The 57,033-nt window shown below is 68.4% G+C and carries 52 protein-coding genes, 1 pseudogene and 1 riboswitch; of the genes and pseudogenes, 16 read left to right on the top strand and 37 right to left on the bottom strand.

The window, feature by feature from the left end; all coding sequences use genetic code 11:
- Positions 1 to 94: 94 nt before the first annotated feature.
- Positions 95 to 496 (top strand): annotated as a pseudogene (locus ACFUEJ_RS16380) (3-oxoacyl-[acyl-carrier-protein] synthase III C-terminal domain-containing protein); the annotation flags it as partial.
- The gene (locus tag ACFUEJ_RS16385; protein WP_388030602.1) at positions 493 to 1,554 is read left to right on the top strand and encodes a pyridoxal phosphate-dependent aminotransferase; all 1,062 of its coding nucleotides are present in this window, start codon (positions 493 to 495) and stop codon (positions 1,552 to 1,554) included. The pseudogene ACFUEJ_RS16380 and the gene ACFUEJ_RS16385, both read left to right, overlap by 4 nt.
- Here ACFUEJ_RS16385 and ACFUEJ_RS16390 read toward each other — a convergent pair.
- Positions 1,538 to 3,166, bottom strand: coding sequence for an ABC-F family ATP-binding cassette domain-containing protein (locus ACFUEJ_RS16390; protein ID WP_388030605.1), 1,629 nt, complete (start codon positions 3,164 to 3,166; stop codon positions 1,538 to 1,540). The genes ACFUEJ_RS16385 and ACFUEJ_RS16390 overlap by 17 nt on opposite strands.
- Positions 3,167 to 3,266: 100 nt before the next feature.
- On the opposite strand from ACFUEJ_RS16390, the gene ACFUEJ_RS16395 reads away from it, so the two are divergent.
- Together ACFUEJ_RS16395 and ACFUEJ_RS16400 are read left to right on the top strand one after the other, a co-directional pair.
- Positions 3,267 to 4,079, top strand: a complete 813-nt coding sequence (locus tag ACFUEJ_RS16395; protein ID WP_388030607.1) for an SDR family oxidoreductase — start codon at positions 3,267 to 3,269, stop codon at positions 4,077 to 4,079.
- 58 nt (positions 4,080 to 4,137) lie between these two features.
- Positions 4,138 to 5,265 carry a lycopene cyclase family protein gene (locus ACFUEJ_RS16400; protein WP_388030610.1) on the top strand — a complete coding sequence of 376 codons (1,128 nt, stop codon included), beginning with the start codon at positions 4,138 to 4,140 and terminating at the stop codon, positions 5,263 to 5,265.
- A 34-nt stretch (positions 5,266 to 5,299) separates the two neighbouring features.
- Here ACFUEJ_RS16400 and ACFUEJ_RS16405 read toward each other — a convergent pair whose 3' ends face one another.
- From ACFUEJ_RS16405 to ACFUEJ_RS16460, 12 genes are all read right to left on the bottom strand, one after another.
- Positions 5,300 to 6,292: an SGNH hydrolase domain-containing protein gene (locus ACFUEJ_RS16405; protein ID WP_388030613.1), complete on the bottom strand. Its 993-nt coding sequence runs from the start codon at positions 6,290 to 6,292 to the stop codon at positions 5,300 to 5,302.
- Positions 6,293 to 6,315: 23 nt separating this feature from the next.
- Positions 6,316 to 6,942, bottom strand: a complete 627-nt coding sequence (locus tag ACFUEJ_RS16410) for an acyltransferase family protein (protein WP_388030616.1) — start codon at positions 6,940 to 6,942, stop codon at positions 6,316 to 6,318.
- Positions 6,933 to 7,268: a hypothetical protein gene (locus ACFUEJ_RS16415; RefSeq protein WP_388030619.1), complete on the bottom strand. Its 336-nt coding sequence runs from the start codon at positions 7,266 to 7,268 to the stop codon at positions 6,933 to 6,935. The genes ACFUEJ_RS16410 and ACFUEJ_RS16415 overlap by 10 nt, the downstream gene beginning before the upstream one ends.
- Positions 7,265 to 7,432: a hypothetical protein gene (locus ACFUEJ_RS16420; RefSeq protein WP_388030621.1), complete on the bottom strand. Its 168-nt coding sequence runs from the start codon at positions 7,430 to 7,432 to the stop codon at positions 7,265 to 7,267. Before ACFUEJ_RS16420 ends, ACFUEJ_RS16415 begins: the two co-directional genes overlap by 4 nt.
- 226 nt (positions 7,433 to 7,658) lie before the next feature.
- Positions 7,659 to 8,057 (bottom strand): DUF1992 domain-containing protein, encoded by a 399-nt coding sequence (locus tag ACFUEJ_RS16425; RefSeq protein ID WP_388030624.1) that lies wholly within the window; start codon positions 8,055 to 8,057, stop codon positions 7,659 to 7,661.
- Between the two features lie 101 nt (positions 8,058 to 8,158).
- Complete coding sequence (locus tag ACFUEJ_RS16430; protein ID WP_388030626.1) at positions 8,159 to 8,563, bottom strand: metal-sulfur cluster assembly factor; 405 nt, start codon at positions 8,561 to 8,563, stop codon at positions 8,159 to 8,161.
- The gene (sufU, locus tag ACFUEJ_RS16435; protein WP_058250382.1) at positions 8,560 to 9,027 is read right to left on the bottom strand and encodes a Fe-S cluster assembly sulfur transfer protein SufU; all 468 of its coding nucleotides are present in this window, start codon (positions 9,025 to 9,027) and stop codon (positions 8,560 to 8,562) included. The genes ACFUEJ_RS16430 and sufU overlap by 4 nt, the downstream gene beginning before the upstream one ends.
- Before the next feature lie 3 nt (positions 9,028 to 9,030).
- Positions 9,031 to 10,308 carry a cysteine desulfurase gene (locus ACFUEJ_RS16440; protein WP_388030629.1) on the bottom strand — a complete coding sequence of 426 codons (1,278 nt, stop codon included), beginning with the start codon at positions 10,306 to 10,308 and terminating at the stop codon, positions 9,031 to 9,033.
- Positions 10,309 to 10,353: 45 nt separating this feature from the next.
- Complete coding sequence (gene sufC / locus ACFUEJ_RS16445; RefSeq protein WP_058250381.1) at positions 10,354 to 11,127, bottom strand: Fe-S cluster assembly ATPase SufC; 774 nt, start codon at positions 11,125 to 11,127, stop codon at positions 10,354 to 10,356.
- Positions 11,128 to 11,184: 57 nt separating this feature from the next.
- Positions 11,185 to 12,372: a Fe-S cluster assembly protein SufD gene (gene sufD, locus ACFUEJ_RS16450; RefSeq protein WP_388030632.1), complete on the bottom strand. Its 1,188-nt coding sequence runs from the start codon at positions 12,370 to 12,372 to the stop codon at positions 11,185 to 11,187.
- Positions 12,372 to 13,820: a Fe-S cluster assembly protein SufB gene (sufB, locus tag ACFUEJ_RS16455; protein WP_058250379.1), complete on the bottom strand. Its 1,449-nt coding sequence runs from the start codon at positions 13,818 to 13,820 to the stop codon at positions 12,372 to 12,374. Before sufB ends, sufD begins: the two co-directional genes overlap by 1 nt.
- Positions 13,817 to 14,659, bottom strand: a complete 843-nt coding sequence (locus ACFUEJ_RS16460) for a helix-turn-helix transcriptional regulator (RefSeq protein WP_388030682.1) — start codon at positions 14,657 to 14,659, stop codon at positions 13,817 to 13,819. Before ACFUEJ_RS16460 ends, sufB begins: the two co-directional genes overlap by 4 nt.
- A 133-nt stretch (positions 14,660 to 14,792) precedes the next feature.
- Between ACFUEJ_RS16460 and mptB the strand changes: the two genes are divergently transcribed.
- The 4 genes from mptB (at position 14,793) to ACFUEJ_RS16480 (ending at position 19,575) form a co-directional block, all read left to right on the top strand.
- Positions 14,793 to 16,613, top strand: a complete 1,821-nt coding sequence (gene mptB / locus ACFUEJ_RS16465) for a polyprenol phosphomannose-dependent alpha 1,6 mannosyltransferase MptB (RefSeq protein ID WP_388030684.1) — start codon at positions 14,793 to 14,795, stop codon at positions 16,611 to 16,613.
- A 108-nt stretch (positions 16,614 to 16,721) separates the two neighbouring features.
- Positions 16,722 to 17,702 (top strand): ABC transporter ATP-binding protein, encoded by a 981-nt coding sequence (locus ACFUEJ_RS16470; protein WP_388030687.1) that lies wholly within the window; start codon positions 16,722 to 16,724, stop codon positions 17,700 to 17,702.
- Positions 17,699 to 18,529, top strand: coding sequence for an ABC transporter permease (locus ACFUEJ_RS16475; protein ID WP_058250375.1), 831 nt, complete (start codon positions 17,699 to 17,701; stop codon positions 18,527 to 18,529). The genes ACFUEJ_RS16470 and ACFUEJ_RS16475 overlap by 4 nt, the downstream gene beginning before the upstream one ends.
- Positions 18,526 to 19,575, top strand: a complete 1,050-nt coding sequence (locus ACFUEJ_RS16480; protein ID WP_388030636.1) for a heme A synthase — start codon at positions 18,526 to 18,528, stop codon at positions 19,573 to 19,575. Before ACFUEJ_RS16475 ends, ACFUEJ_RS16480 begins: the two co-directional genes overlap by 4 nt.
- Before the next feature lie 13 nt (positions 19,576 to 19,588).
- Here ACFUEJ_RS16480 and ACFUEJ_RS16485 read toward each other — a convergent pair whose 3' ends face one another.
- The gene (locus ACFUEJ_RS16485) at positions 19,589 to 19,975 is read right to left on the bottom strand and encodes a hypothetical protein (protein WP_226513241.1); all 387 of its coding nucleotides are present in this window, start codon (positions 19,973 to 19,975) and stop codon (positions 19,589 to 19,591) included.
- Positions 19,976 to 20,007: 32 nt separating this feature from the next.
- On the opposite strand from ACFUEJ_RS16485, the gene ACFUEJ_RS16490 reads away from it, so the two are divergent.
- Entirely contained in the window at positions 20,008 to 20,982 is a 975-nt protein-coding gene (locus ACFUEJ_RS16490) for a quinone oxidoreductase family protein (protein ID WP_388030638.1), read from the top strand.
- A gap of 7 nt (positions 20,983 to 20,989) precedes the next feature.
- On the opposite strand, the gene ACFUEJ_RS16495 is transcribed toward ACFUEJ_RS16490, so the two are convergent.
- Positions 20,990 to 21,985: a heme o synthase gene (locus tag ACFUEJ_RS16495; RefSeq protein ID WP_065632157.1), complete on the bottom strand. Its 996-nt coding sequence runs from the start codon at positions 21,983 to 21,985 to the stop codon at positions 20,990 to 20,992.
- Between the two features lie 371 nt (positions 21,986 to 22,356).
- Here ACFUEJ_RS16495 and tkt point away from each other — a divergent pair, with 371 nt between their 5' ends.
- The 5 genes from tkt to pgl are packed head-to-tail and all read left to right on the top strand — an operon-like array spanning position 22,357 to position 28,860.
- Positions 22,357 to 24,435: a transketolase gene (gene tkt / locus ACFUEJ_RS16500; protein WP_388030689.1), complete on the top strand. Its 2,079-nt coding sequence runs from the start codon at positions 22,357 to 22,359 to the stop codon at positions 24,433 to 24,435.
- A 27-nt stretch (positions 24,436 to 24,462) separates the two neighbouring features.
- On the top strand, positions 24,463 to 25,584 hold the full coding sequence (gene tal, locus ACFUEJ_RS16505) for a transaldolase (protein WP_388030641.1): 1,122 nt from the start codon (positions 24,463 to 24,465) through the stop codon (positions 25,582 to 25,584).
- 6 nt (positions 25,585 to 25,590) lie between these two features.
- A complete protein-coding gene (gene zwf / locus ACFUEJ_RS16510; RefSeq protein WP_388030643.1) occupies positions 25,591 to 27,144 on the top strand; it encodes a glucose-6-phosphate dehydrogenase in 1,554 nt (517 codons plus the stop codon).
- 49 nt (positions 27,145 to 27,193) lie between these two features.
- A complete protein-coding gene (locus ACFUEJ_RS16515; RefSeq protein ID WP_058250370.1) occupies positions 27,194 to 28,126 on the top strand; it encodes a glucose-6-phosphate dehydrogenase assembly protein OpcA in 933 nt (310 codons plus the stop codon).
- Entirely contained in the window at positions 28,123 to 28,860 is a 738-nt protein-coding gene (gene pgl / locus ACFUEJ_RS16520) for a 6-phosphogluconolactonase (protein WP_058250369.1), read from the top strand. Before ACFUEJ_RS16515 ends, pgl begins: the two co-directional genes overlap by 4 nt.
- A 7-nt stretch (positions 28,861 to 28,867) precedes the next feature.
- Here pgl and ppc read toward each other — a convergent pair whose 3' ends face one another.
- The 18 genes from ppc to ACFUEJ_RS16610 all read right to left on the bottom strand — a co-directional run bounded on the left by ppc (position 28,868) and on the right by ACFUEJ_RS16610 (position 50,379).
- Positions 28,868 to 31,699, bottom strand: a complete 2,832-nt coding sequence (ppc, locus tag ACFUEJ_RS16525) for a phosphoenolpyruvate carboxylase (RefSeq protein WP_265964930.1) — start codon at positions 31,697 to 31,699, stop codon at positions 28,868 to 28,870.
- Positions 31,700 to 31,754: 55 nt separating this feature from the next.
- Positions 31,755 to 31,991 (bottom strand): preprotein translocase subunit SecG, encoded by a 237-nt coding sequence (secG, locus tag ACFUEJ_RS16530; RefSeq protein ID WP_010841002.1) that lies wholly within the window; start codon positions 31,989 to 31,991, stop codon positions 31,755 to 31,757.
- Positions 31,992 to 32,097: 106 nt separating this feature from the next.
- A complete protein-coding gene (gene tpiA, locus ACFUEJ_RS16535; protein ID WP_058250367.1) occupies positions 32,098 to 32,886 on the bottom strand; it encodes a triose-phosphate isomerase in 789 nt (262 codons plus the stop codon).
- Between the two features lie 3 nt (positions 32,887 to 32,889).
- Entirely contained in the window at positions 32,890 to 34,101 is a 1,212-nt protein-coding gene (locus tag ACFUEJ_RS16540; protein WP_265964925.1) for a phosphoglycerate kinase, read from the bottom strand.
- A gap of 33 nt (positions 34,102 to 34,134) precedes the next feature.
- Positions 34,135 to 35,154 carry a type I glyceraldehyde-3-phosphate dehydrogenase gene (gap, locus tag ACFUEJ_RS16545; protein ID WP_068971581.1) on the bottom strand — a complete coding sequence of 340 codons (1,020 nt, stop codon included), beginning with the start codon at positions 35,152 to 35,154 and terminating at the stop codon, positions 34,135 to 34,137.
- A 159-nt stretch (positions 35,155 to 35,313) separates the two neighbouring features.
- Complete coding sequence (gene whiA, locus ACFUEJ_RS16550; RefSeq protein ID WP_174316851.1) at positions 35,314 to 36,291, bottom strand: DNA-binding protein WhiA; 978 nt, start codon at positions 36,289 to 36,291, stop codon at positions 35,314 to 35,316.
- 73 nt (positions 36,292 to 36,364) lie between these two features.
- Positions 36,365 to 37,393 carry a uridine diphosphate-N-acetylglucosamine-binding protein YvcK gene (gene yvcK / locus ACFUEJ_RS16555; protein WP_165630120.1) on the bottom strand — a complete coding sequence of 343 codons (1,029 nt, stop codon included), beginning with the start codon at positions 37,391 to 37,393 and terminating at the stop codon, positions 36,365 to 36,367.
- The gene (rapZ, locus tag ACFUEJ_RS16560; RefSeq protein ID WP_265964915.1) at positions 37,390 to 38,322 is read right to left on the bottom strand and encodes an RNase adapter RapZ; all 933 of its coding nucleotides are present in this window, start codon (positions 38,320 to 38,322) and stop codon (positions 37,390 to 37,392) included. Before rapZ ends, yvcK begins: the two co-directional genes overlap by 4 nt.
- Positions 38,315 to 40,372, bottom strand: coding sequence for an excinuclease ABC subunit UvrC (gene uvrC / locus ACFUEJ_RS16565; RefSeq protein WP_388030651.1), 2,058 nt, complete (start codon positions 40,370 to 40,372; stop codon positions 38,315 to 38,317). The genes rapZ and uvrC overlap by 8 nt, the downstream gene beginning before the upstream one ends.
- A gap of 10 nt (positions 40,373 to 40,382) precedes the next feature.
- Positions 40,383 to 40,871, bottom strand: coding sequence for a PH domain-containing protein (locus ACFUEJ_RS16570; protein WP_058250362.1), 489 nt, complete (start codon positions 40,869 to 40,871; stop codon positions 40,383 to 40,385).
- Entirely contained in the window at positions 40,868 to 41,380 is a 513-nt protein-coding gene (ribH, locus tag ACFUEJ_RS16575) for a 6,7-dimethyl-8-ribityllumazine synthase (RefSeq protein WP_058250361.1), read from the bottom strand. The genes ACFUEJ_RS16570 and ribH overlap by 4 nt, the downstream gene beginning before the upstream one ends.
- Positions 41,377 to 42,705: a bifunctional 3,4-dihydroxy-2-butanone-4-phosphate synthase/GTP cyclohydrolase II gene (locus tag ACFUEJ_RS16580; RefSeq protein WP_265964908.1), complete on the bottom strand. Its 1,329-nt coding sequence runs from the start codon at positions 42,703 to 42,705 to the stop codon at positions 41,377 to 41,379. Before ACFUEJ_RS16580 ends, ribH begins: the two co-directional genes overlap by 4 nt.
- Before the next feature lie 20 nt (positions 42,706 to 42,725).
- Positions 42,726 to 43,364, bottom strand: coding sequence for a riboflavin synthase (locus ACFUEJ_RS16585; RefSeq protein WP_058250564.1), 639 nt, complete (start codon positions 43,362 to 43,364; stop codon positions 42,726 to 42,728).
- 44 nt (positions 43,365 to 43,408) lie between these two features.
- Positions 43,409 to 43,565: riboswitch (FMN riboswitch) on the bottom strand.
- Positions 43,566 to 43,647: 82 nt separating this feature from the next.
- Entirely contained in the window at positions 43,648 to 44,673 is a 1,026-nt protein-coding gene (gene ribD / locus ACFUEJ_RS16590; RefSeq protein WP_388030657.1) for a bifunctional diaminohydroxyphosphoribosylaminopyrimidine deaminase/5-amino-6-(5-phosphoribosylamino)uracil reductase RibD, read from the bottom strand.
- Between the two features lie 4 nt (positions 44,674 to 44,677).
- Positions 44,678 to 45,382, bottom strand: coding sequence for a ribulose-phosphate 3-epimerase (gene rpe / locus ACFUEJ_RS16595; protein ID WP_388030659.1), 705 nt, complete (start codon positions 45,380 to 45,382; stop codon positions 44,678 to 44,680).
- Positions 45,383 to 46,190: 808 nt separating this feature from the next.
- The gene (locus tag ACFUEJ_RS16600; protein ID WP_259935452.1) at positions 46,191 to 48,716 is read right to left on the bottom strand and encodes a hypothetical protein; all 2,526 of its coding nucleotides are present in this window, start codon (positions 48,714 to 48,716) and stop codon (positions 46,191 to 46,193) included.
- Positions 48,716 to 49,024: a hypothetical protein gene (locus ACFUEJ_RS16605; RefSeq protein WP_159370739.1), complete on the bottom strand. Its 309-nt coding sequence runs from the start codon at positions 49,022 to 49,024 to the stop codon at positions 48,716 to 48,718. Before ACFUEJ_RS16605 ends, ACFUEJ_RS16600 begins: the two co-directional genes overlap by 1 nt.
- Before the next feature lie 95 nt (positions 49,025 to 49,119).
- Positions 49,120 to 50,379 carry a DUF222 domain-containing protein gene (locus ACFUEJ_RS16610; protein ID WP_238995088.1) on the bottom strand — a complete coding sequence of 420 codons (1,260 nt, stop codon included), beginning with the start codon at positions 50,377 to 50,379 and terminating at the stop codon, positions 49,120 to 49,122.
- Positions 50,380 to 50,569: 190 nt separating this feature from the next.
- On the opposite strand from ACFUEJ_RS16610, the gene ACFUEJ_RS16615 reads away from it, so the two are divergent.
- Positions 50,570 to 50,905, top strand: coding sequence for a helix-turn-helix transcriptional regulator (locus tag ACFUEJ_RS16615; RefSeq protein ID WP_159370738.1), 336 nt, complete (start codon positions 50,570 to 50,572; stop codon positions 50,903 to 50,905).
- Positions 50,902 to 51,378 carry an SRPBCC domain-containing protein gene (locus ACFUEJ_RS16620; RefSeq protein WP_259935453.1) on the top strand — a complete coding sequence of 159 codons (477 nt, stop codon included), beginning with the start codon at positions 50,902 to 50,904 and terminating at the stop codon, positions 51,376 to 51,378. Before ACFUEJ_RS16615 ends, ACFUEJ_RS16620 begins: the two co-directional genes overlap by 4 nt.
- A 7-nt stretch (positions 51,379 to 51,385) precedes the next feature.
- On the opposite strand, the gene ACFUEJ_RS16625 is transcribed toward ACFUEJ_RS16620, so the two are convergent.
- From ACFUEJ_RS16625 to metK, 4 genes are all read right to left on the bottom strand, one after another.
- Positions 51,386 to 52,759, bottom strand: a complete 1,374-nt coding sequence (locus ACFUEJ_RS16625) for an RsmB/NOP family class I SAM-dependent RNA methyltransferase (RefSeq protein WP_374612673.1) — start codon at positions 52,757 to 52,759, stop codon at positions 51,386 to 51,388.
- Positions 52,756 to 53,715, bottom strand: a complete 960-nt coding sequence (gene fmt, locus ACFUEJ_RS16630; protein ID WP_374612671.1) for a methionyl-tRNA formyltransferase — start codon at positions 53,713 to 53,715, stop codon at positions 52,756 to 52,758. Before fmt ends, ACFUEJ_RS16625 begins: the two co-directional genes overlap by 4 nt.
- Positions 53,716 to 55,680, bottom strand: a complete 1,965-nt coding sequence (locus tag ACFUEJ_RS16635) for a primosomal protein N' (RefSeq protein ID WP_374612669.1) — start codon at positions 55,678 to 55,680, stop codon at positions 53,716 to 53,718. It lies immediately after the preceding gene.
- Between the two features lie 64 nt (positions 55,681 to 55,744).
- On the bottom strand, positions 55,745 to 56,953 hold the full coding sequence (gene metK / locus ACFUEJ_RS16640) for a methionine adenosyltransferase (RefSeq protein ID WP_159370733.1): 1,209 nt from the start codon (positions 56,951 to 56,953) through the stop codon (positions 55,745 to 55,747).
- Positions 56,954 to 57,033 lie beyond the last annotated feature (80 nt).

Here is a 57,033-nt window from a genome sequence, read left to right on the forward strand (position 1 = left end):
CGGTCCTTGAGTTCCTCACTGTACTTGCGTGGTGCTGCCATGCTCTCCATCCTTCACAGGTTCGAGAGCCTCCGACAGACCCGGGGCGGTTCAACGCAAGTACTGGGAGGCGGGCCCGGGTCAGATCCATGTCGGCTTCACCGAGGCCAAGATCGCGAAAGTACTCGCCCGCGGGAACCGGATGGTCCCGGAAGTGGCTGCGGCGCTTGCGCACCGAATCGGGGTTCGCCCGTCCGATCTGGACCTGCTCGTCACCAACCAGCCCAACCGGATATTCCTGCGCAACTGGCGCGAGGCCCTCGAACTGCCCGAATCGCGACACCCGGACACGTTCGACGAATGTGGGAACCTGTTCGCGGTTGGGATTCCGATGACTCTGGACGCGGCGATCGACGACGGGCGCGTGCGTCCCGGTGACATCGTGATGATGTCGGCGTTCGCCCATGCCGGCGACTTCGCCGCTGCCGGAGCGATCCGGTGGAGTGGGCGTTCGTGACGGTTCTGCTGCCGGCTCCGACAACCGAGCGCGCCACGGACCTCGCCGGCGTGCGCACCGACGTCGTCGTGCGATGCGACCGGAACGAGTCCGCCTATCCCCCGTTGCCCGCGGTCGTGTCCGCGCTGCGCGACACGGCGGCATCGGCCCACCGCTACCCGTCGTTTCGTCCCGACGGTCTGCGCGCGACGATCGCCGAGCACACCGGTGTCGAGGCGGCGCACATCAGCGTCGGCGCCGGGGCGACGGCCGTACTCTCCGCGATCCTGCAGGACTCGGCTGCACGGGCCCGGGCCAGGGGTCGTACCGGACCTCGGATTGTCACCCCTGCACCGACATTCGAGGGTTTCGCGCTGCTCGCCGAGATGATCGGGCTCGGGATCGACACGACCCCGCTGTTCGACGACGGGCGTCCCGATGTCGGTGCGCTCGCCGCGGCCGCGGGTCCGGACACCGCGGCCGTCATCGTCTGCAGCCCGCACAACCCGACCGGATCGGTCCTCTCCGACGCGGAGATTCGTGAACTGCTCACGGCTGTCGACCCGGCGATCCCGGTGATCCTCGACCAGGCGTACGTCGAGTACTGCCGGAACGCACCCGATGTCCGGACGCTGGTCGACGAGTACCCCAACCTGATCGCGGTGCGAAGCCTCTCCAAGGCCCACGGTCTCGCGGGACTGCGGGTCGGATATGCGATCGGGTCGGCGACGTCCGTCGGCGGTGCCCGCCGTCACGAGGTCCCCTTCTCGATCACCGCGGGCGCCGAACACGCTGCGCCAGTGGCACTTGCCGCGTCCGACGAGCTGGCCGGACGGGTCACGGCGATGCGCCGCGAACGCGATCGAATCGCCGACGCGCTGCGCGACTCGGGCCACCCGGCGCTGCCGAGCGAGGCGAATTTCGTGTTCGTGCCGGGCCCCGACGGCATCGAGTTCGGGCGGCGACTGCGGGACGCGGGGGTCGTCGGCCGGGAGTTCGCCGGACACGGTCACCGGCTGACGGTGCCCGACCGCGCCGGGACCGATCGGCTCATCGAGGCGATCAGGCGAGCTCGATGAGCTCCTGATACTCCTCGCTCCAGTGGTCCTCGGTGCCGTCGGGCAACAGGATCACACGCTGCGGATCGAGCGCGGCGGCGGCGCCCGGATCGTGCGTCACCAGGACGACGGCCCCGGTGTAGCTGCGCAGGGCGTCGAGGACCTGTTCGCGCGAGATCGGGTCGAGGTTGTTGGTCGGCTCGTCGAGGAGCAAGACGTTCGCCGCCGAGGACACCAGCCCGGCCAGCGTGAGCCGGGTCTTCTCACCGCCGGACAGCGTGCCGGCCGGCTGATCGAGCTGGGCGCCGCTGAACATGAACGCGCCCAACAGGCCTCGGAGGTCCTGCTCGCCCGCGTCGGGTGCAGCGTGCCGGATGTTCTCCCACACCGACGCCCGGTCGTCGAGGGTGTCGTGTTCCTGCGCGAAGTAGCCGATCTTCAGACCGAATCCCGGCTCGATCGACCCTGTGTCCGGCTTCTCCACTCCGGCAAGCATTCTCAGCAGCGTCGTCTTGCCCGCGCCGTTGAGGCCGAGGACGACTACGCGACTGCCCTTGTCGATCGCGAGGTCCACCCCGGTGAAGATCTCCAGCGAGCCGTAGCTCTTCGAGAGTCCGGACGTCATCAACGGTGTCTTGCCGCATGCGGCCGGTTCGGGGAACCGGATCCGCGCGGTGCGGTCGGCCACCCGTTCCTCGTCGAGGGCGTCGATCATCCGCTCCGCGCGCTTGAGCATGGTCTGCGCGGCGGTCGCCTTGGTGGCCTTGGCACCGAGCTTCGCGGCCTGCGCGCGCAGGGCGGACGCCTTCTTCTCGGCATTGGCCCGTTCGCGACGACGGCGCTGCTCGTCGGTCGCCCGGGCATCGAGGTACCGCTTCCAGCTCATGTTGTAGATGTCGGCCTCACCGCGCACCGCGTCGAGGAACCACACCCGGTTCACCACGTCGGCCAGCAGGTCGACGTCGTGACTGATCACGACGAGACCCCCCTCGTGGTTCTGCAGGAAGCTACGGAGCCAGGCGATCGAGTCGGCGTCGAGGTGGTTGGTCGGTTCGTCGAGCAGGAGGGTGGTGTCGGATTTCCCCGAGCCGTCGGAGGCCGCGAACAGGATGCGTGCGAGCTCGATCCGTCGGCGTTGACCGCCGGAGAGTGTCCGCAGCGGCTGCTCGAGAACCCGATCGGGCAGACCCAGGCTGTTGCAGATCCGCGCGGCCTCGGATTCGGCGACGTACCCGCCGAGGGCGGCGAAGCGCTCTTCGAGGCGTCCGTACCGCGCCACGGCCTTGTCCCGCAGCTTGTCGTCGGCGGCCTCGGCCATCTGCGCCTGCTGCTTCTCCATGTCGCGCAAGATCTCGTCGAGACCGCGCGCGGAGAGCACCCGGTCCTTGGCCAGGACGTCGAGGTCCCCCTCTTTGGGGTCCTGCGGGAGGTAACCGAGTTCACCGGACCGGCGGATCGATCCCGCGTAGGGTTCGGTCTCGCCGGCCAGGATGCGCAGCGTCGTCGTCTTGCCGGCGCCGTTGCGGCCCACGAGGCCGATCCGGTCGCCGGGCTGGATGCGTAAGGCGTCGCCGGGCGCCGCCAACAGGGTCCGAGCGCCCGCTCGTACCTCCAGGTCGGTCGCGGTGATCACGACGGTCGATTCTACCGGTGCCGCGCCACTGCTTTTTCCACGTGCGGACCCCGGCGCCGTGCGGCCGAGTCGACCACCCCTGTCATGGTGGACCGATACGGTGTGGGACGTGACGCACTCCACAACGATTCCGCAGAACTTCCCGCAGTCCTCCGACCTGACCGGCCGGTCCGCGCTCGTCACCGGTGCCAGTCGCGGCATCGGTGAGGCGATCGCGACGGAACTGGCCCGACGCGGTGCCTCGGTCGTCATCACGAGCCGGAAGGCCGAGCCACTCGAGGAGGCCGCCGGCCGAATCCGGGACGCGGTGCCCGGAGCAACGGTCTCGGCGTGTGCGGGCAACACCGGCGACGCCGACGACCGGGCGGCCGCCGTGGCCGCGGCCGTCGCTCAGGGCGGCGGAATCCACATCCTGGTCAACAACACCGGGATCGCGCCGCTGGCCGGCCCACTGATGGGGGCCGACCTCGCCGCCTACCGCAAGACGTTCGACACCAACGTCGTCGCCGCGCTCGGGTTCGTCCAGGAGGCCTACCGGGCGGGCATGAAGGACACCGGCGGGTCGGTCGTCAACATCTCGTCGGTCGCGGGCCTGCGGTCGACGGGCGTGATCGCGGCGTACGGCACGTCGAAGGCGGCGCTGATCCGCCTGACCGCCGAGCTCGCCTGGGAACTCGGTCCGGCCATCCGGGTCAACGCGATCGCCCCGTCCATCGTGCGCACGAAGTTCGCCTCCGGGCTGATCGAGGGCGAGAACGAGGCCCGCGCGGCGAACTCTTACCCGCTCAAGCGGATCGGGGAACCCGAAGACGTGGCGCGGGCGGTCGCGTTCCTGGCGAGCGACGAGTCGGCGTGGATCACCGGCGAGACCCTCGCCGTCGACGGTGGCATGCTGGCCACGGGCGGTTCGTGATCCGCCTGCCCGACGACGCGCCCCCGTCCGGATCGCCGACCGCGACGAAGGACGGGTTGTGAGTTCCGGAGTCATCGTCGCGGGGGCCGGCCCGGCCGGCCGCGCCCTCGTCCACCGCCTAACCCGTGCCGGCGTACCGGTCACCCTGGTCGATCCGTCGCCCGACCGGGTCTGGCGGTCCACGTTCGCCTGCTGGTCCGACGAGTTGCCCGAGTGGGTCGAGCAGTCCGCCGTCGCCGCCCGGACCGAGCGCATCGGGATCGCGGGCCGCGAACTCGAGGAGGTGGCCCGCGGGTACACCGTCTTCGACACCCCCGGCCTGCAACGGTCACTGACCCTCGACGGGGTTCCGACCCGTTCCGCCCGGGTGGTCGAGATCGACGGCGCGCGTGTGCATCTCGATGACGGTTCGGTCCTGACCGGCGATGCCGTGGTCGACTGTCGCGGTGCGCTCCCCCACGACGCACCTCGACAGACCGCGTACGGGATCGTCGTCGACGCTGAGGTTGCCGCACCCGTGCTGGACGGGCACGAGGCACTGCTCATGGACTGGCGGGGTGGCGCGACAGACCGCCGGGCGCTGCCGTCCTTTCTGTATGTCGTGCCGCTCGGCGGGGGCGAGTACCTCCTCGAGGAGACCTGTCTCGCCGGGCATCCCGCCCTCGGTCTCGACGAACTCGAACGCCGCCTGGCCGCGCGGCTCGGCGGGATGCCGTCGGGGATCCGGCGGGTCGAGCACGTCGACTTCCCGCTGACCGGCTCGTCACCACACCCCTGGCGCGATCCCGTTTTCCGGTTCGGCGCCGCGGGCGGTTTCAAGAACCCGACGACCGGCTACAGCGTCGCGACATCGTTGATGTGCACCGACGCCGTGGTGGCCGCTCTCGCCGCGGGTCGAGACCCCGCCGCGGATCTGTGGCCGCCGTCCACCCGTGCGGTACACAACCTGCGTCTCCGTGGGCTCAGCGCCCTACTGGGGCTCAGTCCGTCGCAGACGGTCGCGTTCTTCGAGGCGTTCTTCACGATGCCCCTTGCCGCACAACGCAGTTACCTGAGCAAGCGGGACGATCTCACCGGCACGATGAGCGCGATGACCAGGGTCATCGCCGCAGTCGACATGCGTACTCGCGTCGTGGTGGCGCGCGGTGCGATGTCCACCCCGGCGTGGGCCGGCGACGCCGGCTGATCGGCACCCGCCGTTCGATCCGGCCTGCGTTCCGTCAGGGCTGCGCACTCAGCGCCGGCGCCATGACCTCCTCGATCCGCCCGGACAGATACCGCGCGTACTGGCCGGTGAGGTGGAACTTGCCCGAGTACACCAGTTGCTCGGCGATCACCGCCGGGCAGGTCCCCGCACAGAACCACGGGTCGACATCGACGAAGGTCTGACCGGTGAGCTCCGCGGCGCCCGACCAGCCCGACTGGTCCGGGAGCGCCGCGGCCGCCGGCTCCGCGCACCGGGTGAGTTCGGTGGGATCGGCTGCCATGCACTCCGACGGGCTCTCCGCCGGTCGCGGAATCCCGCCGAGCAGAAAGGTTCTGGTGCCCGCGGGCAGTTGATCGATCGTCGTCACCAGACCGTCCCGCCACACCTCCGCCGTGGTATCCCGTCCGGGTCCCTGATTGCCGCCGTCGTGGTGGCCGGCCAGCACGACGATCTCCGCGTTCTCCCGGGCGATGGTCGCCATCCGCCAGTCCTGCCAGTCATCGCACTCGGTGTAGGACCGGTTGAGCTGCCACTGGTAGTACGTCAAAGCCGCGGGACCGCAGTTGCTCTTGGTCAAGGCGAGTACCCGCCACCCGTTGCGTTTGCCGATGAGGTCGAACGCCGAGTGCCACATCGATGCCGCGGAGTCGCCGATCAGTGCCATGGTCCGGTCGCTCGTCGTGTCACCGAGGGTGCACGGTCCGAGGTCGTCGAGCCGGCTGACCTCCAGCGGCGGCTCGCATCCCTCGACCGACCACTGGTCGGAGTAGTCGCCCCCGGCGGCGAGCAACTCGTCGTTGGTGATGGCCGGTGGCAGGTCCTGCAGGGCGGTGGCCGCCTGGACGGCGGCGAGGACGTCGGTGGTGGACACCGCCGCCGGGACGGGCTCCGAAGCCGAACTCGTCGCGGTACCCGACCCGTCGGGCACCGCCTGGCATCCGGCCACCAACACGGCAGCACACAACGACACGGCCGCAACGACCCTACCGGTGACTTTCCTCGTCATCCGACGATCCTTTCGCGAAACTCTCAGAACAACTGCTGGACAAGGGGAACAGGGAGAGCCCATCGATAGCGCTCGAAGGCCGCGACCGCGAACACCAGGGCGACGCCGACCGGAACGATCGCCAGGCTCCACCACGGCCGGGCGGCGAGGGTGCGTGACCGACGGATCGGATTCTCGAATGCGTGGTACATGATCGCCGCGCACACCACGGTCACGCCGATGAGGAGCAGCTGCGTCGGCAGCGAGAAGTCGGCACCGATGCGGGCGGCGGTGATGGTGAACAGCGGCCAGTGCACGAGGTAGAGCGAGTAGGAGATGTCGCCGAGGTAGACGAGCACGCGAGTGCCCAGTATCGACATCGGAACGGTTGGCTGCGTGCGCATTCCGGCGATCAGAACGGCCGCCGTGCCGAGCACCGGAACGGCGGCCACCGAACCCGGGAATCCGCTCGTGTCGTCGAGTGCGACCACCGACCACGCGATGGCGGCGAACCCCGCCCAGGCGAGCCCGGCGGTCACGACCTTCCGCGCCGACACCGCGGTGGCCAACCATGGCCGCGCGACGGCGAGCAGACAGCCGACTGCGAGTTCCCAGGCGCGGGTGAAGGGCGAGTAGAAGGCCTCGACTCCGTCGAGCGGGGTCAGCAGCATGGAGTACAGGTAACTGGCCGTGGCCAGGACGACCAGGAGACCCAACAGCAGCGGTCGCAGGGGGACCCGTCTCGTGCGGGCTCCGCGACGCCGATCGCCAAGACCACCAGCAGCGGCCAGACCAGGTAGAACTGTTCCTCGACGGCCAGCGACCAATAGTGTTGTAGCGGCGACGGATCACCGCCGAGCCGGGCGTAGTCGGACCCGGTCTCGATGAAGTGGAAGTTCGCGAGGAAGAGCGACGCAGCCGTGGCATCCGGCAGCACCCGGGCGCCCCGGACGAAGTTGGTGAACTCGAAGGTCGCGATGACGGTCAGGACGATCACCAGGGTCGCGGCGGCACGATGCGCCGGGCGCGCGCGGCGTAGAAGCCGAGGAACCAGACGCCCCGCGACGCGGCGGGACGCCGCAGGAGCATTTCGGTGATGACGTACCCCGAGATCACGAAGAAGACATCGACCCCGAAGAAACCGCCTGGGAAACCTGGCATTCCGACATGGTCGAGAATGACCACCAGAACCGCGACCGCCCGCAGGCCCTGCACGACCGTGCTCCGGGGTCGCCGAGAGGCAGCGGGTTGTTCATCGCGCGCGGCACCGACTGCAACTGCCACCGGCCCCTGCTTTCGCTCCCCTGCGAGCTGCCTGTGCAGCTCTCTCCCAGCCGGAAAGCTAACACGCAGGTTAGCGCTAACCTCAAATCATGGTGGGGCGAGCTCAGTTCCGGCTTCGCAGGGCCCGCCAGCGTCGGATCATGTCGTCGACATCGACGGTGTGCGCCACGACGCTGTGCGGCAACGCCATCTGACGGGAGGCGAGATGTGCCTCTCGCACACGGCGATTGAACTCGACGAGGATGTCGCGGACCGCGTCCACGTCGGCGATGTGGCGCAGCGACTCCGGGAAATCCTGTGCCTCCCGGCGCAACAGCAGCGGCGCGGGGAGCAACGCCGACGAGTCGAGGTTCTCCTCGCGGATCTTGCGTTTGACCCACCAGTCGGGATCGTCGCTGTCGGTCAGATCCAACGGCTTCCCCGCGCCCGGCAGGTTGTCGAACTCGCCGCGTTCGGTGGCCTCGCGGATCATCCGCTCGACCCGCGACTCGAAACGCCTCATGCGATCAACTCCCCGCACGGAAGTGCCCTACCGACGAACAAGCGCCGGACCCGGTCGTCGATCATGACCGGGGCCGGCGCAGTGGTGTGTCCGATCGTCGGTCAGACGGTGAAGCCGAGGGCGCGGAGCTGCTCGCGACCGTCGTCGGTGATCTTGTCCGGACCCCACGGCGGCAGCCAGACCCAGTTGATCTCCATGTCGGTGCACAGACCGCTGGAGACCAGCGCACCGCGCGACTGATCCTCGATCACGTCGGTCAGCGGACAGGCCGCCGAGGTGAGGGTCATGTCGATCTTCGCGACCGCGTCGTCGGTCACCTCGATGCCGTAGACCAGACCGAGGTCGACGACGTTGATCCCCAGTTCGGGGTCGACCACGTCGCGCATCGCCTCCTCGACGTCCTCGATGGCCGGCAGCGACGTCGCGGGCGCGGGGGGTGTCCCCGTCACGCCGGTGTCGGTGGCCGCGGTCGTCGGTGTGTCCGTGGTGGCTGTGTCGTCACTCATGCTGTCTCCGCTCGTGTCTCGTGGCTGTCCATCGTCTGCGCGAGTGCGTCCTTGAAGGCCATCCAGCCCAGGAGCGCGCATTTGACGCGTGCCGGGTATTTGCTCACCCCGGCGAAGGCGATCCCGTCGCCGATGACGTCCTCGTCGCCGGCGTCCTTGCCGCGGGAGGTCATCATCGCGTTGAACGACTCGACGGTGGCCAGTGCTTCCCCGACCGGCCGCCCGACTATGAGGTCGTGCAACACCGACGTCGACGCCTGCGAGATCGAGCATCCCTGCCCGTCGTAGGACACGTCGTCGATGCTCGAACCGTCGTCGGAGACCGCCACGCGCAGGGTGACCTCGTCACCACAGGTCGGGTTGACGTGGTGGACCTCGGCACCGAACGGTTCACGGAGTCCGCGCCCGTGTGGGTGTTTGTAGTGGTCCAGGATCACTTCCTGGTACATCTGTTCCATCCGCATGGCTCAGACCGTCCCGAAGAACTTCTGCGCCGTGACGATCGCGGCGGCGAGCGCATCGACCTCGGCGAACGTGTTGTACGCGGCGAACGACGCACGTGCGGTGGCGGCGACGCCGAAGCGCCGGTGCAGCGGCCACGTGCAGTGGTGACCCACCCGGATGGCCACGCCCTCGTCGTCGAGGATCTGCCCGAGATCGTGGGCGTGGATGCCGTCGACGAGGAAGGCCACGGCGCCGCCGCGGTTCTCCGGGGTCGACGGCCCGATGATCCGCACACCCTCGATGTCGCTGAGCTGTTCCAGCGCCCGCGCGGTCAGCGCATGCTCATGCGCGGCGACGGCGTCCATGCCGAGAACGGTCAGGTAACGCACCGCGGCACCGAGTCCGACGACCTGCGAGGTCATCGGCACGCCCGCCTCGAACCGTTGCGGCGACGGAGCGTACGTCGACCCCTCCATGGTCACGGTCTCGATCATCGAGCCGCCGGTGATGAACGGCGGCAACGCATTCAGCAGATCGGACTTGCCGTACAGCGCTCCGACGCCACTGGGCCCGAACATCTTGTGCCCGGAGAAGGCGGCGAAGTCGACGTCGAGAGCACGGAAGTCGACCGGCATGTGCGGCACCGACTGGCAGGCGTCGAGCACGACGAGTGCGCCGACCGCGCGTGCGCGCGAGACCAGCTCGGCCACATCGGCGACCGCCCCGGTCACATTCGACTGGTGCGTGAACGAGACGACCTTCACCGACTCGTCGAGGGTCAGCGAATCGAGGTCGATCCGGCCCTGGTCGGTCACCCCGAACCAGCGGAGCGTCGCGCCCGTGCGGCCGCAGAGCTCTTGCCACGGAACGAGATTGGCGTGATGCTCCAGCTCGGTGATGACGACGGTGTCGCCGGGCCCGAGCGCCGAGCCCCCGAGTACATCCGCGGACCGCGGGTCGCCGAGGGTGTAGGTCACGAGGTTGAGTGCCTCGGTCGCGTTCTTGGTGAACACGAGCTCGTCGGCGGACGCCCCCACGAACGACGCGATGACCTCCCGGGCGTCCTCATACGCATCGGTCGCCTCCTCGGCGAGCTGATGCGCGCCGCGATGCACCGCCGCGTTGTGGTGCGTGAGGAAGTACCGTTCGGCGTCGAGCACCTGGACCGGACGCTGCGAGGTCGCCCCGGAATCCAGGTACACCAGCGGCTTTCCGTCGCGCACGGTGCGCGAGAGGATCGGGAAGTCGGCGCGCAGCGAATCGACGTCCAGGGCGGTGGAAACCTCTGTCGAGAGTGTCACCTGGTACACCTCCTGTGCTGGTGGGCTCGGATCGGTCGGGCGGTCTCAGCCGGCCTTGGCAGCCGAGGTGAAACGCTCGTAACCCTTCTCCTCGAGCTCATCGGCGAGTTCGGGACCGGCCGATTCGACGACGCGGCCGTTGACGAAGACGTGCACGAACTCCGGCTTGATGTAGCGAAGGATGCGCGTGTAGTGCGTGATCAGCAGGATCCCGCCGTTGTCGCGCTCCTTGTAGCGATTCACGCCCTCGCTGACCACCCGCAAGGCGTCGACGTCGAGTCCCGAGTCGGTCTCGTCGAGGATCGCGATCCGCGGCTTGAGCAGGTCGAGCTGAAGGATCTCGTGACGCTTCTTCTCACCGCCGGAGAAACCCTCGTTGACACTGCGCTCGGAGAACGACGGATCGATGTCGAGCGAGGTCATCGCCTCCTTGGTCTCCTTGACCCAGTGGCGCAGCTTCGGCGCCTCACCACGCACGGCGGTGGCGGCGGTCCGCAGGAAGTTCGACATCGAGACGCCGGGCACCTCGACGGGGTACTGCATGGCGAGGAACAGTCCGGCGCGGGCCCGCTCGTCGACGCTCATCTCCAGGACGTCCTCACCGTCGAGGGTGATCGACCCCGAGGTCACCTCGTACTTGGGGTGACCGGCGATGGCGTAGGACAGCGTCGACTTGCCGGAACCGTTGGGGCCCATGATCGCGTGCGTCTCCCCCGACTTCACGGTCAGGTCGACACCCTTGAGGATGTGGATGGGCTCGGCGTCGGCGTCGGTCTGCGCGACATCGACGTGCAGGTCACGGATTTCCAGTGTGGTCATAGTCTCAGGATTTCTTTCTCCGGGCTGGGAAGTTCGGATGGCGAGGGTGATCGGCGGTCAGGCGCCGGCGAGTTCGAGTTCCTGCTCGACCGCCGCCGAGAGACGCTCGCGCAGCTCGGGCACACCGATCTTGGCGATCACCTCGCCGAAGAAGCCGCGGATGACGAGGCGTCGGGCCTGGTCCTCGGGGATGCCGCGGGCCTGCAGGTAGAACAGTTGCTCGTCGTCGAAACGACCGGTGGCGCTGGCGTGTCCGGCACCGACGATCTCGCCGGTCTCGATCTCGAGGTTCGGCACCGAGTCGGCACGCGCGTTGTCGGTGAGCACCAGGTTGCGGTTGAGCTCGAAGGTGTCGGTGCCCTCGGCCTCGGCGCGGATCAGCACGTCGCCGACCCACACGGTGTGGGCCTCACGGCTGCGATCGCCGGAGACGTCGCCCTGCAGCGCGCCCTTGTAGACGACGTTCGAGCGGCAGTGCGGCTGGCTGTGGTCGACGAGGAGTCGCTGCTCGAGATGCTGGCCGGCGTCGGCGAAGTACAGACCCCACATCTCGACATCGCCACCGGGCGCGTCGTAGTGGACGATCGGCGACAGCCGAACCAGGTTGCCGCCGAAGCTGATCGCGAAGTGGCGGACCACGGAGTCACGACCGGCGCGCACGTGATGCGTCGCGACGTGGACGGCGTCGTCCTCCCAGTCGTGGATGTTCACGACGGTCAGTGCGGCACTGTCGCCGACGACGAATTCGACGTTCTCCGCGAACGTGCCGCTGCCCTTCTGATCGAGGACGACGACGGCGCGCGCGAACGCCTCGAGCCGGATCTGGGTGTGGCCGAAGGCGGTCTCGCCCTCGCCGGGGCCGGTGACCGTGACGGTGACCGGCTCGGCGAGCTCGACCTCGCGGCCGACGGTCACCACGGTCGCCTGCGTGAACGACGAATACGCCTGCGCGGCAACGCGGTCGAACGGCACGCCGCCCTGGCCGAGCCGCTTGTCGTCGCGACCGACGGTCTCGACCTCGACGCCCTCGGACGCTCCGGTCACTTCCACGGTCGCCTCGCCGGACCGCTGCGCGGATCCGTCGTGCAACCCGCGGAGACGACGGAACGGGGTGAACCGCCACGCCTCCTCGCGGGGACTCGGCACCTCGAAGGCGTCGACGTCGAACGAGGTGAACATCTCGCCCTTGTTGACGACGGGCGCCGCCGAGCCGGGAGTGGTCACGGGCAATGTGGGATCGGCCATCAGCCGACAGCTCCTTCCATCTGGAGCTCGATCAGGCGGTTGAGCTCGAGCGCGTATTCCATCGGGAGTTCCTTGGCGATCGGCTCGACGAAGCCGCGGACCACCATGGCCATCGCCTCGTCCTCGGTCAGACCGCGGCTCATCAGGTAGAAGAGCTGGTCGTCGCTGACCTTCGAGACAGTCGCCTCGTGGCCCATCGTCACGTCGTCCTCGCGGATGTCGACGTACGGGTAGGTGTCGCTGCGCGAGATGGTGTCCACCAGCAGCGCATCGCATTTCACCGTCGACCGGCTGCCGTGCGCACCGTTGTTGATCTTGATCAGACCGCGGTACGACGCCCGGCCACCGCCACGGGCCACCGACTTGGAGACGATGTTGCTCGAGGTGTTCGGCGCGAGGTGGACCATCTTGGAGCCGGTGTCCTGGTGCTGGCCCTCACCCGCGAACGCGACCGAGAGGACCTCGCCCTTGGCGTGCTCGCCGGTCAGCCAGACCGCCGGGTACTTCATGGTGACCTTGGAACCGATGTTGCCGTCGATCCACTCCATGGTCGCGCCGGCCTCGGCCTTCGCGCGCTTGGTCACCAGGTTGTAGACGTTGTTCGACCAGTTCTGGATGGTCGTGTAGCGGCAGCGGCCGCCCTTCTTCACGATGATCTCGACGACCGCTGAATGCAGCGAGTCCGTCTTGTAGATCGGCGCGGTACAGCCCTCGACGTAGTGCACATAGGCACCCTCGTCGACGATGATCAGCGTGCGCTCGAACTGGCCCATGTTCTCGGTGTTGATCCGGAAGTAGGCCTGCAGCGGGATGTCGACGTGGACGCCCGGTGGCACGTAGATGAAGGACCCACCCGACCACACCGCGGTGTTGAGCGCGGAGAACTTGTTGTCGCCCGCGGGGATGACGGTCCCGAAGTACTGCTGGAAGATCTCCGGGTGCTCCTTGAGCGCGGTGTCGGTGTCGAGGAAGATCACGCCCTGCTTCTCGAGGTCCTCGCGGATCGAGTGGTAGACGACCTCGGACTCGTACTGCGCCGCGACACCGGAGACGAGACGCTGCTTCTCCGCCTCGGGGATGCCGAGCTTGTCGTAGGTGTTCTTGATGTCCTCGGGCAGGTCGTCCCACGTGGCGGCCTGCTTCTCGCTGGAGCGCACGAAGTACTTGATGTTGTCGAAGTCGATTCCCTCGAGCCCCGCACCCCAGCCGGGCATGGGCTTCTTGTCGAAGATCTTGAGGGCCTTGAGACGCTGCTCGAGCATCCACTCGGGCTCGCTCTTCTTCGCCGAGATGTCGGCGACGACCGCCGGGGACAGTCCGCGCTTGGCGCTCGCGCCCGCGACGTCGGAATCGGCCCAGCCGTAGCCGTACTTGCCGAGGGCGGCGATCGTCTCCTCTTGGGTGAGGGGCGCCGCTGGGGTCGGGGTGGCCGGATCGGTGACAGTCATCGCGTGGCCTTTCGGGTTGTCGTGGCGGTCGGTGTCTGATTCGGGGTGGCGCGGGGCGATACGGGCTGCGTATCGGGGTCCGCGACGGCCCCGGGTCGGTCTTCGGTGGTCCCACCCGGCGGTGGGTGGATCGGCACATGGGTGGTGCAGGCGCAGTCACCGTTGGCGATGGTCGCCAGTCGCTGCACGTGCGTGCCGAGGAGTTCGGTGAAGACCGCGGTCTCCGCCTCACACAGCTCCGGGAACTCGGTGGCGACGTGCGCCACCGGGCAATGGTGCTGGCAGATCTGCACGCCGGTCCCGACCTGACGCGTGTTGGTCGAGTACCCAGCGCTGGTGAGCGCGTCGGCGATCTCGTCGACCGTGTCGGCGACGGTCACCGGACCGGTGCTGGGACGGACGCCGGCCACGATGCGTTCGACGCGCTCGCGGGCGAACTCGGCGACCGCGTCGGTGCCGCCGAGATCACGCAGCTTACGCATCGCCGCACCGGCCAGGTCGTCGTACGCGTGGCGCATCTTGCCGCGTCCGGAAGCGGTGAGCTGGAAGTACTTGGCGGGTCGGCCCCGGCCGCGTTGGCCGAACCCCGGCGAGGCGACCTCGATGTCCCCGGCGCCGGTCAGGGCGTCGAGATGGCGACGCACGCCGGCCGCCGAGATGCCGAGGCGCTCGCCGATATCGCCGGCGGTGAGCGGGCCGTCGTCGACGAGCAGGGTGACCACGGCCTCCCGGGTCTGACCGTCATGGTGCGCGTCGACACCGCCGGTCACTCCGGCACCCGTACCAGCGGAGGGCACGGCGCCGGCACTGCCAGAAGGCAGCACAACATCGTTCCGCATGGTTTTCACAACACGAGTGTGACGTAATTACTTCCCTGCTGCCAGCAAGGGTGCCCTTATCGCAGGGGGTCGAGAGGCCACCACGCCCGGCGATTACAGTCGTCGTGTGCCCGAAACCACAGCTCCGCGCCGCGTGCCGGACTACTTCGGACTCGTCTGGACCCGGTTGGTCGCCCTGCTCGACTATCTCGGACTGCGCAAACAGCGCCCTGCCGCTGCCGGCGCCGAACCCGGCGACTACGGCAAGACCGTGGCCCGCCTACACGACGACGAGCGCGAGGTCGGCCCGCTCAACGCCGAGGAGACCCGCCGGCTCCGCCGGATCAAGCTCTTCGGCGCCACCGGCTCGGTACTGATCCTCATCGGCGCCCTCGGGACCGGTGCGGTACCCGTACTGCAGAACCCAGTTGCCGGGATGCGCGTCCTGTCGTTGCCGTCACGCATGTTCGGCACCGCCCTCGCGCTGTCCATCGGCGGCGCGATCACCCTGGTCGTCGCGTGGTTGTTGCTCGGCCGGTTCGCAGTCGGCCGGTTCAGCGTCGAGGTCCGCCACGGCCGGAGCCCGGAGCGCCGCATGAGCCGCCGCCAGGCCGACCGGACCCTCATGCTGTGGATCGCCCCGATCATCGTGGCGCCGCCGCTGCTGAGCAAGGACATCTACTCGTATCTCGCGCAGAGCGCCATCGCCTTCCGGGGCATGGATCCGTACTCGGTCAGTCCGGTCCGCGGACTCGGCGTGGACCACATTTTGACCAGGTCGGTGCCCAACCTCTGGCGCGACACCCCCGCGCCCTACGGCCCCTTCTTCCTGTGGATCGGCGAGGGCATCACCAAGGTCACCGGCGACAACATCACCGCCGCGATCTTCCTGCACCGCGTCGTCGCACTGATCGGCGTCGCGCTCATCGTCTGGGCACTCCCCCGCCTGGCCCGCCGCTGCGGGGTCTCGTCAGTGGCCGCACTCTGGCTCGGCGCGATGAATCCGCTGGTCATCCTGCATCTCGTCGGGGGCATCCACAACGAGGCCCTCATGCTCGGCCTGATGCTCGTCGGTCTCGAGTTGAGTTTCCGCGCCATCTACGGCGCCGAACGGCTCCGCCGACCCGGGACCCTCGTCCCCACCCGAGCGGGCTGGTTGCTCATCGCCGGCGGTGCGGTGCTCGCGGCGTCGGCGATGATCAAGGTCACCTCGATGCTCGCCCTGGGCTTCGTCGGCATCGCCTTGGCCATGCGGTGGGGCGCCACCCTGCCCGTGCTCCGCCACACGCCGATTCGGGAATGGTGGGGTCGCTCCCGGTGGTCGGTGTACATGCTGAGCGCGTCGGCGGCCTTCTACGTGGTGGTCCTGGGCATCGTGATGATGGGGATCTCCCTCGGCACCGGGCTCGGCTTCGGCTGGACGGGCACGTTGTCGACGGGCGAGATCGTCCGCTCGTGGATGTCGATGCCGACCCTGTTGTCGGTGACCACCGGCCGGATCGGCGTCACCCTCGGCCTCGGCGAGCACACGCAGGCGATCCTCGAGGTGGCCCGGCCCATCGGCCAGCTCGTCGCCGCCCTGTTCATCGTCCGGTGGATGCTCGCCACGCTCGGCGGCCGGCTCCACCCACTCGGTGCACTCGGTGTGTCGATGGCCACAGTCGTGCTGTTCTTCCCGTTCGTGCAGGCCTGGTACCTCCTGTGGGCCGTGATCCCGCTGGCCGCGTGGGCCACCGGCGCCTGGTTCCGGATCTCCACCATCGCGGCGTCGGCGATCATCGCCATCGTGGTGATGCCCACGAGTTCCAACACGAGCGGAGTGGTTCTGGCACAAGGACTTCTGGCCGGCGTGATCATGGTCGCGGTTCTCACCGCCCTGTTCTTCGAGGACCGCGCGCCCCGTCGGCGGCGCCGCCGCGGGCCCGTGTCGGACGACGACGAGGCCACGGCCGGGTCGGCGTCGGCACGACGATGAGCGCATGCGCCGTGTGCCCGGTCACCGCTTTTCGTCCCTGGGCTCCGAGCGCCTAGTCTGACCAGTGTGCGCAGCACGACCTCTCGGCAGATCAACGACGACGATCGGGTGAACGATCGTCGGCTCCGCGATCCCGGGTCAGCCGCCTCCGCCGGCACCCCGGCCGCCTCTGCGGCGGCCGTCGAGGTCCGCGGTCTGGTCAAGCGCTTCGGTGATCGCACCGCGGTCGATCGGCTCGATCTCACCCTCGAACGCGGCGAGATCCTCGCCCTGCTCGGTCCCAACGGCGCGGGCAAGACCACAACCGTCGAGATCTGCGAGGGCTTCACCGCGCCCGACGCCGGCAGCGTCCGCGTCCTGGGTCTCGATCCCATCGCCGACAACGACGCGCTCCGGCGCCGCATCGGCGTCATGCTGCAAGGCGGTGGCGCCTACCCGGGAGCCCGGGCCGAGGAGATGCTGCGCCTGGTGGCCGCGTATTCGGCCGATCCCATCGATCCCGAGTTCCTGCTCGACGCACTCGGCCTGACCGAGGTGCGTCGTACGTCCTACCGACGTCTGTCCGGTGGCCAGCAGCAGCGCCTAGCCCTCGCCTGCGCGGTCGTCAGCCGCCCCGAACTTGTCTTCCTCGACGAACCGACCGCCGGACTCGATGCCCACGCCCGCCTCGTCGTGTGGGAACTCATCGACCGGCTCCGGGCCGACGGAGCATCCGTCCTGCTCACGACCCATCTGATGGACGAGGCCGAGGAACTCGCCGACCACGTCGCGATCATCGATCACGGCCGCGTCGTCGCCGACGGGACACCCGCCGACCTCACCAGCACCGGCGCCGAGAACGAACTGCGCTTCACCGCACCACGTGGACTCGACCTGTCGATGCTGGTGCTGGCCCTGCCCGAGGACTACCACTGCACGGAGGCCACCCCCGGCTCGTATCTGGTCATCGGTCCGATGACGCCGCAGGTGCTGGCCACGGTGACCGCCTGGTGCGCCAAGATCAACGTCCTCGCGACCGATCTGCGCGTGGAGACCCGCAGCCTCGAAGACGTCTTCCTCGATCTCACCGGACGGACCCTTCGACCGTGACCTCATCCGCACCCACCGGGCTCCCCCGCCCCGCCGACCGTGCTGCCGGAACATTCCCCGACGGTCTGTTCCGCCCCGCTCCCCGGGCGGCGTCGCTGCCGGCGATGATCGCCGCGCAGAGCGGCCTCGAACTCAAGCTCCTGCTCCGCAACGGCGAGCAGTTGCTCCTCACGATGTTCATCCCGATCACGCTGCTCGTCGGTCTGTGCCTGCTGCCGATCGACACCGGGTTCGGCGACGGCCCCGCCGAGCGGGCGGCGCTGTTCGTCCCGGCGATCCTGACCGTCGCGGTGATGTCGACGGCGTTCACCGGACAGGCGATCGCCGTCGGGTTCGACCGTCGCTACGGCGCGCTGAAACGCCTCGGCGCGACGCCGATACCGCGCTGGGGCATCATCGCCGGCAAGTCGATCGCGGTCCTCGTGGTGGTCGCGCTGCAGTCGGTGATCCTCGGTGGGATCGGCGCCGCGTTCGGCTGGCGACCGAGCCCCGTCGGTCTGCTCATCGGTGCGGTGGTCCTCGCGGTCGGCACCGCGTGCTTCGCGGCTCTTGGGCTGCTGCTCGGCGGCACCCTGAAGGCCGAGGTCGTGCTGGCACTGGCGAACCTGCTGTGGTTCGCGTTCATCGGCCTCGGCAGTCTGGTCGTCGTCGACTCCAACATCCCCGACGCCGTGCACTGGATCGCGCGGTGCATCCCGTCGGGGGCATTGAGCGAGGCGCTCGAGATGGCCTCGGAGGGTTCGTTCGACGCCTTCGGGGTGGGTGTCTTGCTGGTGTGGGCCGCGGTGGCCGGCACCTTGGCGGTGAGGTGGTTCCGATTCCGATGACATCCGATACTTCGAACGCCCCGGCGACGGCCCGGTCGGGCGATCATGCCGCGGCCGCCGGCGAAGCGCGCCGGCCGCTGACCGGTCCGTGGCGGTTCGTCCCCGGCTTCGGCCGGCCGACGGCACGATTCGTGCATCGCTGGGCCATCGCCCTGCTCGTCTCGAACGTGGGCATCGTGGTCACCGGCGGCGCCGTGCGCGTGACCGCCTCGGGCCTCGGTTGCCCGACCTGGCCGCGGTGCACCGACGAGTCGTTCGTGCCGCACGGCGAACTGGGCATGCACGGCGCGATCGAGTTCGGCAACCGTCTGCTCACCTTCGTGCTGATCGTCATCGCGATCGCGACCTGGGTCGCCGTCCTGCGGTCGGCCGGAGCGGCGCGCCGGGACAAGTGGCTGGTCACCCTCATCGCGCTCGGTATCCCGTTCCAGGGGGTGATCGGCGGGATCACGGTCCTGACCCAGCTCAACCCGTGGGTCGTCGCGCTGCATTTCCTGCTGTCCATGGCGTTGGTCTCCGCATCCACCGTGCTCGTCTACCGGATGCGTCCGTATCCGACGCCCACCGCGCCCGATGCCGACGCCCCCTCGACCGCCACGCGCCGGCTCGGCATCTACCTCGCCTGGCTTGTCTATCTCGTCACCTGGGGCACGATCTACCTCGGCACGGTCGTGACCGGTTCCGGCCCGCATGCCGGCGATGTGGACGCCCCGCGGAACGGTCTCGACCCCGGCAACGCGACACAGCTGCACGCCGACGCCGTCTTCACCCTCGTCGGGCTCGCGATCGCGGCCCTCGTCTACGCGCGGGTGTTCGCTCGGCCGCAACAGCGCTCGGCAGTGGTGTTCATGCTGCTCCTGCTGCTTCAGGGCCTGATCGGGTTCGTGCAGTTCGCCACGGATCTGCCCATCGCCCTGGTCATCGCGCACATGTTCGGCAGTGCGGTCCTGCTCATCGGCGCCACCTGGCAGCTCCTGATCGCGCGGAACCCGGTCGCCAAGGAATCGGCCACGAAAAAGGCAGACCCGCTGCGCGAGCCTGCCTGATCGAGCTCCGGCCTCAGAGGATGGCGCGGTTGCGCGCACGCGGGAAGCGCTTCTGCCGCGCGACCCAACCCGCCATCTTGCGGTAGTGCGACGTCGACACCGTGGTCTCCGAGGTGAGGTCACGGTCCCACTCGGCGATCTCGAGACCGTCGACGGCGTCGACCACGGCCTGCGCGGTCGCGAGATCGGGCACGACCCGGTCCCCGAGGATGCCGTTGGCGTCGCCGACGAGCGTGATCCGCACACCGGCGTCCCCGATCGCCTGGAGGACGACCTTCGCGCTGCAACCTTCGCGCTCGACGAACTTGCGTACCGAGGCGACGACCTCGGTGGGTGCCTCGACCTTCTGCTGTGTGCCCGACTTCTCGTCGTCGGTGGTGTTCGTCATGGGGGTCAGCATACCGGGGCGATCCCGGCGTGTAGAACGGTGTCGTGCGAGCTATCCAGGTGACCCGCCACGGCAGACCCGACGTCCTGACCTTCGGCAGTGTCGACGATCCCATCCCGGCCGCCGACGAGGTGATCGTCCGAACCGCAGCGGTGGGCGTGAACTTCATCGACACCTATCTGCGCCGGGGCCTGTACCCCTCCACACCGCCCTACATCCCCGGTACCGAGGGCGCGGGCGTCGTCGTCGCGACCGGCTCGGATGTGACGTCGCTGCAGGAAGGTCAGCGGGTGGCGTGGTGTGCGGCCCCCGGTTCGTACGCCGAGCTTGTCGCGGTCCCGGCCTCGAAGGCGGTCCCGGTACCCGACGCGGTCGACGACGCGGTGGCCGGTTCGTCGTTGCTCCGCGGTCTCACCGCGCACTATCTCCTCGACGGGAGTGCTCATCCCCAGGCCGGCGATCCGATCCTCGTGCACGCCGGTGGCGGCGGTGTCGGACTGATCCTCACCCAGCTCGCCAAGCGCCGCGGACTGACGGTCATCACGACGGTCTCGTCCGATGAGAAGGAGGAACTCTCGCGCGCCGCGGGGGCGGATCACGTCCTGCGCTACGGGGAGGACCTGAGTTCCCGCGTCCGTGACCTCACCGACGGACGCGGCGTGCCGGTGGTCTACGACGGCGTCGGCGCCGACACGTTCGAGCAGTCGCTGGCCTCGACCGCGGTCCGGGGGATCATCGTGCTCTTCGGGGCGGCGAGCGGGCCGGTTCCGCCGTTCGACCTCCAGCGTCTCAACGCCGCGGGGTCGCTGTCGGTGACGCGGCCGACACTGGCGCACTTCACCGACACCGCCGAGGAACTGAACCGCCGGGCCGGTGAGTGCTTCGAGGCGATCGTCGACGGCAGTGTCGAGGTGCGCGTCGGCCAGCGTTACCGATTGGCCGATGCGGCTGCCGCACACGCCGACCTGGAGGCACGTGTCACCACGGGTTCGACGGTGCTGTTGCCGGCCGGGACGTGAGCCGCGCTCAGAAGTAGGACGAGATGGTCTGCAGGCCGACGACCGCGTCGATCGCGAGGCCGCAGAACACGATGGCGAGATACTCGTTGGACTGCAGGAACACCTTCAGCGGTGCCACCTCGGCACCGCGCTTGGTGTCGCGGTACAGCTTGGTCACACGCTCCAGGAACCAGCCGCCGGCGGTCAGCGCGATCACGGTGTAGATCCAGCTCGTCGCCGGGATCAGCAGCAGTGAGGTCACCACGGTGAGGACCGTGTAGATCAGCATCTGGCGGGTGACGCGTTCTTCGGTCGCGATCACCGGGAGCATCGGCACACCGGCCGCCTTGTAGTCCTCCTTGTAGCGCATCGCCAGCGCCCAGGTGTGCGGCGGCGTCCAGAAGAAGATGACCGCGAAGAGGACGATCGGCTGCCAGCTCAGCGAACCGGTGACCGCGGCCCACCCCACCAGGGTCGGCATACAACCCGCGGCGCCGCCCCAGACCACGTTCTGCCAGGTCCGACGCTTGAGGATCAGCGTGTAGACGCCGACGTAGAAGAGGATCGTCGCAGAGACGAGCAGCGCCGAGAGGAGGTTGGCGGCGAAGTACAGGACCGCGAAGGACGCCGCCCACAACGCGAGACCGAAGATGAGCGCGCTCCGCGGCGCGACCGCGCGGCGGGCCAGCGGACGCCGGGCCGTGCGCTTCATCTTCTTGTCGATGTCGGCGTCGGCCACCATGTTGAGGGTGTTGGCGCTGCCTGCGCCGAGCCAGCCACCGATGAGGGTGAAGGCGATGACCGCGATGTCGACGTGGCCGCGGTCGGCCTGCAGCATCACCGGGATCGTGGCGACGAGAAGCAACTCGATGACACGCGGCTTGGTCAGCGCGATGTAGGCGAGCACCGTCGCACGCACACGCCCGGCCCACGATTGATCGGCCGGTGCGACCGTTTCGGTCGATACCTGCGGATTCGATGCGGTGTCGGTCGAGTGAGATGCGGCGGAACTGTTCCCGCTCACACGCTCCCCTATCCTCACGAACACTCCTCGTCCGCCCGCACAGACGCCCGCGGGCTACTACGGAGCATGGTAGACGTTTGCCTCTGCGAACCGTGAATCGAGGCATGGCACCGCCATGCGCGAGCTCTCGACCGGCGATGACGCCAGAACTCGCCGGTAACCATCGGTCGGCGCGCAACGCGCGGCCGGCGCCGATTACTCTGGAGGCGTACGCGCCGACGATCGTCGGTGGCCGACACCGGTCAGCGCCGATACCGATCAACGCCTACACCGATCACGCTGGTACCGGTCGCCCTGGTACCCATCGCCCCTTCTACGACCTCCGACCGAGTACGAATCGCACCGAGCAGGCACAGGAGACCTTCAGCATCGTGGCCGACACAGACGAGATCCGCGCTTTGACCACCCCCCGCCACCCGGACGACTGGACCGACCTCGACACCCGCGCCGTCGACACGGCCCGGATCCTGGCGGCCGACGCAGTGCAGAAGTGCGGAAGCGGACATCCCGGTACCGCGATGAGCCTCGCTCCGCTCGCCTACACCTTGTTCCAGCGAGTCATGCGTCACGACCCGACCGACACCGACTGGGCCGGGCGCGACCGCTTCGTCCTCTCGTGCGGACACTCGAGCCTGACGCTCTACATCCAGCTCTACCTCGGCGGGTTCGGTCTCGAGCTGTCCGACATCGAGGCGCTGCGGACCTGGGACTCCCTCACGCCGGGCCACCCCGAGTTCCGCCACACCCGCGGCGTCGAGATCACCACCGGCCCGCTGGGTCAGGGTCTGGCCTCGTCGGTCGGCATGGCAATGGCCGCCCGACGCGAACGCGGCCTGTTCGACCCCGATGCGGCGCCCGGACAGAGCCCGTTCGACCACTACATCTATGTCGTCGCCTCCGACGGCGACATCGAAGAGGGCGTGACGTCGGAGGCCAGCTCGCTAGCAGGCACCCAGCAGCTCGGCAACCTGATCGTGTTCTACGACCAGAACCAGATCTCGATCGAGGACGACACCGACATCGCGCTGTCGGAGGATGTCGCGAAGCGCTACGAGGCCTACGGCTGGCACGTGCAGACCGTGGAGGGCGGCGAGGACGTCGTCGCCATCGAGGCGGCGATCGAGGCGGCCCAGCAGGTCATCGACCGGCCGTCGATCATCTGCCTGCGCACCATCATCGGCTACCCCGCCCCCAACATGATGAACACCGGCATGGCCCACGGCGCGGCGCTCGGCGAGGACGAGGTCGCGGCGACGAAGAAGGTCCTCGGTTTCGACCCGGAGAAGAACTTCGAGGTCACCGACGAGGTGATCGGCCACACCCGCAAGCTCATCGACCGCGGTGCCGAGGAGCGCACGGCGTGGACGTCGTCGTTCGATGCCTGGGCGGAGAAGAACCCCGACGCCAAGAAGCTGTTCGACCGGCTCACCGCTCACGAACTGCCCGAGGGCTGGACCGACGTGCTGCCCAGCTGGAACGTCGGCGACAAAGATGTCGCGACCCGCAGCGCATCGGGCAAGGTGCTCGGCGCGCTCGCGCCCGTGCTGCCCGAGCTGTGGGGCGGTTCGGCCGACCTGGCCGGCTCCAACAACACCACCATGGACGGCGAGCCGTCGTTCGGACCGACCTCGATCAGCACCAAGAAGTGGTCGGCCAACCCCTACGGCCGCACCCTGCACTTCGGTGTCCGTGAGCACGCCATGGGATCGATCCTGTCGGGCATCGCCCTGCACGGGCCGACCCGCGCCTACGGCGGTACGTTCCTGCAGTTCGCCGACTACATGCGTCCCGCGGTCCGCCTCGCGGCGCTGATGGAGATCGATCCGATCTACGTCTGGACCCACGACTCGATCGGTCTGGGTGAGGACGGCCCGACCCATCAGCCGATCGAGCACCTGGCCGCGCTGCGCGCGATCCCGAACCTCGACGTCGTCCGGCCGGCCGACGCCAACGAGACCGCGTACGCCTGGCAGCACCTGCTCACCCGCCGGAACCATCCGGTCGGCCTGGCGCTCACCCGCCAGAACATCCCGATCCTGGAGGGCACCTCGGCGCAGGGCGTCGCCAACGGCGGATACGTCCTGAGCGACTCCGAGGGTGATCCCCACGTCGTCCTCATCGGCACCGGCTCCGAGGTGTACCTGGCCGTCGACGCACAGAAGGCGCTGGCGGAGAAGGGAATCAAGGCGCGTGTCGTCTCGATGCCCTGTGTCGAGTGGTTCGACGAGCAACCGCTGGGGTACCGCGACCACGTGCTGCCGCCGTCGGTTCCGCGCGTCGCGGTCGAAGCCGGTATCGCCATGCCGTGGTACCGCATCGTCGGCGCCGGTGGCGAGATCGTGTCGATCGAACACTTCGGGGCCTCCGCCGACTACAAGGTGCTGTTCACCAAGTTCGGCATCACCGCCGAGGCCGTGACCGCGGCCGCCGAGCGCGTCGTCGCGGGCTGAGCGACCACAACCCACAAGGAGAGAATCGTGACCCAGAACGAGAAGCTCGCCGAACTGTCCGCCGCCGGAGTGTCGGTGTGGCTGGACGACCTGTCCCGGGACCTGATCAGCTCAGGTGACCTCGCCGAACTCATCAGCACCAAGTCGGTCGTCGGGGTGACCACCAACCCGTCGATCTTCCAGGCCGCGCTGTCGTCGGGCCATGCCTACGACGACCAGGTCAACGAACTGGCCGCACGGGGCGCCGACGTCGACGCCACCATCCGGACGGTCACCACCGACGACGTGCGCAACGCCTGTGACGTCCTCGCCGCGACCTACGAGTCGACCGACGGCGTCGACGGACGCGTGTCGATCGAGGTCGATCCGCGCCTCGCCCACGACACCGACGCCACGGTGGCACAGGCCGTGGAGCTGTGGAAGATCGTCGACCGGCCGAACCTGCTCATCAAGATCCCGGCCACCGAGGCCGGGCTCCCCGCGATCAGCAAGGTCATCGCCGAGGGCATCAGCGTGAACGTGACGCTGATCTTCTCGGTCGAGCGCTACGAGAAGGTCATCGCCGCCTACCTCGACGGCCTCGACGCCGCCGCCCAGGCCGGCCACGACCTCTCCCGCATCCACTCCGTCGCCTCGTTCTTCGTGTCGCGGGTGGACACCGAGATCGACAAGCGACTCGACGCCCTCGGCACCCCGGAGGCCACCGAGCTCAAGGGCAAGGCCGCACTGGCCAATGCACGTCTCGCCTACTCGGCCTACCAGCAGGTCTTCGAGGTCGAGTCGCGGTTCCCCGAGCTGCTCGCCAAGGGCGCCCGCCCGCAACGCGCACTCTGGGCGTCGACGGGCGTCAAGAACCCCGACTACCCGGACACCCTGTATGTGAGCGAGCTGGTCGCGCCCAACACGGTCAACACGATGCCGGGCAAGACGATGGACGCCTTCGCCGACCACGGCTGGGTCAACACCGAGTCCATCATCGGTCTCGCCGCCGACTCGCAGGAGATCTTCGACAAGCTCGTCGCGGTGGGCGTCGACCTGACCGACGTCTTCCTGGTCCTGGAGAACGAGGGCGTCAGCAAGTTCGAAGACGCGTGGAACGATCTGCTCAGCGCGACCGCCGAGCAACTGTCCGCGGCGAACAAGGGCTGACCCCAGGTGGCGGGAGACGAGGAGTCAACCGGGACCGGTTCGTGGACCAATCCGCTCCGTGACCCGCAGGACAAACGGCTGCCGCGCATCGCGGGACCGTGCAGCCTGGTCATCTTCGGGGTCACCGGCGACCTCGCCCGCAAGAAGTTGATGCCGGCGGTCTACGACCTCGCCAACCGCGGCCTCCTGCCACCGTCGTTCGCCCTCGTCGGCTTCGCCCGGCGCGACTGGACCGACGAGGACTTCGGCGCCATCGTCCACGACGCCGTCCGTGAACACGCACGGACCGGATTCCGCGAAGAGGTGTGGGAACGCCTCGCCGAGGGATTCCGGTTCGTGCAGGGCGCATTCGACGACGACGCCGCCTTCGACAGGCTGCGCGACACGCTCAAGTCACTCGACGTCGAACGCGGGACCGACGGCAATCACGCGTTCTACCTGTCGATACCGCCGGGGGCTTTCCCGACGGTCTGCGAGCAGCTCGAGCGCAGCGGTCTCGCCACGCCGACGGGCGACAGCTGGCGACGGGTGGTGATCGAGAAGCCGTTCGGTCACGATCTCGAGTCCGCACGCGAACTCAACGCGATCGTCAACAACGTCTTCCCCGAGTCGTCGGTGTTCCGCATCGACCACTATCTGGGCAAGGAGACCGTCCAGAACATCCTGGCCCTGCGGTTCGCCAATCAGTTGTTCGATCCGCTGTGGAGTTCGCATTACGTCGACCACGTCCAGATCACCATGGCCGAGGACATCGGTCTCGGCGGCCGGGCGGGCTACTACGACGGGATCGGCGCGGCACGCGACGTCATCCAGAACCACCTGCTGCAGCTCATGGCCCTGGTCGCGATGGAGGAGCCGATCTCCTTCGAGCCCAAGCAATTACAGGCCGAGAAGATCAAGGTCCTCGCCGCGACGCGCAACGTCCTGCCGATCGACGAGAACACTGCCCGCGGTCAGTACGGACCCGGATGGCAGGGCAGCGAGAAGGTGCCGGGCCTCAAAGAAGAGGAGGGCTTCGCGAAGGACTCGAAGACCGAGACCTTCGCCGCCATCGCCCTCGAGGTCGACTCCCGTCGCTGGGCAGGGGTCCCGTTCTATCTGCGCACCGGAAAGCGCCTGGGCCGTCGCGTCACCGAGATCGCACTCGTCTTCAAGCGCGCTCCGCACCTGCCGTTCGACCAGACCATGACCGAGGAACTGAGCCAGAACGCCTTGGTGATCCGGGTCCAGCCGGACGAGGGCATCACCTTGCGGTTCGGTTCCAAGGTCCCCGGGTCGAGTATGGAGGTCCGGGACGTCAACATGGACTTCAGCTACGGCACCGCCTTCACCGAGGCCTCGCCGGAGGCGTACGAGCGGCTCATCCTCGACGTCCTGCTGGGTGAACCCTCGCTGTTCCCCGTCAACGAGGAAGTCGAATTGTCGTGGCGCATCCTCGATCCGGTGCTCGACCACTGGGCCGAGTCGGGGTCGCCCGACACCTACGAGTCCGGGACGTGGGGGCCGCGTTCGGCCGAGGAGATGATGGTCCGCACCGGTCGCGCGTGGCGCCGGCCGTGACGAGACGTCCGTACGCCCGCACCGACCGATCCGTTCAGGAGGCCTCCCGATGATCGTCGAACTGCCCGACACGTCGACCGGAAAGGTCGCCAAGAAGATCATCGAGGTGCGCGCCGCGGGCGGCGCGCTGAGTCTGGGTCGCGTGCTCACCCTGGTCGTGTGCGTCGAACTCGGTGAGCCGATGGAGGGGGCCATCGAGGCGGCGGTCGGCGCGAGCCGCGAGCACCCCAGCCGCGTCATCGTCGTGTATCGCGGTGTGCGCGAAGGCGACTCACGACTCGATGCACAGATCCGCGTGGGCGGCGATGCCGGCGCCTCCGAGGTGGTCGTGCTGTCGCTGCAGGGCGAACTCGCCGACCATCCGGACAGCGTGGTGACCCCCTTCCTCCTCCCCGACACCCCGGTCGTCACCTGGTGGCCGGGCAAGGGGCCACGACGCCCCGCCGACGATCCGCTCGGCAAACTCGGGCACCGGCGCATCGTCGACGCGAGCAAGGCGGGCGACTCGCTCGCGGTGCTGGCGCAGCGCCTCGAGACCTACTCCCCCGGCGACACCGACCTCGCCTGGACCCACATCACCCACTGGCGCGCGATCCTCGCGTCCGCGGTCGACCGACCGCCCCACACCCCGATCACCGAGGTCGTGGTCACCGGGTCGCAGAACTCGCCCTCGGTGGACCTGATCGCCGGTTGGCTGCGGTCCACCCTGAACGTCCCGACACGACGCCGCCGCGGCAGTTTCGAGATCCGACTCCACCGCGACGAGGGACCGACCATCCTCGCCGTCGACGAGGAGAACAACGCCGTGCTGACGATGCCCGGCAAACCCGATGGACGCGTCGCCATGGGCCGGCGTGAACTTCCCGCGTGTATCGCGGAGGAGCTACGACGACTCGACACCGACGAGGTGTACATCGAAGCACTCAAGGGTGTGCCCGAGGTCGAGTTCACAGATGACACCGAAGGAGTTGCCGCCCGATGACCACCGAGACCCTCGTCTTCGACTCCAAGCAGGAACTCGTCGAGACCGCCGCGACCCGGTTCGTGGATCTCGTGACCCGAGCCCAGGCCGAACGCGGCGTCGCGAGTGTGGTGCTGACCGGCGGCAGCAACGGGATCGGCCTCCTGTCGGCGCTCGCCGCCGACAGCGGCACCATCGACTGGTCCAAGGTCGACATCTACTGGGGCGACGACCGTTTCGTCCCCGCCGACGATCCGGAACGCAATTCGGGTCAGGCGCGCGAGGCGCTGCTCGACACCGTCCCCGTCGACCCGTCGCGGGTGTTCCCGATGGCGCCGTCGGACGGACCGCTCGGCGACGACATCGAGGCCGCCGCCGCGGATTACGCCGCGATTCTCGCCGGCCGGTCGAGCGACGGCGTGGCGCCGGAGTTCGATCTCCATCTGCTCGGCATGGGCGGTGAGGGACACATCAACTCGTTGTTCCCGCACACTGCGGCCACCGCGGAGACCACGAAGTCGGTGGTCGCCGTCGAGGATTCGCCGAAGCCGCCGCCGCGCCGGATCACCCTGACCCTGCCCGTCGTCAACCGTTCCCGGCAGGTGTGGTTCCTGGTCGCCGGCGCCGACAAGGCCGAGGCGGTCGGTGCCGCACACGGTGGCGCGGACCCGGCCGACTGGCCCGCCGCCGGGGCGCGCGGCACCGAGGAGACCATCTGGTTCCTCGACGACGCGGCCGCCGCCGACATCCGGTGACCGTCCGCTAGCCCGAGTTCCGCAGCGCGGTGGCGAGGCCGTTCATCGTGAGCTGGATCCCGCGCCGCACGATCGGGGTGTCCTCCCCCGCACGGAAGCGCCGCAGCAACTCGACCTGCAGCAGGTTGAGCGGCTCGAGATACGGGAAGCGGTTGTAGACCGACCGCTTCAGCGCGGCGTTGTCGTGGAGCAGGTCGTCGGTGCCGGTGATCTTCGCGCACATCGCGATCGTCCGCTCGTGTTCGTCGACGATCATGCCGAACACCCGCTCGCGCAGCTCCTCGTCGGGCACCAGCTGTGCGTACCGGTGGGCCAGGCCCATGTCCGACTTCGCCAGTACCTGAGCCATGTTCGACATCACGGTGCGGAAGAACGGCCACTTGGCGTAGTACCGCCGCAACGTCTCCAACCGCTCCGGATCGTCCCCGACCCATTCCTCGAACGCCGAGCCCGTGCCGTACCAGCCGGGCAGCATCACGCGCGACTGCGTCCACGAGAGCACCCACGGGATCGCCCGCAGATCGGAGATCTTCTCGGTCTGCTTGCGCGACGCCGGCCGGCTGCCGATGTTGAGGGCACCGATCTCCGACAGGGGCGTCGAGGTGGTGAAGTACTCGACGAATCCCGGGGTCTCGTGGACCAGCCGGCTGTACGCGGCTCGCGCCTTCGCCGCGATGTCGTCCATGATTTCGTAGGCCGAATCGGATTCGTCGCCGAGGCCTTCGGTGTCCAGGAGCGAGGACTCGATGGTTGCGGCGAGCAGCGTCTCCAGGTTGCGCCGCGCCGTGACCGGTTCGGCGTACTTCGCGGCGATGATCTCGCCCTGCTCGGTGATGCGCAGCGAGCCCTGAACCGCACCGGGCGGCTGGGCCAGGATGGCGTCGTAACTGGGACCGCCGCCGCGCCCGACGGTCCCGCCGCGCCCATGGAACAGACGCAACCTGATGCCCGACCGCGACGCCACGTCGACCAGATCGAGCTCGGCGCGGTAGAGCGCCCAGTTCGCGGCCATGTAGCCGCCGTCCTTGTTCGAGTCCGAGTAGCCGAGCATGATCTCCTGAATCCCGTTCTGGGACTCGACCATCGCCCGATAGAACGGGACGTCGAGAACGGCGAGGAGGGTCGCTGCGCCCTGCTGGAGATCCTCGATCGTCTCGAACAGCGGAACCACGCGGACACTACACCGCGGAGAACCGTCATTCGCGTCGTAGAGGCCTGCCTCCTTGAGCAGGATCAGCGCCTCGAGCATGTCACTGACCGACGTGCACATGCTGATCACATAGTTGGGCACGGCCGCGGGACCGAAGGTCGCGACCGCCCTGGCGGCGGCCCGGACGATTCCGAGTTCCTTGGTGGCCAGCTCGCTCAGCTCGGCGTCGGGACTGGTCAACGGTCGACGCGCACGCAGTTCCGCGGAGAGGATCTCGACGCGCTCGGTCTCGTCGAGCGACGCATAGTCCGGATGCACACCCGCCCACGCGAGCAGCTCGGCGACCACTTCCTCGTGCATGTCGGAGTTCTGCCGCATGTCCAGTCCGGACAGGTGGAACCCGAAGGTGCGCACGGCTTCTCGCAGGGCGAGCAACCGGTCGTCGGCGATCGTGTCGTCGTTGTTCGCGCGCAGCGCGCCGTCGATCACATCGAGGTCGGCGAGGAGTTCGGCCGCGTCGCCGTACGGCTGTTTCCCGTCGATGAGGAAGAGGTCGCTCGAGGTGAGGAAGTCGTCGTCGAACATCTCCCGGGCGGTCGCCACCAGACGGGACCGGATGGAGCGCAGGGCGAGCCGGAAGGGCTCGTCGGCCCCCGGGTCGTCGGCGTCGGCCCCGGCGAGGTCGAACAGGGTGTCGCTGGCGTCGATGAGCCGGGCCGACATGCTGAGTTCCTGTGCGAGACTCTCGAGTTCGGCCAGGTGATGTCCGACTGCGGTCTGCGCGGCGAGCGTGGTGGCCAGGGTCACCACCTCGGAGTTCACGAACGGATTGCCGTCCCGGTCGCCGCCGATCCAGGACCCCATCCGGATCATCGGTTCGTCGGCGAGTCCGGCGTCGGGGTATGTCGAGCGCAGCGCGGTGCGTACCGCGGTGTTGATGGCGGGCACGACCTCGAAGAACGAGGCGTCGTAATAGCGGAGCCCGGAACGGATCTCGTCCTGGATGGTGAGACGTTCGAGGCGGATGAGGGCGGTCTGCCAGAGTGTCAGGATCTGACGCCGGATGGACTCGGTGACCTCCGCGTCCTCGTCCGGCATCAGCTCGGTGCGGCCGCGGAATCGCATCAGCTCGGTGATGCGGTTCTGGGCCTCGAAGACGGTGCGGCGGCGGGTCTCGGTGGGGTGAGCGGTGATGACCGGCACCACGGCGGCATCGGCCAGCGCCCGGCCGACCTCGTCGTCGCCGAGTCCCGCCTCGGCGAGCTTGCGGTAGGTGGCGGCGAGGCTGCTGTCCTGGGGCGGGTCACCGGCCCGGACGTGGATGGCGCGGCGCCGCTCACGGTGGATGTCCTCGGCCAGGTTCGCCAGCAGGGCGAAGTGGCTGAACGCGCGGATGACCGGGACCGCGGTGGAGATGTCCAGATCGACGAACATGTCGGCGAGTTCGGTGCGGTCGATCTCGTTGCGGCGCACCCGGAATGCGGCCACGCGGGCGGCTTCGACGAGGTCGAAGACGTCGCTGCCGGAGTGTTCGCGGACGACGTCACCCAGGATTCCGCCGAGAAGGCGGATGTCCTCCCGTAGGGGTTCGGTGAGTGCTCGGCCCTCGTCGTCGACGACGATGTGGTCGACGATGGAGATCGATGGGCGCCAGTCCGGGACTCCCCGCGCGGGGACGGTTTCACTCATGCCGTCAAGTATCCCGGCAACTCACGGGCGCGGCATCCCGAGGCGCGTACGGTGGCTAGCCGGACAGTTTGATGTCGACGCCCACGCCGACGATGAAGATCACCCAGATGAGCCCGACGAAGATCGTCAACCGGTCCAAGTTGCGTTCGACGACGCTCGAGCCCGAGAGGCTGGACTGGACACCGCCGCCGAACAGCGACGACAGACCGCCACCCTTGCCGCGGTGCAGCAGGATGAGCACGATCAGCAACACGCTGGTCACGATCAATCCGATGTCGAGTGCACCTTGCACAGTCACGAGTCGCAACGCCCTTCCGTAAAGCCCCTACATACAGCTGTGGCAGGTCAACCCCCGAAAAGAGGCCAACCTGCCACAGTGTACGCGTGGGTGCGACCCGTCAGGGCAAGGGGCCACCCGCGGCGATCGCCGACAGCGTCGCGAACTCGTCGGACTTCAGCGATGCACCGCCGACCAACGCGCCGTCGACGTCGGGACGTCCGACGATGTCGCCGACGTTCTTGGCGTTGACCGATCCGCCGTAGAGGATCCGCACCGATGCCGCGGTCTCGGCGTCGGCGATCTCCGCCAGCGCCTCACGGATCGCCTTGCACACCTCCTGGGCGTCGTCCGCACTCGCCACCCGGCCGGTGCCGATCGCCCAGACCGGCTCGTACGCGATGACGGTCTGAGCGATCTCGGCCGCGGACAGACCGGCGAGCGATCCCTTGAGCTGCGCCACGTTGTAGGCCACGTGGTCGCCGGCCTCGCGGACGTCGAGCCCCTCACCGATGCACACGATCGGGGTGAGTTCGTGCTTGAGCGCCGCCTTCGTCTTGGCCAGCACGACCTCATCGGTCTCGTTGTGCAGGGTGCGACGCTCGGAGTGCCCGACCACCACGAAGGTGCAGCCGAGTTTCGCGAGGAACGCACCGCTGATCTCGCCGGTGTAGGCGCCCGAGTCGTGCGCCGACAGGTCTTGCGCACCGTAGGTGAGCAGGAGCTTGTCGCCGTCGACGACCGTCTGCACGCTGCGGATGTCGGTGAACGGCGGGATGACCGTCACATCGACCTTGTCGAAGTACTTCGCCGGGAGGGCGAAGGCGATCTTCTGAACCAGCGCGATGGCCTCGAGGTGGTTCAGATTCATCTTCCAGTTGCCCGCGATGAGCGGTTTACGAGTTGCCATGGATCAGCTCTCCAGAACCTTCAGTCCGGGGAGTTCCTTGCCCTCGAGGTACTCCAGCGATGCGCCACCTCCGGTGGAGATGTGCGAGAAATCGGAGTCGGGCAGACCCAGAGTGCGGACCGCGGCCGCCGAGTCGCCGCCGCCGACCACGGTGAACGCACCGTTGCCCGTCGCACCGGCGATCGCCTCGGCGACACCGCGGGTGCCCGACGAGAACTTCTCGAACTCGAACACACCCGACGGGCCGTTCCAGAAGATGGTCTTGGCACCCGAGAGGACCGCGGCGAACCGCTTCACCGATTCCGGCCCGATGTCCAGACCCATCCAGCCGTCGGGAATGGCGTCCGAGGCCACCGTGTCCGATTCGGCGTCCGCGGCGAACTTGTCGGCCACCACGACGTCGACCGGCAGGTGGATGACGTCACCGAACCGCTCGAGCAGGCTCTTGCAGACGTCGATCTGATCTTCCTGCAGCAGCGAGGAGCCCACCGAATGCCCTTGTGCGGCAAGGAAGGTGAACGCCATACCGCCGCCGATGACCAGCGTGTCGACCTTGGGTGCCAACGCCTCGATGACGCCGAGTTTGTCCGACACCTTCGATCCGCCGAGGACGACGGCGTAGGGTCGCGTCACCTCTTCGGTGAGCTTGGACAGCACGTCGACCTCGGCCGCCACCAGCTCGCCCGCGTAGTGCGGGAGCAGCTTGGCGACGTCGTAGACCGAGGCCTGCTTGCGGTGCACCACTCCGAAGCCGTCGGAGACGAACGCGCCGTCGTCGCCGACGAGCTCGACCAGCGCTTTGGCGAGCGCCTCGCGCTCGGCGTCGTCCTTGGCGGTCTCCCGCGGATCGAAGCGGATGTTCTCCAGCAGCAGGACGTCGCCGTCGGTGAGTCCTTCCGCGCGGGCCAGCGCGTCGGTGCCGACGACGTCCCCGGCGAGCTGCACGTTGCGGCCGAGTTCCTCACCGAGGCGGGCGGCCACCGGCGCCAGCGAGAACTTCGGATCCGGCTCGCCCTTCGGACGACCCAGGTGCGCGGTGACGATCACCTTGGCACCGGCGTCGATGAGCGCGTTGAGCGTCGGCAGGGACGCGAGGATGCGACCCGGATCGGTGATCGTCGACCCGTCGAGCGGGACGTTGAAATCCGACCGGACCAGCACACCCCTGCCCGAAACACCTTCGTCCAGAAGGTTTTTCAGAGTGGGAACACCCATGAGGCGTTGACTCCTAAGGTCGTTGGGGGTGGGTCAGAGCGACTTGCCGACGAGACCGATGAGGTCGACGAGGCGGTTGGAGTAGCCCCACTCGTTGTCGTACCAGGACACGACCTTGGCCTGGTCGTCGATCACCTTGGTCAGGCCGGCGTCGAACAGCGAGCTGTGCGGGTCGGTGACGATGTCGGACGAGACGATCGGCGCGTCGTAGTACTTGAGGATGCCCTTGAGCGGACCGTCGGCAGCGGCCTTGAGCGCGGCGTTGATCTCGTCGGCGGTGGCGGTCTTCGACAGCTGGGCGGTGAGGTCGGTGACCGAACCGGTGGGGATCGGGACACGCAGCGCGTAGCCGTCGAGCTTGCCCTTCAGCTCCGGGAGCACCAGGCCGATGGCCTTGGCGGCACCGGTCGAGGTCGGCACGATGTTGATGGCGGCAGCGCGCGCGCGACGCAGGTCCTTGTGCGGGCCGTCCTGCAGGTTCTGGTCCTGGGTGTAGGCGTGGATCGTGGTCATGAGGCCCTTGACGATGCCGAACTCGTCGTTGAGGACCTTGGCCAGCGGGCCGAGGCAGTTGGTGGTGCACGAGGCGTTCGAGATGATGTTCTGGCTGCCGTCGTACTTGTCGTCGTTGACGCCCATCACGATGGTGATGTCCTCGTCCGAGGCGGGGGCGGAGATGATGACCTTCTTGGCGCCGGCGTCGAGGTGTCCCTGAGCCTTGGCGCGGGCGGTGAAGATGCCGGTCGACTCGACGACCACGTCGACGCCCAGGTCGCCCCACGGGATGGCGGCCGGACCTTCCTTGACCTCGAGGGCCTTGATCTTCTGCTCACCGACGACGATGGTGTCGTCGCCCTCGAGGGTGACGTCGTCGGACAGGCGACCGAGGATGGAGTCGAACTTCAGCAGGTGCGCGAGGGTCGCGTTGTCGGTCAGGTCGTTGACCGCGACGATCTCGATGTCGGTGGTGCCCAAAGCTTTTTGCGCTTCGACGGCACGGAAGAAGTTGCGGCCGATCCGGCCGAATCCGTTGACGCCTACCCGAACAGTCACAGTTGTGCTCCTTAGCGGTATTCATGGTCGGGCCTGGTGGTCAAGCCCGGTCTGGCCGCGCGTGAGCGGTCAGCGAAGCACACCTGAGTGGTCACGCCTCCGCCCACGTCGCCACCAGCCTAGTAGGCGACCCTCTGCTCGGCACACCGCAGGTCCGTGTCAGGCCTCGTCGAGCAGCTCGGAGGTCACCGCGGATTCGGTGTCGGGGATGCCGTCCTGGCGGGCCTTCTTGTCGGCCATCGACAGCAGGCGGCGGATGCGCCCGGCGACGGCGTCCTTGGTCATCGGCGGGTCGGCGAGCTGACCGAGCTCCTCCAGCGACGCCTGCCGATGGGTGATCCGGAGCTGTCCGGCCGCGATCAGATGGTCGGGCACCTCGTCACCGAGGATGTCCAGCGCGCGTTCCACGCGGGCCGCGGCGGCGACCGCCGCACGCGCCGAGCGACGCAGATTGGCGTCGTCGAAGTTGGCCAGGCGGTTGGCGGTGGCGCGCACCTCGCGGCGCATCCGGCGTTCCTCCCACACGAGCCTCGTGTCGTGGGCCCCCATCCGGGTCAGCAACGCCCCGATGGCCTCGCCGTCGCGGATGACGACGCGGTCGGCTCCGCGGACCTCGCGGGCCTTGGCCGTGACACCGAGGCGTCGGGCCGCGCCGACGAGGGCGAGCGCCGCCTCCGGCCCGGGACAGCTGACCTCCAGGGCCGACGACCGGCCCGGCTCGGTGAGCGAGCCGTGCGCGAGAAATGCTCCGCGCCAGGCGGCCTCGGCGTCGGCGACACTACCGCCGACGACCTGGGCGGGCAGGCCGCGCACCGGGCGGCCGCGCAGGTCGAGCAGCCCGGTCTGTCGTGCCAGGCCTTCGCCGTCCTTGGTGATCCGCACGATGTAGCGCGCCGACTTCCGCAGCCCGCCACCGCGCAGGACGTGGACGTCCGAGGCGTAGCCGTAGAGGTCGTGGATCTCGCGGCGCAACCGCCGCGCCACGTTGCCCATGTCCACCTCGGCCTCGACCACCACGCGACCCGCGACGATGTGCAGACCGCCGGCGAAACGCAGCAGCGCGGACACCTCGGCTCTCCGGCAACTCACCTGAGTCACCGACAGGCGACTGAGTTCGTCCTTCACCGCCGCCGTCATCGCCACCGGTACCTGTCCTCCTGTCAACAGACCACACGTCCCTCGAGTGAAAATCGCGGAGACATCGCCCGAATCAGGCGTCCGCTCGGTCAGAGTAACGGGTCAGTTCACCTTCGCACAGTTCGTTCACCACGGCGGCGACTTTCGCCGGGTCATGGACCTGCCGGCCCGGCACCGCGACGTCTCCGACATTCAGCTCCGCGCCGAACAATCCGGCCGCACGCACGAGGTGATCGCGTTCCCGTCCCGCGGGCACCGACGACGCGTCCACGAGGACGTGGTCGACGCGGAAGGTGTTCGCATGGGCGTGCAGGACGTGGAGGTGGCGCTCGACCGAGAACCCCGGGGTCTCCCCCGGCTCGGGGGCCAGATTGACCACGAGGACCTTGCGAGCGCTGCTGCGCTGCAAGGCCTTCAACTGTTCGGGGACGAGCACGTGCGGGATCACGCTCGAGAACCAGGAGCCCGGCCCCAGCATCAGCAGGTCGGCCGATTCTATTGCGGTCAGCGCCGATTCGCAGGCCGGTGGGTCGCCGGGCAACAGCCGGACGCGGCGCACCTTGCCGGGCGTGGTGGCCACCGCGACCTGTCCCCGGATCTCGCGACTGATGCGTGGATCGGCCTCGAGTCCCGAGACGTCGGCCTCGATGTCGAGGGGCACGGTCGACATCGGCAGCACGTGCCCCGTGATGCCGAAGATCTCCCGCAACTCGGCGAGGGCCCCCACGGTGTCGCCGAGCACCTCGGTGAGTCCGGCGAGAAGCAGATTGCCAATCGGATGCCCGGCGAGCGCCCCACGGCCGCCGAAGCGGTGCTGGAGCACCTCGGCCCACAGTTCGTGCCGGCGGCGGGCCGCCGGGCCGTCGGCGCCCTGTGCGTCCGGCAACCCGTCGGGCGTACTCATCAAGGCGGCGAGCGCCATTCGCAGGTCGCCGGGCGGGATGAGTCCGAGTTCGGCGCGCAACCGTCCCGACGACCCCCCGTCGTCGGCGACGGTGACCACCGCGGTGATGTCGGCGCTCAGATAGCGCATCGCGGTCAGCGTCGCGTACAAGCCATGACCGCCGCCGAGGGCGACGATCCGGGGTTCCCGGGAACTCATTCGCGCCCCAGATCACGATGCATGACCCGGACGTCATAGGACGCGTGCCCGGCGTCGTCAACGGCGCGGCGCAACCGAGCCGACAGTTCCTCGGCGATGGCGACACTGCGGTGCTTGCCGCCGGTGCAGCCGACGCTGATGGTCATGTAGCGCTTGCCTTCTCGCAGGTAACCGCGGCCGACGATCGAGACCAGGCCGGTGTAGAGGTCGAGGAATCCGTCGGCGTCCGGTTGGCCGAGGACGTAGTCGCGGACCGGTGCCTCCCGGCCGTTGTGATCGCGTAGTTCGTCGATCCAGTGCGGATTGGGCAGGAAGCGGACGTCGGCGACGAGATCGGAATCGATGGGCAGACCGTACTTGAAGCCGAACGACTGCACCGCGATCGACAGCCGCGGTTCGGTGTCGCCCGGCGCGACGCCCTCGACGATCGCGCGCAGTTTGGCCGCGGTCAGCGCCGACGTCTCCACCACCAGATCGGCCACGTTCTTGATCGGGGCGAGGATCGCCCGTTCGCGGGCGATCCCCTCGACAAGGGTTTCCTTGCCCTGCAACGGATGTCGGCGACGAACCTGCTCGAAACGGCGAACCAGCACCTGGTCGCTGGCGTCGAGGTAGAGGAGCCGGGTCCGGATCCCGGACTCTTCGAGACTATCCCGCAGCTGTTCGAGCTGATGGGCGAGGTTGGCGTCGGACGCGCGCAAGACCATGGCGAGCCGGGTGATCGCCGGATCGTCTTCGCGGACCATCCCGACCATCGTCGAGATCAGCGAGGGAGGCACGTTGTCGGCGACGTACCAGCCGTCGTCCTCGAGCACGTTCGCCGCGGTGGAGCGTCCCGCGCCGGACATCCCCGTCACGAACAGAACGGTGAAGTCGGTGTCGTTCGCCTCGGCGATCGCCGCGCTCTGCACTTCGGTCTGGTCACTCATCGGCACCTCGTCCCGCGTCACCGGTCGCCACCGTCATCTCCTTCTCGGCCCGCTCCGGGATCGGGGCCGGGTTCGGGGTCTGGTCGGGCGCCGCCACCTCGCCGGAGAGCGCGGTCTGGACCGCGCGCGCCGTGGTGAGGCCGATCCCGGGCACCTGGGATATCTCATCCAACGATGCCTCGCGCAGGCGCGCAACCGAACCGAAGTGGGTCACCAGCGCGGTGCGGCGGGTTCGGCCGAGGCCGGGGACCCCGTCGAGCACCGACTCGGTCATGCGCTTGCTGCGCTTGCTGCGGTGGAACGTGATGGCGAACCGATGGGCCTCGTCGCGCACCCGTTGCAGCAGGAATAGTGCCTGGCTGTTGCGCGGCAGGATCATCGGGTCGTCGTCGCCGGGCACCCACACCTCCTCGAGGCGTTTGGCGAGCCCGATCACCGAGACGTCGGTGATGCCGAGTTCGTCGAGGACCGCCGCGGCGGCGTGCACCTGGGGCGCACCGCCGTCGACGACGAAGAGGTTCGGCGGGTAGGCGAACTTTCGCGGTTGCGCCGTGGTGTCGGCCGCCGCGCTGATCTCGCCGGACACCGGTGGCGGCGCATCGCGGTCGGTGCGGTGGCGCAGGAACCGGCGTCGGGTGACCTCGGCGATGGACCCGACGTCGTCGGATCGGCCCTCGCCGGCGGCGTGCCGGATCGAGTAGTGCCGATAGTCGGACTTACGCGGCAGACCGTCTTCGAAGACCACGAGGGAGGCGACCACATCGGTGCCCTGCACGTGCGAGATGTCGACGCACTCGATGCGCAGCGGCGCCTGATCGAGCAGAAGCGACTCCTGCAGTTCGGTGAGCGCCGCCGATCGGGTCGTGAGATCGCCCGCGCGTCGGAGTTTGTGCTGCGCAAGGGCTTCGCCGGCGTTGCGGGCGACGGTCTCGAACAGCGCCTTCTTGTCGCCGCGCTGGGGCACCCGCAACCGCACCCGGCTGCCGCGGAGACCGGACAGCCACTCCTCGAGCTCCTCGGCGTCGGAGGGCAACTCCGGCACCAGCACCTCACGGGGTATGGACTCCCCGTGTGCCCGATCGGTCCCGACGTCGACGGTGGCGTCGAAATCGACCTGGGCGCCGTAGAACTGGGTGATGAACTCCCCCACCACGTCGCCGTCGGTACCGTTGTCGCTGCGCTCGACCACCCATCCGCGTTGGCCCCGCACGCGTCCGTCGCGGACGTGGAAGACCTGGACCGACACCTCGAGCTGATCGCCGGCGAGCGCGATCACGTCGGCGGTGGTGCCGTCGCCGAGCACGACCGCCTGCTTCTCCATGGCGCGTCGCATCGCACCGATGTCGTCACGCAACCGTGCGGCACGCTCGAAGTCGAGATCCTCGGCCGCGACGTTCATGTCCCGTTCCATCTTGCGGATCATCAGGTCGGTGCGGCCGGCGAGGAAATCGCAAAAGTCCTCGACGATCTCCCGGTGTTCCTCGGCGTCCACCCGCCCCACGCAGGGGGCGGAGCACTTGTCGATGTAGCCGAGCAGACACGGGCGGTCGATCTGCCGGTGCCGTTTGAACACTCCGGCCGAGCAGGTCCGGGCCGGGAAGACCCGGGTCAGCAGGTCGACCGTCTCCCGGATCGCCCACGCATGCGCGTACGGACCGAAGTAGCGCACGCCGCGCCGGCGCGGACCCCGGTACACGAACAGGCGCGGATACTCCTCGTTCAGGGTGACCGCGAGCATCGGGTAGCTCTTGTCGTCGCGGTAGCGAACGTTGAAGCGCGGGTCGAATTCCTTGATCCAGTTGTATTCGAGCTGCAGCGCCTCGACCTCGGTGCCGACCACCGTCCACTCGACGGAGGCGGCCGTCGTCACCATCTGACGGGTGCGGGGGTGCAGCGAGGCGATGTCGGCGAAGTACGACGTCAGCCTCGACCGGAGGTTCTTGGCCTTGCCCACGTAGATGACACGACGATGCTCGTCGCGGAACTTATACACCCCGGGATCGGTCGGGATGGACCCCGGGGCGGGTCGGTAGGTAGTCGGGTCGGCCACGTGTTCCAGGCTAGTGTCCGGGCCGGACAGTCCCGCGGTAGCGCTCCTCGAGTTCGCGGAATCGACCCATCGCGTCGATGGCGCGCTGACCGTCACCGGCCTGAACGGCCAGGACGGTGATGTGTTCGTCGGCCGGGAAGAGCAGCCACGCCCCGAAACCCTGCTCCGGGTAGGTGAGACCGAGAACACGGTCCCATTCGAAGAGCCGCGCCGACACCAGGTTGCGCACCTCGACGCCGGCGGCTCCGACGCGCAGTCGCGGGCGGGTGAACAGCAGGATGGCTGCCGAGATGAGCACGCCGATGAGGATGATCGCGATCTGGTCGGAACCGCCGAGATTGCGGACTCCGACGTCGTCGATCGTGAGCAGTAGACCGAACGTGATGTGGATGGCCATCACCACGACGGCGGCGGCGATGGCCCACCGCGGTAGGTTGCGGGGCCGGTAGACCAGGTCCCAGCCGGTGGAGTCGGTCGGCGGGGTGTCCGCGGGACTCACGCCGATGCTCCTCCGACCGCCACCGGGAGGGTTTCGCCACGCGCGAGCGCGCGCAGGGTCAGCGCCGACGCCAGCGCGGCGACCGTCGCCTGTGCGCCCTTGTCCTCCGTCGAGCCCGGGAGTCCGGCCCGTGCGATCGCCTGGTCCTCGGTGAGCACGGTCAGGACTCCGTTGCCGACCGGGGTCGACTCGTCGAGCGACACCCGTGTCAGGCCGGCGGTCACCGCGTCACACACATACTCGAAATGCGGTGTCTCACCCTTGATCACGACGCCCAGCGCGACGACCGCGTCGTGCGTCCGCGCCAGTGCCTGCACGATGACGGGCAGCTCGATGGCGCCGGCCACCTGCACGATGGTCGGGTCGACGACGCCGTTGTCGCGCGCGGCCCGGATGGCGCCGTCGAGGAGCGCGCCGCAGACGACCTCGTGCCACTGCGACGAGACGATCGCCAGGCGCAGCGAGCCGGCGTCGGCGAGTTCGAGGGTCGGCTCTCCGTGGCCGCTCATGCAGGTGCTCCTTCGGACGCGCCGTCGGTGGGCTGGACGTGATCGTCGAGCCCGATCAGATCGTGACCCATCCGGTCGCGCTTGGTACGCAGGTACCGCAGGTTCTCGGCGTTGGCGCGCACCGGCATCGGGACCCGGTCGACGATGTGCAGACCGTATCCGTCGAGCCCCACGCGCTTGGCGGGGTTGTTGGTCAGCAGACGCATGGACCGCACGCCGAGGTCGACGAGGATCTGGGCACCGAGTCCATAGTCCCGCGAATCGGCGGGCAGGCCCAGTTCCAGGTTGGCGTCGACGGTGTCGGAACCCGCGTCCTGCAGCTGGTAGGCCTGCAGTTTGTGCAACAGCCCGATCCCGCGACCCTCATGCCCGCGCATGTAGAGGATGATCCCGCGGCCCTCGTCGGCCACCATCTCCATCGCGGCGTCGAGCTGCGGTCCGCAGTCGCAGCGCAGCGACCCGAAGACGTCGCCCGTCAGGCACTCCGAGTGCACCCGCACGAGGACGTCGTGGCCTTCGCCGTCCTCGCCGGTGACGTCGCCCTTGACGAGCGCGACGTGTTCGACGTCGTCGTAGACGCTGGAGTAGCCGACGGCACGGAAGTCGCCGTGCCGGGTGGGGATCCGGGCGTCGGCGACGCGGACCACGTGCTTCTCGTGACGGCGTCGCCACGCGATGAGGTCGGCGATCGAGATCAGTGCGAGATCGTGCTCGTCGGCGAACACACGCAACTCGTCGGTCTGCGCCATCGAGCCGACGTCCTTCTGGCTGACGATCTCGCAGATCACGCCGGCCGGGGCGAGGTCGGCCAGGCGGGCGAGGTCGACCGCGGCCTCGGTGTGCCCGGGACGACGCAGCACGCCGCCCTCCTTGGCTCGCAGCGGGACGACGTGGCCGGGTCGGGTGAAGTCGGCGGCCGCGGCGTCGGGGTCGGCCAGCAGACGCATGGTGGTGGCGCGGTCGGCGGCGCTGATACCGGTACCGATGCCCTCCCGGGCATCGACGGTCACGGTGTAGGCGGTGCCGTGCTTGTCCTGGTTCATCGAGTACATCGGCGGCAGGCCGAGCCGGTCGCAGGCGTCGCCGTCGAGCGGGACACACAGGTAGCCGGAGGTGTAGCGCACCATGAACGCCACCAGTTCGGGGGTCGCCTTCTCCGCCGCGAAGATCAGGTCGCCCTCGTTCTCACGATCCTCGTCGTCGACCACGACGACCGCCTTGCCGGCGGCGATGTCGGCGATGGCGCGCTCGATCGTGTCGAAGGCGACGGCGCCGCCAACCTCGGTTGCCGTCGCGTCGTTCCCCTCGCGCGGTGACTCGCTCATCAGAACCTCACTCGTTGTGCTCATTTCGCCCCCGCTACATCAGGAGTACCAGTCGTGTCCGAACCCAGGTGAAGGCGCTCGACGTATTTCGCGATGACGTCGACTTCGAGGTTGACCACGGTGCCGGGTCGGGCGGCGCCGAGGTTGGTCTCGTTCAGGGTCGTCGGGATCAGGGAGATCTCGAACCAGGAGTCGTCGCCGGACCCGCCGACCGCGGACACGGTGAGGGACACCCCGTCCACGGTGATGGAACCCTTCTCGACGAGATACCGGGTGAGCGCCGCGGGCACGGCGATCCGTACGACCGTCCAGTTCTCCGACGGGTTGACCGCGGCGATCGTGCCGGTGCCGTCGACGTGTCCCTGCACGATGTGGCCGCCGAAGCGGCCGTTCGCGGGCATGGCGCGTTCGAGGTTGACGGTGCTCCCGGCGGCGAGGTCGGACAGCGAACTACGGCGCAGGGTCTCGCCCATCACGTCGACGGTGAACTCACCGGGACGGAGGTCGACGACCGTCAGACACACGCCGTTGACGGCGATGGAGTCGCCGTGACCGGCGTCGGCGGTGACCACGGGCCCGCGGACGGTGAATCGGGCGGCGTCGGAAAGATCCTCGCGGTCGGCGATGACGCCGAGTTCTTCCACGATTCCGGTGAACACGCACTCCTCCTGCTCGCTCGGAGCAGACAGGGCGGCCTCGTGTCGCCTGTTCTCTCGCATCCGGACTGTGACCGTCGGCTTCGGATTCGCACCGAATCTGCTGTCCCTGCCTGGTGGCAGGCGCTCGCGGGCTGGACGATGCGGATCCACCGCACCCTCATCACCGCCGGTGGGGATTTCCACCCCGCCCCGAGAACTGGTGACATCGACGCTAGCACGGTCGGCGATGTCAGTCGCATTGCGATTCCGGTGAGCGAAATGCGTCGCGGGCATGTCGTCTCGCTCAGCTGTCGCGCGGGGTGGTCGACGGCCGCGACAGTGTGACGAGGACGTCCTCCCCGAGCCGGGTCACCGATCTCGTGCTGAACCGCTGGCCGTCGTCGAGGGTGGTCACCCCTGGGATCTCGACCGAACTGCGACCGGCGCCCAGCACCAGCGGGGCGACGTAGGCGTGCACCTCGTCGACGAGGCCCGCCGCGAAGAACGCGCCGAGGATGTGTGGCCCGCCTTCGACCAGCACCCACAGCGCGTCGGGCAGCGCGGCGAGGACGTCGGCGGGGTCGTGGGAGTCGATGCGGACCAGCGGTCCGCCGGCCGGATCCCGGAGCCGGGCGTCGGCCGGGATGTCGCGGTGGCCGAGGACCACGCGCGCGGGCTGGTGCGGGTGCAGTGCGCCGTCGACGGTGCGCGCGGTGAGCGTGGGGTTGTCGGCCAGCGCGGTGCCGGTACCGATCACGATGGCGTCGATCCGGGCGCGCTGTGTGTGCGCGTGGTCGCGAGCCTGCGGTCCGGTGATCCACTGGCTGGTGCCGTCGGGCGCTGCGATCCGGCCGTCGACACCAGACGCGATCTTCGCGGTGACGTGCGGACGACCGAGACGCTGGCGGGTGAGCCATGGCCGCAGGGGCCCGTCCTCGACGGCGCCGGCGGATACTCCCCCGGTCACCCGGACCCCGGCGGCCCGAAGCGTCTCGGCACCACCGGCGGCGACCGGGTTCGGGTCACTCACCGCGTACTGGACTTCGGCGATCCCGGCCTCGATGAGCGCCTGCGCGCACGGGCCGGTCCGGCCGGTGTGGTTGCACGGTTCGAGAGTGACGATCGCGGTTCCGCCTCGCGCGGCCTCGCCCGCAGCTCCCAGTGCCATCACCTCGGCGTGCGGCCCGCCGGGTGGTTGCGTCGCCCCGACGCCGGCGACGGTGCCATCGGCCGCGAGGATGACCGCACCGACGGGCGGGTTGGGCGAACTGATTCCCATCGCCTCCCGGGACGCGCCGATGGCGCGTTCCATGGCGGCGGCGATGTCCATCGGGTCAGGCCTGGGTCTGTGCCCGTGCGGCGGCGGCCGACTCGCGGAGTGCGGCGACGGCCTGTCCGGGGTCGTCCGCGCCGTAGACGGCCGAGCCGGCGACGAAGCAGTCGATGCCGGCCTCGGCGGCCTCCTCGATGGTGTCGGCGTTGATGCCGCCGTCGATCTCGACGAGGAGCCGCAGGTCTTCGGCGTCGATGAACTTCCGGATGGCGCGGGCCTTTTGGAGGACCTCGGGGATGAACTTCTGACCGCCGAAGCCCGGCTCGACGCTCATGATCAGCAAGGTGTCGAAGTCGCGCAGGATCTCGAGGTAGGGCTCGAGCGCGGTACCGGGCTTGATCGACAGGCCCGCCTTGGCCCCGGCGGCGCGGATGTCACGGGCGACACCGATCGGGTTCTCGGTGGCCTCGGCGTGGAAGGTCACGTTGTGCGCTCCGGCCTCGGCGTACGGCGGTGCCCACCGCTCCGGGTTCTCGATCATCAGGTGGCAGTCGAGCGGGATGTCGGTGGCCTTCAGCAGGCTCTTGACGATCGGGAGTCCGAGGGTCAGGTTCGGCACGAAGTGCGCGTCCATCACGTCGACGTGCAGCCAGTCGGCGCGGGTCTCCCCCGGCTGCGCCACCGCAGCGGCCTCGGCCGCGAGATTCGCGAAGTCCGCGGACAGGATGGACGGGGCGATCATGGGCGCGGTACCGGCGGTGCACATGGTCGACAAGTGTAGGACGCGGGTTCCGCTACGGACGAAAGCGTGCCGGCGTCTCAGACGCCGTTCGCCGGCCAGCCGGGGGACGGGGGCTCAGGCGGGCGCGGGGTTGGGCCGGTTCCCCTAACCGCGTCTTCAGGCAGCACACCTTCGGGGACCGGGTGCGTTCGACAGATCTCCAGTTCCGCAGAGTTGTCGCGCCCGACGGCTGCGAATTCGAAGTGGTCGGCTCGCCACCCCCCGAATACGTCCAGTCGTGCCTCACGAGCGGCGCCACGTTGCCGAGCGGGCGGCGCCTGTCCCGACCGAGTGAAGGTGATCACGGATGGGACTGCACTTTTTGGGTAAGTGGTCCAGGCTCCCGCCCCGCCTGAGTTGTCACTAGAGGCGTAACCGTACTCGCACAGAACGATCTCGTCTTGCGGACCCAGTCGCTCCCGCCTGGACGCGACGAATACGGACGTCCCCACGAGACCGCCCTCAGCGCTTTCGCTCGGGATCGCGCGAACTCGTTGCTCAATCCCCGGTGCCGATGCGTTCACGAACCCCGGATACGCCCACTTCGTGGACTGCCCCTCTCGCGCAAGGTAGAACGACTCCACGTACGCGCGCACGAAGGTTCCTTCAGCAGAGAGTGGATCGAACTCGTCGTTCCCCACCCAGCGGAAGGTGACATCGAATCCGGGTGGCCGAACAGCGCTATGCGCGGGCGTGGTCACGCCCACATCCGGACTGTCGCTCGAACCGCAAGACGAGATTGCGAGGGCCATCATCACGGCCATGCCAACTGCAGCGGGTGGCGCGGATCGCCTCACCAGCCCGCGCCGTCCGCGAAGTTTTTATCGTTCATCCTTGCCAGTTGGTTGTTGTAGTCGGTGAAGAAATAGCTGCCGCGGGCTCCGACAAGCTCCTGAACAACCGATTTGAGAGCGATTCCGTCCCAGCCTGGCGGTAGGCCGTCCTTTGCAACTGAGTCCAGAAAATCCTGATCATAGGCTTGAGATCCATAGATGGACCGGAACGAATCCGTCTCGAGAAACTCCGGATGACTGGATATGTAGCCCTCGAGCATCTCTCGGTACACCAGGTCCAGGTCTGTGTTCTTGTACAAGCTAGCGCGCAAAGAAGCGAATTCAGTCGCTGAACCAACATCCTCAGGATTCGGCGGTAAGCCGGTGACATCGAGCTTAAGCGAGGGAGCCGCTATGTCAATCGCACCCTTGATAGCCGGGCTCAACCCGGGAATACCTGTTGCGAGCGACTTCACGGAATCGAACGCGGCGCCGTGCAGGGCGTAGTCGCGCGCCGCGTCATAACGCCGGTCGGCAGTATCTTCGTCTAGCATCGCGTTCATACCGGCGGTCATTCCACCGTGTAGTCGAGCCACCTTTTCCCCGAGATCAGTGCGCTCTGGGTCGCTACCGAACACCTGTTCAAGCACATTGGCTTGCCAGAGCGCGCTTGTGTTCATCACGCGCCCGGCTTCCGGGTCCGAGGTGAGGATTTGGAACAACGACTTGAACTGATTCGCCTCGCCGAGGGCGGTTACACCGCGAGTGTCGAACAGCGTCGGGTCCACCTCGGCCAGTTCGGCCAGAAACGGACTGACTGCTCGCGCAAGCGTTCTCGTCAGTTCGGGGTTGACCTCACCCAATGAAGCGGACCCGCCGTTCATGTCTTCGAAGTCACTCTTGTTCTCGGCGATGATCCTTGCCAGCTCGCTCGCGATCTGACCGGATCTGACGCCGTCGGCCATGCGCTCGGCAGACACACCATCTGGGGTGCTGGCGACCTCGGGCATCCAATTGAACAACCGGTTGATCCCGTCGTGTTCACGTCCTGCCTTGTCTGCCCAGTCGAACTGGAATAGCTCTTTCATTGCCAGCGATGGGTCGTAGGGCTTCTCGCCCCCATCAAGACTGTGAACTGCCGGCATCGACGAGTGCGAGCCGCCTGTGGCCCCCACCACCGCATCGTGGACGGCAATGTGGTCGGACCCAGCGACTCCCAGCATTCTGTCGAGCAGCCTCTCGACGGACGGGTGCGAGATGGTTTCGTTCCGGTCGGTGATGTAACGCTCGTTTACGTCCCCGCCGGCAATCTCGCTCGCACGAGCAATGATCGCCCTGTCGACGTCGCTCCCGAGCTGGACAGATTGCGACCCGTACGAGGCGAGACCCGAGTCCTCTGACCGGTGCTCCAGGACATCCATGAGGTCGTTGAAGTCGTCAACAGAGCCGAGCCGGGTGACCTCGATCATCCGGCTACCGTCTACGCCAGACGGATCGTTGGAGATGCTCGCCTTCGACGCTGCCGGACCACTCAGAAGGTCCCGTATCGGCGCTGGGAGTTGGTTCAATCCTCCTGCCACGAGTGGCGTATTTGTCCCCAAGACCTCGGCGATCGAATTCGAATCGGTCTGTCTGGTCCGCAAGTTCGGGTTCCCCAGCAGATAGACGCCGTCGCCGAGACCTCGTTTCAGGTTCTCTCGCTCTGCGCCGATGTATCTGTCGCCGAACGACTTCAGCGCATCAAGAGACAGCGGCTGCCCCTCGGGTCCGCCACCCCAACTCGGTGTGTAGATCGCTTTCAGGTAATCGAACTGCTCCTTCGAAATCTCCGCGAAGTCCCCGCGGGCCAACGCGGCCCGCTGTTCCGCGGTCAGGCTGGTCGCACGGAAGAACCGATCTTTCTGCTCCTTCGTGGCACTACCACTCATGATGGCCTGGACATCGATGCTCGCCTGGCCGGGCGAGTAGCTCGACGCGAGTGGCGCATTACCTTCGGCATCGCCAAAGGCTGCCGCGAGAACTCTCGCCCCGTTGCGATCGTCCTCGCCCATCTGATCGGCCAGGGAATGCAACGAGAGGGTCGCCGTCTTCGCCTCCTCCGCTCGGGCGGCCTGAGCGTCGAGAATCGAGCGCTCGGTCGCACTTCCCGCCTCCACGCCCTTGAGCTCGGCCGCATAGTCTCGGGTGTCTCGTACCGTCCAGTCGTCGGCAACGCTGAACTCGTCCCGTTCCAGCCCGAGCGCTCGAACCAGTGCGGTGGTGCGATTCGGACTGATCGCAGACGACGTATCCCGGAGCGCAGTGGCGGCGCGGGTGATGTCGGCCCCGAGTTTGTTGATCTCGGTTCGATCGGAGTCGGTGCGCGTCTCACAACCCCGCTGGGAGTCCCCCACCCACCCTTTGGAGTCACCCGCTTTCATCGGCGCTTCGGCCATCCTCTGGGTGAGATCCCTCAGGTCATCCACGGCCGCGTCGAGCGCAGACGCGGCCGCATCCAGAGACATCAGGTCCCAGCCGTTGACGACAGACCGCGATGGTCGCGACATCAGAACTCGCTGATGGCACGGAAGCCGCTGGCCAGGGACTCCTCGGTATCAGCGACGTCACCGGCGGCCTGGTAGCAGGTCTGCGACACCTGGTCCATCCTCGCCGCCGCGCGGCCCAGCAGTGAACGGACGGTGCCGTCTTTGCCGGCGCACGCAGCGCCGATCGCCGACGCCGGCATCGCGGCCGACGCATCGTCGAAGGCGGACTTCCCGGTCCACAGAGCTCGTGTCTCCGATGAGCATCGAGCCAGCGCATCGCCCACGCCGGTGATGACACCCAGCTCCTCGACACCGAACCGCTCAGCCATACAAACCCCCGAGTTTGCACCGACAACGACGTGGCGGACCGCCACGACGAACAACCTAGTACAGCATCACCGGACTATGCGTTCGCCATCCACAATCACGACGCTGCGAGTATCTGGATCAGGCTGGTTTCGACGCCGCTGCGTCCTGGCGGTTGATGCCCCATCGCGGGTGGAGCGACACTGCGGTGTCGTAGCGCGGTCGGGGTGATCACGTCGATGACGCGGACGCCGTCGACCATCTTCACGTCGTAGAACCAACCGGGGGCCTCCTTGGCGCGGTTGTGCAGGACGCAGGTTCCATCAGCGTTTACCGCGCTCGTCGGGCCGTGGCGCCGATGCGGTGTGGCGTGGTCGATCTCGACGATCGGTGCACCGCAGTAGGGAGTCCGACACCGTTGGTCACGCATCCGGATGAAGTGGGCGAGAGCGGTTGGGAAAGCTCGTGCCCGTGACTCCATCGCCACCAGCGCGCCATCGGACGGTCTCGCGTACAACTTCCGCATCGTCGAGGCGGTCTCCCCCTCGGGCGACACCGAATCGGCCACCAGCAGCCGCGCGATCGTCGCCGGGATCGGTCCGTATCCGTGGACGTCGGCGGCCGAATCGTCTAGGCCGAACAAGGACCGGTCGGACAGAACGACATTGAGCGCGATCGGTGTCGGCTCTGCGACAGCGCGTCCGGTGACACGTTCGACCAGGGTGTCGGTCATGACCTGTGCATGATTTCGGTCGTCCTGTCCGACAACTGAGTCGGCGTGCTTCTTCAACGCGGCGTACACCGCGATCCCGTCCGCCATCGGCAGCAGCACCGACAGTTTCGTCATCAGATCCGGCGCGGGTCGCACACTGACGCGGCGGTCCTTCTCGGCCTTCGATTTACGTGCCACCACCGCTTCGGAATCGAGTTCGTACGCATGGCGCTTGGCCGATGCTTCGATCTCGCGGTCGGACACCCCCACCAGAGCTGCGGGATCGGCGCAGATCCGGCGGTCGATCTCCTCACGCGCTTCACGTGTCAGATAAGCGGTTTCGCGTACCAGGATCGTGGCCCGCCACTCGGTGAGCACACCGGAAGTCAGTGCCGCCATCGTATGGGGCATCTCGTGCGCCAGGGCGCGGGCGAATCCGAGGCACTGGCTTCCCTTTCGGGGCGAGACCTTGCGCGCCAGACCGATCTCGGCGGCGAGTCCGCGACCGCGCCGGCGCTCCGGTACGTTCCGTGCTGCTTCGTCGGCTGCGCGCAGCGCGTCGAGATTCGCGGTCTCACGCACCTGGGCCGCCGTGCATGCCGACTTGATCTCCTCGAGCAGAGTGAGCCGATCCACCGACTCCGCCTCCTCGAGACCCACGGGCATTGCCGACAGCCCACCCACGATGGACCGTAGATGCTCGGTAGCCAAGAGGCCAGTTGCGTCTGAAGCGACGTCGTACATACATTCGATGGTACCGGAAAAGCAGCACATGATGGTGCACTTTCCACAAGGCGGACGCCAGATTTGCACTTAGCCATTGAGTTAAGCGATGGGACCTGCAACACTTAGCCACATGGCATACAGTTCGGTCGCACTCGACGAGATCTTCGGCGCGCTCGCCGATCCCACGCGTCGCGCCGTCGTCGAACGCCTGGGGCGTGGGCCGGCCAGCGTCGGCGAGCTCGCCGAACCCTTCCCCATCACCCTGCCGTCGTTCATGAAGCACCTGCGCGTGCTCGAGGACAGCGGGCTCGTCTTGACCAGAAAGGTCGGACGCACACGGATGTGCACCCTCGACAGGCGCCGTATGCGCCGTCTGTCGACGTGGCTCGAACATCAGCGCACCGTGTGGACCGAACGCACCGACCGTCTCGAAGACTTCGTGACCGACACCGAGGAGACACCATGATCGACCCAGAACTCGACCTGACCCTGCACCGGGTGATCGGTGCTCCGCGACAACGCATCTGGGAGGCGTGGACCCAGCCGGAGAAATTCGCCAAATGGTGGACGCCGGCTCCGACGGTCACCCGCGTCGACCGCCTCGAGCCCGAACCGGGCGGTGGGCTCGTGACCCGGATGAGCGACGACGGAACCACTTTCGTACCACACATGGATGCCGTCTTCCTCGTCGTCGATCTCCACGAGCGCCTGGTGTTCACGAATGCCGTCGACAGTTCGTGGCGCCCTGCCGAACCGGCTCCGGTCCCCATGACCGCCGAGATCTCTCTGGCCGAGCACGCAGACGGAACCGAGTACAGCGTCGTCGTGCGCCATCGGAGTCCGTCCGATCGTGACCGCCATGAGGAGCTCGGGTTCTACGACGGCTGGGGTTCGGTCACCGCTGCGCTCGCCACCCTCGTGGAAAGCAGAACGTCCTGACCCGGAACTAGTCCCGCGTCAACGCCGCCAGGAACATGGCGTCGGTGCCGTGGACATGCGGCCAGAGTTGAACGTGGGGTCCGTCGCCCAACAGGTCCGGGCCGAGCTTGCCCACCGTCACCAACGGGCGGGCGTCGAGTTGGCGCACACCGTCTGTCGACGCCAGGACGTCGGCCACCACCGCCGTCGTCTCCGCCGGGTGCGGCGAACACGTCGAATAGACCACGATGCCACCGGGTTTCACCAGGCGCAGCGCTTCGGTGAGGAGCTCCTTCTGTAGGACGACGAGTTCGTCGACGTCGGCAGTGGTCCGGCGCCAGCGGGATTCGGGTCGTCGGCGCAGCGAGCCCAGGCCCGAGCACGGAGCGTCGAGCAGGATGCGGTCGTAACCGGCGTCGAGCCCACTCGACCGGGCGTCGGCGACATGGATGGTGACCGGGAGGTCGGACACGACCTTGCGGATCAGGCCGGCGCGATGCTCGGACACCTCGACCGCATCGAGTCGGGCACCGTCGATCTCGGCGAGCGAACCGATGAGTGCCGCCTTCCCGCCGGGGCCGGCGCAAATGTCGAGCCACCGCCCACCGTCGTCGGCGACCTCGGCCACGGTCACCGCACGGGCGATCAGCTGACTGCCCTCGTCCTGGACACCCGCGTACCCCTCACGGATCGCGGCGACGTCGCCGGGATCGCCGCCCGGGAGGTACACGCAGTACGGGGAGTAGTCGCCGATCTCCCCCTCGCTGGTGAGGGCGAGTTCCTCGGCGGTCATGAACCCCGGACGAGCGACGAGATGCACTGGCGGTCGCTCGTCGTCGGCGGCGAGTGCCGCCTGCAGCTGTCCCGCCGAACCACCGAGAGCGTCGCGGAACACCTCCGCGATCCAGCGTGGATGTGCGTACTGGAAGGCGAGATAGCCGACGAGATCGTCCGCGGGCGACGGTGCGAGCTCTTCCACCCACATGTCCTCGTCCTTCTGGGAGACCTTGCGCAGTACCGCGTTCACGAAACCGGAAGGCCCCATCCCGTTTTCGGCGCGCACCAAGTCAACCGACGTGGAGACCGCCGCATGTGCGCCGACCCTCGTCCGCAACAGCTGATAGGTGCCGAGCCGCAGGACGTCGAGCACCGTGCCGTCGATGTCGGCGACCGGCCGTTTCGCGGCGGAGGAGATCACCGCGTCGAGTAGACCCTGGGCCCGCGCGGCCCCGTAGGCCAGCTCGGTGGCGAAGGCAGCGTCTCGTCCCTCGATCTTCCTGTCGCGCAGCATCTTCGGCAGGACGAGGTTGGCATACGCGTCGCGTTCGCGTACCGCGCGGAGGGTGTCGCGGGCGGCCACGCGCGCGGGATCGAGGTCCTTCTGCCGGAACTTGCCGCTCATCCCAGGACCGTCCCGTCGGTCAGGCGCGCGCCACGAGCCCAGTCGGCGGCGGGCATGGGCTTCTTCCCCGGCGGCTGTACGGTGCCGAGTCTCACCGGCTGCGAACCGGTTCCGACGAACACCGCCTTCTTCGTGACGGCGAGTGCACCGGGCGCCAGGGCGCCGTCCCGCACCGCGTCGGGCAGACCGGGATCGTCGCCCGACGCGACCGACACCGGCCCGACCTTGATCCGCGCGTCGTCGAGGCTCGTCCACGGTCCGGGTGCGGGCGTGTAGGCGCGAACCAGGCGATCGATGATGTGTGCCGGCAGTTCCCAGCGGATCCGCGCGTCCTCGACCTCGACCTTGGGCGCATGGCTCACCCCCGTGGTGGGCTGCGGTTCGGGGGCGAGTTCACCGGCCTCGAGGCCGTCGAGCGTGGACAGCAACAGTCCCGACCCGGCATCGGCGAGACGCCCGAGCAGATCACCGCTGGTGTCGGTGGGTCGGATGGTCTCGGTGAGCACCCCGAAGACCGGACCGGTGTCGAGACCCTTCTCGAGCCGGAACGTGCTGGCCCCGGTCACCTCGTCGCCGGCGGCGATCGCGGCCTGGACCGGAGCGGCACCGCGCCAGGCGGGCAGCACCGAGAAGTGCAGATTGATCCAGCCGTGCTGCGGGAGGTCCAGTAGTCCGGGCGGCACGAGCCCGCCGTAGGCCACGACGGCACCGCAGTCGGGAGCCCAGCGCCGGAGCACGTCGTCGACCTCCGGCTCCGACAACCGGCGCGGGGTGATCACCTCGAGCGCATGCTCGTCGGCGAGTTGCCCGACCGGTGACCGCATCACCTTGCGGCCGCGGCCGGACACGGCGTCGGGACGGGTGATGACCCCGACCACCTCATGCGATGGCGAGTCGATGAGGGACTGCAACGACGGCACGGCGACCTCGGGGGTCCCGGCGAAAACGATGCGCATTCATCCGATCGTAGGCGGGTCGATCTGCACCCGGATCGGCCCGGTCTGTCGATGTGTGTTGCGGCGCACCTGGCCCGCGACGAGCGCCTCGGCGAGGAGCCGTCCGTGCTTGCGCGGCAACCGCACCAGGATGCGATCCATCTCGTCGTCCGCGGCGGCCTCCCACTCGGCACTGCCGGCCGGTGGGCGGACGCCGGGCGGCAACGGCACCGGGCCGAGAACATCGGCGTCGGAGGGTAACTCGAGGTGCTCGACGAAGTCGGTGATCACCCCGGTCGGCCCGTCGACCGAGGCCATCGTCACCGCCGGGGGGAATCCGAGTTCCACGCGCTGTTGCAACTGGATCGAGGCGAAACCCACCGGGTCCCAACGGATCAGGGCCTGCACGGGTGCGAGCGCCGAATCGGCGACGATCACCACTCGCCCACCGTCACCGTGCGGAGTCACCATCGCGGCGAGCGCCATCCACCGCCGGACCGCGTGCTCTTCGGCACGCAGGTCGGCCCGGTCGAGCTGTGCCCAAGTGTCGACGACGATCGCGGCGCCGTATCCGCCCGGGGCCACCGGCTCCGCGCCTGGCGTCGCGACGACGAGCCGTGCGCCGGGTTCGATCTCGTTGAGGATCGTGTTGCCGCCGCTGGTCAGCACCGGCACGCCGGCGAAAGCACGTCCCAGCTCCTCGGCGGTCCGGCGCGCACCGGTCACCGTCGCGCGCACCGAGGTGTTGCCGCACTCCGGGCAACGGAAGGACCGTTCGGGCCGTCCGCACCATCGGCAGCTCAGTCGTTGGTCGGCATCGAGCTGCAGCGGTCCGTGACAGGCCCGGCACCGCGCGTGTTCGCGGCAGCGGGTGCATGCGAGCGACGGCACGTAACCCCTGCGCGGGACGCTGAAGATCACCGGACGATCGGCGGCGAACGCCGACCGCGCCGCGTCGAACGCGACTTCGGGGATGCGCGCCGACCGGGCCATGGGGTCGCGTGCGATCTGCCGGTCGTCGTCGGAGATCGCCTGGACACGGGGGCTGCGGGTGCGGACCGTCGTGCGGTCGGCGACGAGGTCGTGCGCCCAGCCCGAGACCACCAGCGCCTGCGCCTCGGCGGTCCGGGCGAACCCGCCGAGCAGCAGGCCGCACCGCTCGTGGTGCGACCGCAGCACCGCCACCTCGCGGGGATGCGGGTAGGGCGCGCGCGGGTCGGCCATGCTGTCGTCGCCGTCATCCCACACGACGACCAGACCGAGGTCCTCGACCGGCGCGAACACCGCGCTTCGGGTACCGATCACCAGTTGCGCGGCACCGCGGCGCACGGCCAGCCATCGGCGGTAGCGCGCGGTGGGTCCGAGTCCGGCGGACAGCGCGACCCCACGGTCGCCGATCAACGGCTCACACTCGGCCCACACCCGATCGAGATCACGCTGATCGGGAACGACGAGGATGCACCCGCGTCCCGCTGCGAGGGTCGCCGCGGCGAGTTCGGCGAGACGGCGCGGCCAGTCCTCCCCCGGTAGGGCCTGCCAGACGGCCCGCGGATGACCGTCGGCCAGGTTCTCTACGTAGGAGTCGGCCAGGGCATACCGATGCCAGTCGGCGAGTTCGGGCGATTCGACGACAGCGGCCGGGTCGGGCGTCGTCTCCTTCTCGGTGCGCGCATGCCGCGGCGGTATGGCCAGGCGCACGACGTCGCCCATCGTGCCCGCGTACCGATCGGCCACCGCACGGCACAGCGTCGCCAGCTGCGGGGTCAGTACCGGCTCGGCGGACACGACCCGGTCGAGCCAGCCCAGCTTGCCGGGATGATCGCTCTTCTCGATGCGCTCGAGGAGGTAGCCGTCGACGAGCCGACCCGAGAATCGCACGCGGACACGAACACCGGGCTGCGCGTCCTCGTCCTGGTCGACGTCGATCAGGTAATCGAAGGGACGGTCGAGGTGAGCGAGCCCCAGAACAGGAAGAACACGGGCCACCGGCAGCTCGGCGGCCGGGACCCGTGCTCCTTTGGGTGTCAGTGAGAATACTTCCGCAGAGGGTCTACAGACCCGCGGCGGCCCGCAGCTTCTCCGCGCGGTCGGTCCGCTCCCACGGCAGGTCGACGTCGGTGCGACCGAAGTGGCCGTACGCGGCGGTCGGTGCGTAGATCGGGCGCAGCAGGTCGAGGTCGCGGATGATCGCGAGCGGACGCAGGTCGAAGTTCTCGGTGATGACCCGCTCGATGACAGTCGGATCGACGTTCTCGGTGCCGAACGTCTCGACGAACAGGCCGACCGGTGCGGCCTTGCCGATCGCGTAGGCGACCTGGACCTCGATGCGGTTCGCCAGTCCCGCGGCCACGGCGTTCTTGGCCACCCAGCGCATCGCGTAGGCCGCGCTGCGGTCGACCTTCGACGGGTCCTTGCCGGAGAACGCGCCGCCGCCGTGACGGGCCATGCCGCCGTAGGTGTCGACGATGATCTTGCGGCCGGTCAGGCCGGCGTCACCCATCGGGCCGCCGAGGACGAACTTGCCGGTCGGGTTGACCAGCAGACGGTAGTCGGTGGTGTCGAGGGTCGGCAGATCGATCTCGGCGAGCACCGCGTCGACGACCTGCTTCTTGATGTCCGGCGCGAGGAGATTGTCGAGGTCGATGTCGGCGGCATGCTGCGTCGACAGGACCACGGTGTCGAGGCGGACCGGGGTGTCACCGTCGTATTCGATGGTGACCTGCGTCTTGCCGTCGGGGCGCAGGTACGGGAGCGTGCCGTTCTTGCGCACCTCGGTGAGGCGCCGCGACAGGCGGTGGGCCAGCGCGATGGGAACCGGCATGAGTTCCGGGGTCTCGTTTGTGGCGTAGCCGAACATGAGGCCCTGATCGCCGGCACCCTGGCTGTCGATCTCGTCCTCCGAGATGCCGCTGCGGCTCTCGTGCGAGTTGAAGACGCCACCCGCGATGTCCGGGGACTGCGCACCGATGGCGACGTTCACGCCGCACGATGCGCCGTCGAAGCCCTTCGTCGACGAGTCGTACCCGATCTCCAGGACCTTGTCGCGAACGATCTTGGGGATGTCGGCGTAGGCGGTGGTCGTGACCTCGCCGGCGACGTGCACCTGTCCGGTGGTCACGAGGGTCTCGACCGCGACACGCGCCTTCGGATCGTCGGTGAGGATGGCGTCGAGAATCGAGTCGCTGATCGCGTCACAGATCTTGTCGGGGTGTCCCTCGGTGACGGATTCGCTCGTGAACAGGCGTGACGAGGTGGTCATCAGATCCTCTCGAGATCTACGCGCGTCGATGGTCGCCGCGCCGCTGGCGGTGTCGGCCAGTCCGACTGGCCGGGGATGTT

The sequence above is a fragment of the Gordonia sp. NPDC057258 genome (assembly GCF_042668985.1).
Lineage (GTDB): Bacteria > Actinomycetota > Actinomycetes > Mycobacteriales > Mycobacteriaceae > Gordonia > Gordonia hongkongensis.

What these genes read in the sequence shown, in the direction of transcription:
- ACFUEJ_RS16405 (WP_388030613.1), bottom strand. Translation starts at nt 6,292, where the DNA reads ATGACGAGGAAAGTCACCGGTAGGGTCGTTGCGGCCGTGTCGTTGTGT.
- ACFUEJ_RS16410 (WP_388030616.1), bottom strand. Translation starts at nt 6,942, where the DNA reads ATGCTGCTGACCCCGCTCGACGGAGTCGAGGCCTTCTACTCGCCCTTC.
- ACFUEJ_RS16420 (WP_388030621.1), bottom strand. Translation starts at nt 7,432, where the DNA reads ATGCCAGGTTTCCCAGGCGGTTTCTTCGGGGTCGATGTCTTCTTCGTG.
- ACFUEJ_RS16425 (WP_388030624.1), bottom strand. Translation starts at nt 8,057, where the DNA reads ATGAGGCGTTTCGAGTCGCGGGTCGAGCGGATGATCCGCGAGGCCACC.
- ACFUEJ_RS16430 (WP_388030626.1), bottom strand. Translation starts at nt 8,563, where the DNA reads ATGAGTGACGACACAGCCACCACGGACACACCGACGACCGCGGCCACC.
- sufU (WP_058250382.1), bottom strand. Translation starts at nt 9,027, where the DNA reads ATGCGGATGGAACAGATGTACCAGGAAGTGATCCTGGACCACTACAAA.
- sufC (WP_058250381.1), bottom strand. Translation starts at nt 11,127, where the DNA reads ATGACCACACTGGAAATCCGTGACCTGCACGTCGATGTCGCGCAGACC.
- sufD (WP_388030632.1), bottom strand. Translation starts at nt 12,372, where the DNA reads ATGGCCGATCCCACATTGCCCGTGACCACTCCCGGCTCGGCGGCGCCC.
- sufB (WP_058250379.1), bottom strand. Translation starts at nt 13,820, where the DNA reads ATGACTGTCACCGATCCGGCCACCCCGACCCCAGCGGCGCCCCTCACC.
- ACFUEJ_RS16460 (WP_388030682.1), bottom strand. Translation starts at nt 14,659, where the DNA reads ATGCGGAACGATGTTGTGCTGCCTTCTGGCAGTGCCGGCGCCGTGCCC.
- ACFUEJ_RS16480 (WP_388030636.1), top strand. Translation starts at nt 18,526, where the DNA reads ATGACATCCGATACTTCGAACGCCCCGGCGACGGCCCGGTCGGGCGAT.
- ACFUEJ_RS16485 (WP_226513241.1), bottom strand. Translation starts at nt 19,975, where the DNA reads ATGCTGACCCCCATGACGAACACCACCGACGACGAGAAGTCGGGCACA.
- ACFUEJ_RS16515 (WP_058250370.1), top strand. Translation starts at nt 27,194, where the DNA reads ATGATCGTCGAACTGCCCGACACGTCGACCGGAAAGGTCGCCAAGAAG.
- pgl (WP_058250369.1), top strand. Translation starts at nt 28,123, where the DNA reads ATGACCACCGAGACCCTCGTCTTCGACTCCAAGCAGGAACTCGTCGAG.
- ppc (WP_265964930.1), bottom strand. Translation starts at nt 31,699, where the DNA reads ATGAGTGAAACCGTCCCCGCGCGGGGAGTCCCGGACTGGCGCCCATCG.
- tpiA (WP_058250367.1), bottom strand. Translation starts at nt 32,886, where the DNA reads ATGGCAACTCGTAAACCGCTCATCGCGGGCAACTGGAAGATGAATCTG.
- ACFUEJ_RS16540 (WP_265964925.1), bottom strand. Translation starts at nt 34,101, where the DNA reads ATGGGTGTTCCCACTCTGAAAAACCTTCTGGACGAAGGTGTTTCGGGC.
- whiA (WP_174316851.1), bottom strand. Translation starts at nt 36,291, where the DNA reads ATGACGGCGGCGGTGAAGGACGAACTCAGTCGCCTGTCGGTGACTCAG.
- yvcK (WP_165630120.1), bottom strand. Translation starts at nt 37,393, where the DNA reads ATGAGTTCCCGGGAACCCCGGATCGTCGCCCTCGGCGGCGGTCATGGC.
- rapZ (WP_265964915.1), bottom strand. Translation starts at nt 38,322, where the DNA reads ATGAGTGACCAGACCGAAGTGCAGAGCGCGGCGATCGCCGAGGCGAAC.
- ribH (WP_058250361.1), bottom strand. Translation starts at nt 41,380, where the DNA reads ATGAGCGGCCACGGAGAGCCGACCCTCGAACTCGCCGACGCCGGCTCG.
- ACFUEJ_RS16580 (WP_265964908.1), bottom strand. Translation starts at nt 42,705, where the DNA reads ATGAGCGAGTCACCGCGCGAGGGGAACGACGCGACGGCAACCGAGGTT.
- ribD (WP_388030657.1), bottom strand. Translation starts at nt 44,673, where the DNA reads ATGGACATCGCCGCCGCCATGGAACGCGCCATCGGCGCGTCCCGGGAG.
- rpe (WP_388030659.1), bottom strand. Translation starts at nt 45,382, where the DNA reads ATGTGCACCGCCGGTACCGCGCCCATGATCGCCCCGTCCATCCTGTCC.
- ACFUEJ_RS16600 (WP_259935452.1), bottom strand. Translation starts at nt 48,716, where the DNA reads ATGTCGCGACCATCGCGGTCTGTCGTCAACGGCTGGGACCTGATGTCT.
- ACFUEJ_RS16605 (WP_159370739.1), bottom strand. Translation starts at nt 49,024, where the DNA reads ATGGCTGAGCGGTTCGGTGTCGAGGAGCTGGGTGTCATCACCGGCGTG.
- ACFUEJ_RS16610 (WP_238995088.1), bottom strand. Translation starts at nt 50,379, where the DNA reads ATGCCCGTGGGTCTCGAGGAGGCGGAGTCGGTGGATCGGCTCACTCTG.
- ACFUEJ_RS16615 (WP_159370738.1), top strand. Translation starts at nt 50,570, where the DNA reads ATGGCATACAGTTCGGTCGCACTCGACGAGATCTTCGGCGCGCTCGCC.
- ACFUEJ_RS16620 (WP_259935453.1), top strand. Translation starts at nt 50,902, where the DNA reads ATGATCGACCCAGAACTCGACCTGACCCTGCACCGGGTGATCGGTGCT.
- ACFUEJ_RS16625 (WP_374612673.1), bottom strand. Translation starts at nt 52,759, where the DNA reads ATGAGCGGCAAGTTCCGGCAGAAGGACCTCGATCCCGCGCGCGTGGCC.
- fmt (WP_374612671.1), bottom strand. Translation starts at nt 53,715, where the DNA reads ATGCGCATCGTTTTCGCCGGGACCCCCGAGGTCGCCGTGCCGTCGTTG.
- metK (WP_159370733.1), bottom strand. Translation starts at nt 56,953, where the DNA reads ATGACCACCTCGTCACGCCTGTTCACGAGCGAATCCGTCACCGAGGGA.